The 57671-nt window shown below is 64.3% G+C and carries 50 protein-coding genes (1 of these 50 cut by a window edge); 24 read left to right on the plus strand and 26 right to left on the minus strand.

What is annotated here, in order from left to right:
• The first annotated feature begins 88 nt into the window (after positions 1–88).
• Both galE and LB552_RS06885 read left to right on the plus strand, forming a co-directional pair.
• Positions 89–1084, plus strand: a complete 996-nt coding sequence (galE, locus tag LB552_RS06880) for a UDP-glucose 4-epimerase GalE (RefSeq protein ID WP_095766183.1) — start codon at positions 89–91, stop codon at positions 1082–1084.
• 103 nt (positions 1085–1187) lie between these two features.
• Positions 1188–2438: a D-amino acid dehydrogenase gene (locus tag LB552_RS06885; RefSeq protein WP_224603113.1), complete on the plus strand. Its 1251-nt coding sequence runs from the start codon at positions 1188–1190 to the stop codon at positions 2436–2438.
• Between the two features lie 70 nt (positions 2439–2508).
• Here LB552_RS06885 and LB552_RS06890 read toward each other — a convergent pair whose 3' ends face one another.
• From LB552_RS06890 to LB552_RS06925, 8 genes are all read right to left on the minus strand, one after another.
• On the minus strand, positions 2509–3015 hold the full coding sequence (locus LB552_RS06890) for a hypothetical protein (RefSeq protein ID WP_224603114.1): 507 nt from the start codon (positions 3013–3015) through the stop codon (positions 2509–2511).
• A 181-nt stretch (positions 3016–3196) separates the two neighbouring features.
• Positions 3197–4549 (minus strand): FGGY-family carbohydrate kinase, encoded by a 1353-nt coding sequence (locus tag LB552_RS06895; protein ID WP_224603116.1) that lies wholly within the window; start codon positions 4547–4549, stop codon positions 3197–3199.
• Positions 4546–4860, minus strand: coding sequence for an L-rhamnose mutarotase (gene rhaM / locus LB552_RS06900; RefSeq protein ID WP_224603118.1), 315 nt, complete (start codon positions 4858–4860; stop codon positions 4546–4548). The genes LB552_RS06895 and rhaM overlap by 4 nt, the downstream gene beginning before the upstream one ends.
• On the minus strand, positions 4860–5861 hold the full coding sequence (locus LB552_RS06905; protein WP_224603127.1) for an ABC transporter permease: 1002 nt from the start codon (positions 5859–5861) through the stop codon (positions 4860–4862). The genes rhaM and LB552_RS06905 overlap by 1 nt, the downstream gene beginning before the upstream one ends.
• Entirely contained in the window at positions 5858–6835 is a 978-nt protein-coding gene (locus tag LB552_RS06910; RefSeq protein ID WP_095765870.1) for an ABC transporter permease, read from the minus strand. The genes LB552_RS06905 and LB552_RS06910 overlap by 4 nt, the downstream gene beginning before the upstream one ends.
• Positions 6832–8373 carry a sugar ABC transporter ATP-binding protein gene (locus LB552_RS06915; protein ID WP_224603129.1) on the minus strand — a complete coding sequence of 514 codons (1542 nt, stop codon included), beginning with the start codon at positions 8371–8373 and terminating at the stop codon, positions 6832–6834. Before LB552_RS06915 ends, LB552_RS06910 begins: the two co-directional genes overlap by 4 nt.
• A gap of 185 nt (positions 8374–8558) precedes the next feature.
• Positions 8559–9554: a rhamnose ABC transporter substrate-binding protein gene (rhaS, locus tag LB552_RS06920; RefSeq protein ID WP_224603130.1), complete on the minus strand. Its 996-nt coding sequence runs from the start codon at positions 9552–9554 to the stop codon at positions 8559–8561.
• Between the two features lie 54 nt (positions 9555–9608).
• Positions 9609–10418 carry a DeoR/GlpR family DNA-binding transcription regulator gene (locus tag LB552_RS06925; protein ID WP_140844017.1) on the minus strand — a complete coding sequence of 270 codons (810 nt, stop codon included), beginning with the start codon at positions 10416–10418 and terminating at the stop codon, positions 9609–9611.
• Positions 10419–10606: 188 nt separating this feature from the next.
• On the opposite strand from LB552_RS06925, the gene LB552_RS06930 reads away from it, so the two are divergent.
• The 3 genes from LB552_RS06930 to ggt all read left to right on the plus strand — a co-directional run bounded on the left by LB552_RS06930 (position 10607) and on the right by ggt (position 16074).
• Complete coding sequence (locus tag LB552_RS06930; protein ID WP_224603132.1) at positions 10607–12709, plus strand: bifunctional rhamnulose-1-phosphate aldolase/short-chain dehydrogenase; 2103 nt, start codon at positions 10607–10609, stop codon at positions 12707–12709.
• A 95-nt stretch (positions 12710–12804) separates the two neighbouring features.
• Positions 12805–14097, plus strand: a complete 1293-nt coding sequence (gene rhaI / locus LB552_RS06935; RefSeq protein ID WP_224603134.1) for an L-rhamnose catabolism isomerase — start codon at positions 12805–12807, stop codon at positions 14095–14097.
• A gap of 240 nt (positions 14098–14337) precedes the next feature.
• A complete protein-coding gene (gene ggt, locus LB552_RS06940; RefSeq protein WP_224603135.1) occupies positions 14338–16074 on the plus strand; it encodes a gamma-glutamyltransferase in 1737 nt (578 codons plus the stop codon).
• Positions 16075–16078: 4 nt separating this feature from the next.
• On the opposite strand, the gene LB552_RS06945 is transcribed toward ggt, so the two are convergent.
• From LB552_RS06945 to LB552_RS06955, 3 genes are all read right to left on the minus strand, one after another.
• The gene (locus LB552_RS06945; RefSeq protein WP_224512899.1) at positions 16079–16426 is read right to left on the minus strand and encodes a hypothetical protein; all 348 of its coding nucleotides are present in this window, start codon (positions 16424–16426) and stop codon (positions 16079–16081) included.
• A 213-nt stretch (positions 16427–16639) separates the two neighbouring features.
• Positions 16640–17995 carry a sigma-54-dependent transcriptional regulator gene (locus LB552_RS06950; RefSeq protein ID WP_224603137.1) on the minus strand — a complete coding sequence of 452 codons (1356 nt, stop codon included), beginning with the start codon at positions 17993–17995 and terminating at the stop codon, positions 16640–16642.
• Positions 17992–19857 carry a sensor histidine kinase gene (locus LB552_RS06955; RefSeq protein ID WP_224603146.1) on the minus strand — a complete coding sequence of 622 codons (1866 nt, stop codon included), beginning with the start codon at positions 19855–19857 and terminating at the stop codon, positions 17992–17994. Before LB552_RS06955 ends, LB552_RS06950 begins: the two co-directional genes overlap by 4 nt.
• A 237-nt stretch (positions 19858–20094) precedes the next feature.
• On the opposite strand from LB552_RS06955, the gene LB552_RS06960 reads away from it, so the two are divergent.
• Both LB552_RS06960 and LB552_RS06965 read left to right on the plus strand, forming a co-directional pair.
• Entirely contained in the window at positions 20095–21429 is a 1335-nt protein-coding gene (locus LB552_RS06960; RefSeq protein ID WP_224603148.1) for a dicarboxylate/amino acid:cation symporter, read from the plus strand.
• A gap of 132 nt (positions 21430–21561) precedes the next feature.
• On the plus strand, positions 21562–22143 hold the full coding sequence (locus tag LB552_RS06965) for a histidine phosphatase family protein (RefSeq protein ID WP_224603150.1): 582 nt from the start codon (positions 21562–21564) through the stop codon (positions 22141–22143).
• Positions 22144–22405: 262 nt separating this feature from the next.
• Here the strand turns inward: LB552_RS06965 and LB552_RS06970 are convergent, their stop codons facing one another.
• The 3 genes from LB552_RS06970 to LB552_RS06980 form a co-directional block, all read right to left on the minus strand.
• Positions 22406–23149 (minus strand): pseudouridine synthase, encoded by a 744-nt coding sequence (locus tag LB552_RS06970; protein ID WP_224603152.1) that lies wholly within the window; start codon positions 23147–23149, stop codon positions 22406–22408.
• A 97-nt stretch (positions 23150–23246) separates the two neighbouring features.
• Positions 23247–23729: a hypothetical protein gene (locus LB552_RS06975; protein ID WP_224603162.1), complete on the minus strand. Its 483-nt coding sequence runs from the start codon at positions 23727–23729 to the stop codon at positions 23247–23249.
• A 152-nt stretch (positions 23730–23881) separates the two neighbouring features.
• Positions 23882–25585, minus strand: coding sequence for a BTAD domain-containing putative transcriptional regulator (locus tag LB552_RS06980; protein WP_224603163.1), 1704 nt, complete (start codon positions 25583–25585; stop codon positions 23882–23884).
• A gap of 133 nt (positions 25586–25718) precedes the next feature.
• On the opposite strand from LB552_RS06980, the gene LB552_RS06985 reads away from it, so the two are divergent.
• Both LB552_RS06985 and LB552_RS06990 read left to right on the plus strand, forming a co-directional pair.
• Entirely contained in the window at positions 25719–26384 is a 666-nt protein-coding gene (locus LB552_RS06985; RefSeq protein ID WP_224603164.1) for a peroxiredoxin, read from the plus strand.
• A 141-nt stretch (positions 26385–26525) separates the two neighbouring features.
• A complete protein-coding gene (locus LB552_RS06990; RefSeq protein ID WP_224603166.1) occupies positions 26526–27668 on the plus strand; it encodes an NAD(P)/FAD-dependent oxidoreductase in 1143 nt (380 codons plus the stop codon).
• 86 nt (positions 27669–27754) lie between these two features.
• Here the strand turns inward: LB552_RS06990 and LB552_RS06995 are convergent, their stop codons facing one another.
• Positions 27755–28195 (minus strand): hypothetical protein, encoded by a 441-nt coding sequence (locus LB552_RS06995; protein ID WP_224603168.1) that lies wholly within the window; start codon positions 28193–28195, stop codon positions 27755–27757.
• Positions 28196–28548: 353 nt separating this feature from the next.
• Between LB552_RS06995 and LB552_RS07000 the strand changes: the two genes are divergently transcribed.
• A complete protein-coding gene (locus tag LB552_RS07000; RefSeq protein ID WP_224603170.1) occupies positions 28549–29568 on the plus strand; it encodes an NAD-dependent epimerase in 1020 nt (339 codons plus the stop codon).
• Between the two features lie 127 nt (positions 29569–29695).
• Here the strand turns inward: LB552_RS07000 and LB552_RS07005 are convergent, their stop codons facing one another.
• Complete coding sequence (locus tag LB552_RS07005; protein ID WP_224603172.1) at positions 29696–31006, minus strand: MFS transporter; 1311 nt, start codon at positions 31004–31006, stop codon at positions 29696–29698.
• 242 nt (positions 31007–31248) lie between these two features.
• Here LB552_RS07005 and cyoA point away from each other — a divergent pair, with 242 nt between their 5' ends.
• From cyoA to LB552_RS07040, 7 genes are read left to right on the plus strand one after another with little or no spacing between them, the layout of a single operon-like run.
• Complete coding sequence (gene cyoA / locus LB552_RS07010; RefSeq protein ID WP_224603174.1) at positions 31249–32430, plus strand: ubiquinol oxidase subunit II; 1182 nt, start codon at positions 31249–31251, stop codon at positions 32428–32430.
• Positions 32431–32440: 10 nt separating this feature from the next.
• On the plus strand, positions 32441–34438 hold the full coding sequence (gene cyoB / locus LB552_RS07015) for a cytochrome o ubiquinol oxidase subunit I (RefSeq protein ID WP_224603176.1): 1998 nt from the start codon (positions 32441–32443) through the stop codon (positions 34436–34438).
• 9 nt (positions 34439–34447) lie between these two features.
• A complete protein-coding gene (gene cyoC, locus LB552_RS07020) occupies positions 34448–35074 on the plus strand; it encodes a cytochrome o ubiquinol oxidase subunit III (RefSeq protein ID WP_224523506.1) in 627 nt (208 codons plus the stop codon).
• Complete coding sequence (gene cyoD / locus LB552_RS07025) at positions 35071–35445, plus strand: cytochrome o ubiquinol oxidase subunit IV (protein ID WP_224603178.1); 375 nt, start codon at positions 35071–35073, stop codon at positions 35443–35445. Before cyoC ends, cyoD begins: the two co-directional genes overlap by 4 nt.
• Entirely contained in the window at positions 35442–36263 is an 822-nt protein-coding gene (locus tag LB552_RS07030) for an SURF1 family protein (protein WP_411965631.1), read from the plus strand. The genes cyoD and LB552_RS07030 overlap by 4 nt, the downstream gene beginning before the upstream one ends.
• Positions 36263–37609 carry an ATP-binding protein gene (locus LB552_RS07035; protein ID WP_224603180.1) on the plus strand — a complete coding sequence of 449 codons (1347 nt, stop codon included), beginning with the start codon at positions 36263–36265 and terminating at the stop codon, positions 37607–37609. Before LB552_RS07030 ends, LB552_RS07035 begins: the two co-directional genes overlap by 1 nt.
• The gene (locus LB552_RS07040) at positions 37599–38132 is read left to right on the plus strand and encodes a response regulator transcription factor (RefSeq protein WP_210239569.1); all 534 of its coding nucleotides are present in this window, start codon (positions 37599–37601) and stop codon (positions 38130–38132) included. Before LB552_RS07035 ends, LB552_RS07040 begins: the two co-directional genes overlap by 11 nt.
• A 15-nt stretch (positions 38133–38147) precedes the next feature.
• Here the strand turns inward: LB552_RS07040 and doeB are convergent, their stop codons facing one another.
• The 10 genes from doeB to LB552_RS07090 form a co-directional block, all read right to left on the minus strand.
• Complete coding sequence (doeB, locus tag LB552_RS07045) at positions 38148–39152, minus strand: N(2)-acetyl-L-2,4-diaminobutanoate deacetylase DoeB (protein WP_224603190.1); 1005 nt, start codon at positions 39150–39152, stop codon at positions 38148–38150.
• Between the two features lie 4 nt (positions 39153–39156).
• Positions 39157–40335 carry an ectoine hydrolase DoeA gene (gene doeA, locus LB552_RS07050; RefSeq protein WP_224603192.1) on the minus strand — a complete coding sequence of 393 codons (1179 nt, stop codon included), beginning with the start codon at positions 40333–40335 and terminating at the stop codon, positions 39157–39159.
• A 36-nt stretch (positions 40336–40371) separates the two neighbouring features.
• Positions 40372–41364 carry a cyclodeaminase gene (locus LB552_RS07055; protein WP_224603203.1) on the minus strand — a complete coding sequence of 331 codons (993 nt, stop codon included), beginning with the start codon at positions 41362–41364 and terminating at the stop codon, positions 40372–40374.
• Entirely contained in the window at positions 41361–42344 is a 984-nt protein-coding gene (gene eutB / locus LB552_RS07060; RefSeq protein ID WP_224603214.1) for a hydroxyectoine utilization dehydratase EutB, read from the minus strand. The genes LB552_RS07055 and eutB overlap by 4 nt, the downstream gene beginning before the upstream one ends.
• A 20-nt stretch (positions 42345–42364) precedes the next feature.
• Positions 42365–43141, minus strand: a complete 777-nt coding sequence (gene eutA / locus LB552_RS07065) for an ectoine utilization protein EutA (protein WP_224603407.1) — start codon at positions 43139–43141, stop codon at positions 42365–42367.
• Between the two features lie 5 nt (positions 43142–43146).
• Positions 43147–43806, minus strand: a complete 660-nt coding sequence (gene ehuD, locus LB552_RS07070; protein ID WP_224603219.1) for an ectoine/hydroxyectoine ABC transporter permease subunit EhuD — start codon at positions 43804–43806, stop codon at positions 43147–43149.
• Entirely contained in the window at positions 43806–44465 is a 660-nt protein-coding gene (ehuC, locus tag LB552_RS07075; RefSeq protein ID WP_224603221.1) for an ectoine/hydroxyectoine ABC transporter permease subunit EhuC, read from the minus strand. Before ehuC ends, ehuD begins: the two co-directional genes overlap by 1 nt.
• Positions 44466–44675: 210 nt before the next feature.
• Positions 44676–45527 (minus strand): ectoine/hydroxyectoine ABC transporter substrate-binding protein EhuB, encoded by an 852-nt coding sequence (gene ehuB, locus LB552_RS07080; protein WP_095765844.1) that lies wholly within the window; start codon positions 45525–45527, stop codon positions 44676–44678.
• A 92-nt stretch (positions 45528–45619) separates the two neighbouring features.
• Positions 45620–46405 carry an ectoine/hydroxyectoine ABC transporter ATP-binding protein EhuA gene (ehuA, locus tag LB552_RS07085; RefSeq protein ID WP_263481480.1) on the minus strand — a complete coding sequence of 262 codons (786 nt, stop codon included), beginning with the start codon at positions 46403–46405 and terminating at the stop codon, positions 45620–45622.
• A gap of 133 nt (positions 46406–46538) precedes the next feature.
• Complete coding sequence (locus LB552_RS07090) at positions 46539–47924, minus strand: PLP-dependent aminotransferase family protein (protein WP_224603222.1); 1386 nt, start codon at positions 47922–47924, stop codon at positions 46539–46541.
• An 82-nt stretch (positions 47925–48006) separates the two neighbouring features.
• On the opposite strand from LB552_RS07090, the gene LB552_RS07095 reads away from it, so the two are divergent.
• The 7 genes from LB552_RS07095 to LB552_RS07125 form a co-directional block, all read left to right on the plus strand.
• Complete coding sequence (locus tag LB552_RS07095; RefSeq protein WP_140844068.1) at positions 48007–48492, plus strand: Lrp/AsnC family transcriptional regulator; 486 nt, start codon at positions 48007–48009, stop codon at positions 48490–48492.
• 415 nt (positions 48493–48907) lie between these two features.
• Positions 48908–50401, plus strand: coding sequence for an NAD-dependent succinate-semialdehyde dehydrogenase (locus LB552_RS07100; RefSeq protein WP_224603224.1), 1494 nt, complete (start codon positions 48908–48910; stop codon positions 50399–50401).
• A gap of 34 nt (positions 50402–50435) precedes the next feature.
• Positions 50436–51815 (plus strand): aspartate aminotransferase family protein, encoded by a 1380-nt coding sequence (locus LB552_RS07105; RefSeq protein WP_224603226.1) that lies wholly within the window; start codon positions 50436–50438, stop codon positions 51813–51815.
• A 22-nt stretch (positions 51816–51837) separates the two neighbouring features.
• A complete protein-coding gene (locus tag LB552_RS07110) occupies positions 51838–52938 on the plus strand; it encodes an alcohol dehydrogenase family protein (protein ID WP_224603228.1) in 1101 nt (366 codons plus the stop codon).
• Positions 52939–53305: 367 nt separating this feature from the next.
• Complete coding sequence (locus tag LB552_RS07115; RefSeq protein ID WP_224603229.1) at positions 53306–55855, plus strand: caspase family protein; 2550 nt, start codon at positions 53306–53308, stop codon at positions 55853–55855.
• Between the two features lie 423 nt (positions 55856–56278).
• Positions 56279–57370 carry an OmpA family protein gene (locus LB552_RS07120; protein WP_224603231.1) on the plus strand — a complete coding sequence of 364 codons (1092 nt, stop codon included), beginning with the start codon at positions 56279–56281 and terminating at the stop codon, positions 57368–57370.
• A gap of 61 nt (positions 57371–57431) precedes the next feature.
• Positions 57432–57671: the beginning of a caspase domain-containing protein gene (locus LB552_RS07125; protein WP_224603233.1), read on the plus strand. 945 nt of this gene lie beyond the right edge of the window; 240 of the gene's 1185 nt are visible here — the first part of the coding sequence; it begins with the start codon at positions 57432–57434; the stop codon falls past the right edge of the window.

Consider the following 57671-nt stretch of genomic DNA (forward strand, 5'->3'; position numbering starts at 1 on the left):
ATAGGGAGGCTAGTGGGCTTGCGGCGGGTTTTCCAGCGCGGTGGCTGTTGAGACAGTTTCCGACAAATCTTGATCAGCGAGGTAGATGATGACGGTTTTGGTGACAGGCGGTGCCGGTTATATCGGCAGCCACATGGTCTGGGAACTGCTGGACGCCGGCGAGAGCGTCGTTGTGCTCGACCGGCTTTCCACCGGTTTCGAATGGGCGGTCGCCCCGGAAGCAAGGCTCACCGTCGGCGATGTCGCCGATCGTGATCTGGTCGGCCGGATCATCCGCGACAACAAGGTCGACGCCATCATCCACTTCGCCGGCTCGATCGTGGTGCCGGAATCGGTCGCCGACCCGCTTGGCTATTACGAAAACAACACCTGCAAGACCCGCACGCTGATCGAAACGGCGGTGCGCGAGGGCGTGCCGCATTTCATCTTCTCCTCCACCGCCGCCGTCTATGGCGGCGCCGGGCTGGAACCGGTGCGCGAGGATGCTCGCCTTGCGCCGGAATCGCCTTACGGCCTTTCCAAGCTGATGAGCGAATGGATGCTGCGAGATGCAGCGTTGGCGCACGACATCCGCTATACGGCGCTACGCTATTTCAATGTCGCCGGCGCCGATCCGAAGGGCCGGACCGGACAATCGACGCCCGGTGCCACGCATCTGATCAAGGTCGCCTGCGAGACCGCGCTCGGCAAGCGGCCCTTCATGCAGGTCTTCGGCACCGATTATGCGACGCCGGACGGCACCTGCATGCGCGACTACATCCATGTCAGCGATCTCGCCGCCGCGCACCGGCTGGCGCTGCAGCGGCTGCGCGATGGCGGCGGGAGTCTCGTCGCCAATTGCGGCTACAGCCACGGCTATTCGGTGCTGGAGGTGATCGACAGCGTGCGCCGCGCCTTCGGCCATGACTTCGACGTGCGCATGGGGGACCGCCGGCCGGGCGACGCCGCAGCCGTGGTCGCCAATTCCGAGCTTGCCCGCAAGGAATTCGGCTGGACGCCGCAGCGCGACGATCTCGACCTGATCGTCAACGACGCGCTGGCCTGGGAACGGATCCTGACGACCAAGAACTCCGTTCGAAACTGATCTGTTGGGCCAAGGGCTCGTCCGGCGCGTTTGGACGCGGTATTGAGCCTCATGCAGCGGCGGCGCGCGGGCCCGCCGCTGCGATGATGCTTGAGGGAACGGCATGAAGGTCTTGGTTCTCGGCGCCGGCGTGGTTGGCACGGCGGCCGCCTATTATCTGGCAAGGGACGGTCACGAGGTGACGGTGATCGAGCGCCATGAAGCGGCGGCGCGGGGCACCAGCCAGTCCAATGCCGGCCTGGTGTCGCCGGGCGACGCCACCGCCTGGGCTTCGCCCGCGGCGCTGAAGACCTTCCTGCGCGCGCTCTGGAACCATGACCTCGGCATCAAGGTCAGGCTGCGCCTCGATCCCTATTTCTATGCCTGGAGCCTGCGCTTCCTGCGCGAATGCACGGTGACCCGGCTGCGCGCCAACACCAACGTCAAGTTGAGGCTCGCGCTCCATTCTCGCGAGTGCATCAATCAACTGTCGGAGGAAACCGGCATCCATTACGACGAGCGCAAGAAGGGCATTCTCTACTTCTTTCGCTCGCAAAAGAGCCTGGACACCGGCACCGACAATTACCGCTATCTGGGCGAGCACGGCCTGCCGATCGAGATCGTCGGCCGCGAGCGTCTGGTCGAGCTGGAGCCTGGTCTTGCCGGCGTGAAGGAAAAGATCGCCGGCGGCATCTATTCGCCGATCGACCAGACCGGGGATTCCAAGCAGTTCACCGACCGGCTCGCCGCTTATGCAGCCGAGAGGCTCGGCGTGAAATTCCTGTTCGGCACGACGGTCGAGGGCCTCGACATCGAGGGAGATCGGGTGCGCGCGGTGATGACCTCGGCAGGACCGGTCACCGGCGATGCCGTCGTCATCTCCATGGGGCCGGAAAGCGGCCTGCTCGGCCGCCGCTATGGTATCGACCTGCCGGTCTATCCGGTGAAGGGTTACACCGCGACCATCCCGCTCGAGGACGAGAGCAAGGGGCCGACCATGGGCGGCGCCGACGAGGACCGGCTGATCGGCTATTCCAGGCTCGGCAATCGCCTTCGCATGTCCTCGACGGCCGAATTCACCGGCTTCGACCGTAGCTTCAAGCCGGGCGATTTCCGGACCATCCTGGAAACCGGCAAGGATCTTTTTCCCGGCGCCTTCGACGAGAAGAAGGCCGTGCTCTGGGCCGGCCTGCGGCCGATGATGCCGAATTCGGTGCCGGTCATCGGCCGGGCGAAATACCGCAATCTCTATCTCGATACCGGCCACGGCCATGTCGGCTGGACCATGGCCTGCGGCTCCGGGCAGTTCCTGTCGGATGTCGTCGCCGGCAGAAGGCCGCAGATCGATCCGCAGGGGTTACTCTATAGGATCTAGCAACCGCACACGATGAGTTATAAGCCGTCGCGGTGATGAAGCAGCCACCGCGACGGGCCCTCTTGCAGGCCTATCGCTGCAAGGAGTGCCGAAGGCGCACGAATGGCGCGGGGTCGATCAGATCGTTCTTGTTGAGCTCGCGGCCGGCACAGCAGCAGCAATAGCAATAGCACATGCTGGCGCCGAGTGGCCCGACCTTGAGGGAATATCGCTTGTCCTTGGGGATATACATCCAGTCTCCGGCGTTGAGTTCAATGCCGTCATAGTAGACCGAGCCGGACATGATGAAGCGGACACCGTCATTGTCGTGCGAGTGCTCGCCAACTTCCGCATTCGGCGCTGTGGCTGTGATGAAGAATTGGCCCCCGTCAAGATAGAAGGGCAATTGCCATTTCGTGAAGCCGCTCGGAAGCTGCTCGCGCGGGACGCCGAGAAGATTGCATAATGCCACGGCTTCCTTGTCTCTGGAGGTGAGGATTCGCGAGTCCATCTTGTGTCCGACTTTCGCCAGGGCCTCTTGGATACGCTTCTTGCCGTCGACGAAATCGATATGCGTAGGCTTGAATGTGGTGTTCATCTTTGCCTCCATAGAGATTGAATAAAAATATAGCCGCCAAATTGAACTTGAGCGGTGCAATGAATGCTTGCAATACATGCATCAATACATGATAAGATTATGTGATCGGCTTCACGCTCGTAGTCGAGGCGCCTTCAAGCGCTCGTCGTGTCGATGACTTGTGGTAGGCAGGAATCTGAATCTAAAGAGAGGCCCGCCAAGCACGTGCGTACACGCTCCACGTCATATCGGCCGGCGGCATGGTTCGCTTGCCTTTACCTAGGGTCGTGCCGTGCCCGGACGCCAGCAGCGCGGCCCCGATGCTGGTCCCAGTAGAGGTTTCCGGCGCGAAGACCGGTCTCTCGGACGCTGCCGCCAGCATGCGGATGAAAAGGGGGTTCTGCGCGAAAGGTCCCTCGACGGTCGTCGGTCCGTCGCCGCCGATCAGTTCCAGGCAGGTCGCGGTCGTCAGCGCCAGATAGAACGAGATGGCGGCGAAGCGCTGGCCGGCGCTCAAGTCCTCGGCATTGACCCACTGTGCGCCGCGATGCGGAAACGGTCCCGAACCCCGCTGAGTGGCAGGCAGGAGCAGCACCTGCCGCGCCAGAACGGCGGCAACATCGTCTTCGCTCCATTCCGGTGGCTGTCCCTTGGTCAGAAGCGAGAACTCGCGCCCACCCATGAAGCGCGCCGAAGGCACCGGATCGCCGAGCGCGTTGACATTGACCAGCGTGTCGCGCGCCGGATCGAGCTCGACCCTCCTGCCGCCCACCGCCATCGACACCACCCATGTGCCGGTCGAAACAACGGAGAAGGGCGGTGCCTCGGACAAAAGGTGCGGCAGCAGCGAGGCGTTGGAATCGTGCAGCCCGCAAAACACGGGCGTCTGCGGATCGAGGCCGGTCCGCCGCGCCAGCTCCGGCAGGATCGGGCCAAGCCGATCCTTTGCCGGTCGCACCGGCGCCATCAGCCGGCGCCAGCCCATCCTGTCGACCAGCGACGAGTAATCGGACGTCCAGGGATTCCAGAGATCGGTGTGACAGCCGAGCGAGCTCACCTCATTGGCGGCGACGCCGGTCAGCCGCAGCGCCCAATATTGCGGATACATCAGCATCGCGGCGGCCTTGGTGAATTCCGCCGGGAACCGCTTCTGCTGCCAGAAGAACTGTGCGCCGAGATTGAGGCCGATCGGCAGCCGCGGCGTGCCTGTTTCGCCGAAAGGCGGGCGCACGGCGTCATAGTCGGCCGCAAGCTGACCGGGACCATCGAATTCGTAATCGAGCACAGGCAGCACCAGTTCGCCTGAGCGGTCGACCAGCGCGCCGGTCGCGCCATGCGTGGTGATCGAGATCGCATCGATCCGCCGTTCGCGGTTGAGATCGGCGAGGCTGTTCAGGATGAACGTCCACAGCGCCTCGACATCGTGATGCGGATAGGGCGCCTGCCGCACCGGCGCGTTGGCGAAGCGGCGCAGCCCAATCTCGCTCAGTGTCGCGAGATCGACCAGCGCCATCTTGGCGTTGGTCTTGCCGATATCAATGACGGCGACGATCATGCCATATGGAACACGGTTTCCAGCGGCGCCGCCACCGGATCGTTGTCGGGTTTGGTCTCCATGACGTCGGCCATGTGCGCCCACCAGCGCTGCATCACCGGGTGCTTCGGAAGATCGGCCATGCCGTGGTCGTCGCGGCGCCACAGCACGCCGAACAGGATGTTGGTCTCCTCGTCGAGATGGATCGAATAGTCGGAGACGCCGGCCTCGCTCAGCAGCGCGACCAGCTCGGGCCAGATCTCGTCATGCCGGCGCTTGTACGCGGCCTTCATGCCGGGATTGAGCTTCATCTTGAAGGCGTACTTCTCCATCAGGCGAAGCGCCCCTCGCGCAGCCGCCGCCAGACGATCGGCAGCGCAATGACGATGATCAGCAGCAGGCCGATGAAGATCGACATGACAATGCCGGGCACGTTGAGCAGTCCGAGGCCGAACGTCACCAGCCCCATGATGAAGGCGGCAAGCACGACGCCCAGGATGCTGCCGGCGCCGCCGAGGATCGAGACGCCGCCGAGCACCACCATGGTGATCGCCTCAAGCTCATAGCCCTGCGCGATCGACGGCCGCGTCGAGCCAAGCCGCGAGGTGATCAGCACCGAGGCGATGCCCGACATCAGCCCGGTCAGGCAAAACAGGATGAATTTGATGCGGTCGACGCGCACGCCGGAAAACTGGCAGGCGACGGGGTTGTTGCCGATGGCGAAGATGCGGCGGCCGAAGCTCGTGCGGTGCAGCACGAACCAGTAGATGAGCGCCGCGACGAGGAACAGCGCCAGCTCGAACGAGAAGACCCACCAGAAATAGCCCTGGCCGAAGAAAGCAAAGCCTTCCGGATAGCCCTTGTAGGCCTGGTCGCCGAGGATGATGAAGGCAATGCCGCGGAACAGGCTCATCGTGCCGATGGTGACGACGATGGAAGGCAGGCCGAGCCGGGTGACAAGCAGCCCGTTGCAGGCGCCGCAGCCGAGTCCCACGACGACGCCGATTGCCACCAGCACCGGTGTTCCCGCGCCGGCCTGCACCGCCATGCCCATCATCGTCGAGGCTAAGGCCACGATCGCTGCGACCGACAGGTCGATCTCGCCGGAGATGATCAGCAGCGCCATGGCTAAAGCGATCAGACCCTTTTCGGTGAAGTTGAAGGTCAGGTCCGACAGCGACCACGGATCGAGGAAGTAGGGCGAAGCAAAACTGTTCACCGCGAAGATCAAGACCGCGATGACGACGAGCAGCGCCTCCCAGGAGAAGATCGCCGACGACAGCGGCTTGTCGAGCCGGTCGGGGATATGGCGCGGGGCAGGGGTGTCGGTCATGCCGCTTCCGCCTTTCTCAGGATGATGCGGCCCTGCCGGCGCTCGCCGCGCGCGTTGAGCACCACGGCCAGGATGATGGCGCTTCCCGAAATCGCCATCTGCCAGAAAGGCGAGATGTTGATGACCGGCAGCGCGTTGGAGATGATGCCAAGGAACAGCGCACCCAGCACCGCGCCGCCGACCGAGCCGATGCCGCCGGCGATCGAGATGCCGCCGATCACGCAGGCGGCGATGATGTTGAGCTCATAGCCGTTGGCGACCTCGACTGAGGCGATGACGTAGCGCGAGATCCACAGATAGCCGGCGAGCCCGCCGATCATGCCGGAAATGCAGAACACGATGAATTTGGTGCGGCCGACATCGATGCCGGCATAGACCGAGGCGGTCGGGTTGACGCCGATGGCGTGAATCGAGCGGCCGATCTGCGTGCGCGTCATCACCAGAAAGAACAGCGCGATCACGATGATCGCGATCCAGGACAGCACCGGCAGGCCGAGGAAGGCGGCGCGCTGGAAATTGATGAAGTCCGAGCTCATCTGGTCGGCATTGACCCAGGCGCCGCCCGAGACGACGAAGGTGGCGCCTCGATAGATCGTCAGCGTGCCCAGCGTCACCACGATCGACGGGATGTTCAGCCGCCACACCAGGAAGCCGTTGATCGCGCCAAGCGCCAGTCCGATGGCAAGTGCGATCACGATCAGCACCGGGATCGGGATCGCCGGATGCGCGGCGTTGAGCATCGCCACCACCATGCCGGTGAAGCAGAGGTTGGACGCCATCGACAGGTCGATCGAGCGCGTCAGGATCACCACCATCTGACCCAGAGCCAGGATCATCAGGATCGAGGTGTCGTTGAAGACCTGACGCAGATTGGCGGGGACGGCGAAGCCGGGGAAGCGCGTCGAGATCAGGCCGATCAGCACGACGATGCCGGCAAGCAGCCAGATCTCGCGGTATTTGAGGAAGCTCTTCATGCCGCGATCCCCGCCGCCGTTCGAACCAGCGTCTCGGCGTCCAGCCCTTTGTTGTCATAGGTGGCCGCGATACGGCCCTCGCGCATGACCACGACGCGGTCGGACATGCCGAGGATTTCGGGCAGTTCCGACGAGACCATGATCACCGACAGGCCTTGCGCGACCAATTCGGCCATGAAGCCGTGCACCGCGGCCTTGGAACCGATATCGATGCCCTTGGTCGGCTCGTCGAGAATGATCACCTTGGGCGCTGTGGCCAGCCATTTGGCGATAACGACTTTCTGCTGGTTGCCGCCGGAAAGCGTGCCGACATCCTGGCTGAGCGATGAGGCGCGCAGATCAAGCCGCTCGGTGTAGGAGCGGGCGAGCGAAAATTCTTCCGCGAGCCTCAGCACGCCGGATTTCGAGGTGCGCCTCAGCGACGGCAGCGACACGTTCTGGAAGATGGGCAGGCCGATCACCACGCCCTGCTTGCCGCGCTCTTCCGGCACGTAGACAATGCCGGCCTCGATCGAATCCGCCGCCGACTTCGATGCGATCGTCTTGCCGTCGAGTGAGATGGTGCCCCGGCTGGTGCGCGTGATGCCGGCGATCGCCTGCATGACCTCGCTGCGCCCGGCGCCGACCAGTCCGTAGAAGCCGAGGATCTCGCCCTTGCGCAATTCGAAGCCGATGTCGTCGAACTCTGTCGGGTGCGACAGGCCGGAGACGGAGAGCACCGGCGCGCCGATCGTCGGCTCGCGCTGCGGGAAGATGTGGTCAACGTTGCGGCCGACCATCATGCGCACAATCTCGTTCTGGCCGGTGTCCTTGAGCAGGCCCTCGCCGACCATCTCACCGTCGCGGAAGACGGTGTAGCGGTCGGCGATGCGGTAGATCTCGTCGAACTTGTGGCTGATGAAGAGCACCGCCTTGCCTTCGCTCTTCAGGAATTCGATCAGCAGGAAAAGCTCCTCGATCTCCTTCATCGAAAGTGCCGCTGTAGGCTCGTCCATGATGACGATGCGCGCGTCGATCGACATGGCGCGTGCCACCGCCACCAGATGCTTATTGGCGATGCCGAGGTCCTTCAGCCGCGCGTCAGCGTCGATATGGCCGGCGCGCATCGTCTCCAGCACCTCGCGGGCGTTCTTGCGCATGGTGCGCCAATCGATGGTGCCGAAGCGGGTGCGCGGCGCATGGCCGAGAAAAATGTTTTCGGCGACCGAAAGATCATCGAACAGCACTGTCTCCTGGTGGATGGCGGTGATGCCGTGGCCGAAGGCGGCATGCGCGCTGGGCAGCGTCGTGGTCAGGCCGTCGATGCCGATCTCGCCTGAATCGGGCTGGTAGATGCCGGTCATGATCTTGACCAGCGTCGACTTGCCGGCGCCGTTCTCGCCGATCAGCGCCGTCACCTGTCCGGGATAGAGCGACAGGCTGACATTGTGCAGCGCGCGCACGCCCGGGAAACTTTTCGAGATGCCTGAGAGCGTTAGGCGAGGAGCGGAGGCGGGGAGCCGCTCCTTTACCGTGCCGTCATGGGCCGTCGTGTCCATAGTCGTATCAAGCCCGGTCAATCTATTGCGTGTAGACTTCCCCTCACCCGACCTCCGCTTCGCTCGGTCGACCTCTCCCCGAGGGGAGAGGAGATTTCCGAGCTTGGCTCCAGGCTCTTCTCCCCACCGGGGAGAAGGTGGCCGCGAAGCGGCCGGATGAGGGGGGCAGCGCCATCAGTTCGAGATCAATAGATCTTGGAGAACTTCTCGATGTTGCTCTTGTCGAACTGGAAGGGCGGAGCCATGGCGGCCGAGTTGGTGTCGTCGAGCGTCACCTTGCCGACGCGGCCGATCGACAGCGTGGCGCCGGGCTTGGCTTCTTCCTTCTTCACCGCCAGGTCATGGGCGAGGTAGATCGCCGAATAGCCGAGGTCGATCGGGTTCCAGAGAGCGACAGCCTGCGAAGCGCCGTTATCGATGAACTTCTTGAACTCCGATGGCAGCGCGAGGCCGGTGACGTTGACCTTGCCGATCAGGTTCTCGTCGGTGACGACCTGCGCGGCGGCGACGACGCCCACCGTGGTCGGCGCGATGATCGCCTTGAGGTTCGGGTAGGACTTCAACAGGCCCTTGGCTTCATCCGTGCTCTTGGCCGAGTCGTCATCGCCATAGACAGTGGCGACCAGCTTGATCTTCGGGAACTTCTCCGGCAGCACCTTCTTGGCCGCTTCGATCCAGGCGTTCTGGTTGGTCGCGGTCGAGGAGGCCGACAGGATGGCGACATCGCCGCCTTCCGGCAGATAATCGGCGGCGAGCTTGATGATGGTCTCGCCGATCAGATTGGTGTCGGACGGGTTGAGGTGGAGCTGGCGGCCTTCCTTGGCGACGCCCGAGTCCCACGAGATCACGGTGATGCCGCGCTCCATCGCCTTCTTCAGCACCGGCACCAGCGCGTCTGCATCATTGGCTGAAACGGCGATCGCATTGACCTTCTGCGCGATCAGCGAATTGATCACCTCGATCTGGGCTTCGGCGGTAGCCTTAGTCGGACCGGTATAGATGACATCGACATCGCCCAGTTCCTTGGCCGCTTCCTCGGCGCCCTTGTTGGCGGCGTCGAAGAAGCCGTTGCCGAGCGACTTCACCACCAGCGCGATCTTGACGTTCTCGGCATAGGCGGCATTCACGAACATGGTGGCGGAAAAGGCCGCCGTAACCAGCAGTTTCTTCAAAAAGCTCATCGAATATCCTCCCTTGAGCGTTGCATTCCATCGCCGCTGCGGGCGCGAGTTTCCTCAGGCCTGCAGTGAAGATTCCTCCTTGTCGCTTGACTGTCCGCGGGCGACGATCAGCGCCACGCCCGCCGTTTCCAGCATCTTGGCCTCGCGGTCCTCGATGCCGTCGTCGGTGATCACGGTTGCGATGCGCGACAGCCCGCACAGGATCAGGCTGGAGCGCATGCGGAATTTCGAGGAATCGACCAGCACTACCAGCTCGTCGGCCTGATCGATCAATTTCTGCTCCGCCTGGATCAAGAGCGGATCGCCTTCCATCAGCCCGAGCGGCCCCAAACCTTGCGCGCCCATGAACATGCGCCGCGCATAGAAGTTGCGCGTCACGTCATTGTCGAAAGGCGACAGGATGATGTTCTGCTCGCGATAGATCGTGCCGCCCGACAGCATCACCGTGTTCTTCGAGTGCTTGAGCAGATGCTCGGCGATCGGGAAGGAGTTGGTGAAGATCGGCATGCGGCGTCCGGTCAGGAAATGCACCATCTGGAAGGTGGTGGTGCCGCCATTGATGATGATCGGTTCGCCGTCCGCGCAAAGGTTCACGGCTTCGCGGGCGATCGCCCGCTTTTGCGCGGCGTTCAGCGTCTCGTTGACGGAAAAGGGGCGGCCGGCAAGGCCGATGAACTGCGGCGGCGAGATCGCCTCGGCGCCGCCGCGCACCCGGCGCAGGCGCTTTTGTACATGCAGCGCCGCGATGTCGCGCCGGATCGTCGCCTCGGAGGAGTCCGTCAGTTCGACCATCTCCTGCACCGTCACCACAGGCTTTTCCTGGACGGCGGACAGAATGATCCTGTGGCGCTCTTTCTCGTGCATGGTTCCTCCCTGCCCAAGCATCAGGCCTTAGAAAACGCGCAGTGTCAATCATTTCCGATCATATATTTTCATTGTGCAGTGCAATATGATCGATATTGATCGTTTGTGATTGACAAGCGCGGCGCTTGCGTAGACATTCCCGGACGAGAAATGAGGGGCGCGGCATCGCGCTCCAAGGGAGGATACCTATGCTCGACAAGCGCTCCGGCTCGCGCCTCGCCAATCTTTGGGACGATGCAAAGGCCGAAGGGATGAGCGGTCCTGAGCTCTTGGTCTATCGCTCGAACACGCTGGGATCCGACAAGCGCGTCACCAACTATGGCGGCGGCAACACCTCGTCCAAGGTCTGGCAGAAGGACCCGCTCACCGGTGAAGAGGTCGAGGTGCTGTGGGTCAAGGGCTCGGGCGGCGACAGCGCCTCGATCAAGCTTGACGGTTTCGCCACCCTCTACATGCAAAAACTGCGCGCGCTGAAAGGCCTTTATCGCGGCGTCGAGCACGAGGATGAGATGGTGAGCTATCTGCCCCACTGCACCTTCAACCTCAATCCGCGCGCGGCCTCGATCGACACGCCGCTGCATGCCTTCGTGCCTAAGGCTCACGTCGACCACATGCATCCCGACGCCATCATCGCGGTCGCCGCAGCCAAGGATTCCAAGGCGATCACCAAGGAGATCTTCGGCGACGCTATCGGCTGGCTGCCGTGGAAACGGCCGGGCTTCGAGCTCGGCCTGTGGCTGGAGAAATTCTGCCTCGAGAACCCTGATGCCAAGGGCGTCGTGCTGGAAAGCCATGGCCTGTTCACCTGGGGCGACACGCCCAAGGAGTGCTACGAGACGACGATCTCGGTGATCAACCAGGCGATCGACTGGTTCGAGCGCAAATCCGAGGGCAAGGCGATCTTCGGCGGCGAGGCGGTCCAGCCGCTCGACGCTTCCGCGCGCCGCGCCATCGCGGCCAAGCTGATGCCGCGGATCCGCGGCATCATCTCCGAAAAGAGCCATAAGCTCGGCCATTTCGATGACCAGCCCGCCGTGCTCGAATTCGTCAATTCGAAGGACTTGCGGCCGCTGGCGGCGCTCGGCACCTCATGCCCCGATCACTTCCTGCGCACCAAGATCCGGCCGCTGGTGATCGAGTTCGATCCCGCAAAGCCGGATGTCGATGCCGTCATCGCGCGCCTGGCCGACGATATCGCCGAATACCGCGTCGGCTATCAGGCCTACTATGACAGCTGCAAGCATCCGGACTCGCCCGCCATCCGGGATCCCAATGCCGTGGTCTATCTGATGCCGGGCGTCGGCATGTTCACCTTTGCCGGCGACAAGGCGACGGCGCGCATTTCCGGCGAGTTCTATGTCAACGCCATCAATGTCATGCGCGGCGCCTCGACCGTCTCGTCCTATGTCGGCCTGCCTGCCCAGGAAGCCTTCGACATCGAATACTGGCAGCTCGAGGAGGCCAAGCTCCAGCGACTGCCGAAACCGAAGGCGCTTGCCGGGCAGATCGCCTTGGTCACCGGCGGCGCCGGCGGCATCGGCCGCGCCACCGCCACCCGGCTGCTGCGCGAAGGCGCCTGCGTAATGCTGGCCGACATCGACGAGGCCGCGTTGGCCAGCGCCAATGACGAACTTTCGAAAGCCTACGGCAAGGACTTCGTCCGTCCGGTGCGGATCGATGTGACGTCGGAAGATCAGGTCGCCTCGGGCTTTGCCGAAACGTCGGTCGAATTCGGCGGCATCGACATCCTTGTGTCCAACGCAGGTCTCGCCTCCTCGGCACCGATCGAAGAAACGACGCTGGCCTTGTGGAACAAGAACATGGACATCCTGTCCACCGGCTATTTCCTCGTTTCGCGCGAGGCCTTCCGCCTGTTCCGCGCCCAGAAGATCGGCGGCAATGTGGTTTTCGTCGCCTCCAAGAACGGGCTTGCCGCCTCGCCGAACGCGTCCGCCTATTGCACGGCCAAGGCTGCCGAGATCCATCTGGCCCGCTGCCTCGCGCTGGAAGGGGCGGAGGCGCAGATCAGGGTCAATGTCGTCAATCCGGACGCCGTGCTGCGCGGCTCAAAAATCTGGACCGGCGAGTGGAAGGAACAGCGTGCCGCCGCCTACAAGATGTCGACCGACGACCTCGAGGAGCATTACCGCTCGCGCTCGATGCTGAAGCGGTCGGTCTTCCCGGAGGACATCGCCGAAGCGATCTATTTCTTCGCCTCCGACATGTCGGCCAAATCGACCGGCAATATCGTCAACGTCGACGCCGGCAACGCGCAGAGCTTTACGCGTTAGGCACGCGCTTCCCTTCTCCCCGTTCTAGGGGGAGAAGGTGCCCGAAGGGCGGATGAGGGGCAGCGCCAGCCAAATGAGCACTGGGAGGAATTGCAGTGTCCGAATCGATCATCTCGACTGACGTCGTCGAAAAGAGCAACGCCACGCGCGAAGCCGACCTCGACCGCGACTACGCTTCCCTCGGCGAGCGCCTCGACCGGCGCGGTATCGCCATCGACGCCATCCGCGACAAGGTCGAGAAATTCGGCGTCGCGATCCCGTCCTGGGGCGTCGGCACCGGCGGCACGCGCTTTGCCCGCTTTCCCGGCGCCGGCGAGCCGCGCGATATCTTCGACAAGATCGAGGACTGCGCCGTCATCAGCCAGCTGACGCAGGCAACGCCCACCGTCTCGCTGCACATCCCGTGGGACAAAGCCGATCCGAACCGGTTGAAGCAGGCGGCGTCCCGCTTCGGCCTCGGCTTCGATGCCATGAATTCCAACACCTTCTCCGATGCCAAGGACCAGAAGCTCTCCTACAAGTTCGGCTCGCTGTCGCATGCCGATGCCGGCACGCGCCGCCAAGCGGTCGAGCACAATCTTGAATGCATCGAGATCGGCAAGACGCTTGGCTCCAAGGCGCTGACGGTGTGGATCGGCGACGGCTCCAACTTCCCCGGCCAAGTCAATTTCGCAAAGGCTTTCGAGCGCTATCTCGACGCCATGCGCGAGATCTATGCCGGTCTGCCGGATGACTGGCGGCTGTTCACCGAGCACAAAATGTATGAGCCGGCCTTCTATTCGACGGTCGTGCAGGACTGGGGCACCAACTACATCATCGCCAAGGAGCTCGGCGACAAGGCCTTCTGCCTGGTCGATCTCGGCCACCATGCGCCCAACGTCAACATCGAGATGATCGTGTCGCGGCTGATCCAGTTCAAAAAGCTCGGCGGCTTCCACTTCAATGATTCCAAATATGGCGACGACGATCTCGACGCCGGCTCGATCGATCCCTACCGGCTGTTCCTCGTCTTCAACGAGCTGGTCGATGCGGAACTCACCGGTGCCAAGGACTTCAATCCCGCGCATATGCTCGACCAGAGCCACAACGTCACCGACCCGATCGAGAGCCTGATGCTGTCGGCGGTCGAGGTGCAGCGCGCCTATGCGCAGGCGCTGCTGGTCGACCGCAAGGCGCTGGAAGGTTTTCAGGATGCCAATGATGCTTTGATGGCGACGCAGACGCTCAAAGTCGCCTATCGCACAGATGTCGAGCCGATCCTCGCCATGGCGCGGCTGAAGAAGGGCGGCGCCATCGATCCCGTGGCCGCCTATCGCGACGCCGGCTATCGGGCAAAGGTCGCTGCGGAGCGGCCGGCTATTGCGGGTGGCGGCGGCGGGATTGTCTGACAGGCAGCGCCACTCCCCCTCATCCGGCCGCTTCGGGGCCACCTTCTCTCCGAGGGAAGAAGAGATCAGCGCCGCCGCACGCTCCTCTCCCCTTGGGGAGAGGTCGGATTGCCCGAATTGCCCTTGCAATTCGACTTGGCAATCCGGGTGAGGGGCCACTCGCGCTGCTTCAATTGTTATTGGACTAATTCGCTGTGGCGGTCTTTCCTAGGGGTCCCCCAAGCCCCGGAGAGCACCGCCATGCCCTTGACCCGCCGGACGCTGATCGCCGTCAGCCTTTCGCTCACCTTTGCCTTCACGCCGACCACCGTCTTCGCCGCTTCGCCAACTCCCGCCAAAGGCGAGCACGGCATGGTGGTGACTGCCCAGCATCTTGCAACCGAAGTCGGTGTCGACGTGCTGAAGAAGGGCGGCAACGCGGTCGATGCCGCGGTTGCCGTCGGTTATGCGCTCGCCGTGGTCTATCCCAATGCCGGCAATATCGGCGGCGGCGGTTTCATGACCGTGCGCATGAAGGACGGCCGCACGACCTTTCTCGATTTCCGCGAGCGCGCGCCGCTCGCGGCGACCAAAACCATGTATCTCGACAAGGACGGCAAGCCGATCAAAGGCGCCAGCCTCGACGGCTATCTCGCGGTCGGGGTGCCCGGCTCGGTCGCCGGCTTCGAGATGGCGCGCGAGAAATACGGCACGCTGCCGCGACAGGAATTGATGGCGCCGGCGATTGCATACGCCAAGGACGGCTTCGTGCTCAACCAGGGCGACGCGGCTTCGTTCGCCGGCGGCGCCGACCGGCTGGCGAAGGACCCGGCTGCCGCCGCCATCTTCCTCAAAAAGGACGGCAAGCCTTACGGTGTCGGCGAGAAGCTCGTTCAGCCGGACCTTGCCGCCTCCCTTTCGGCGATCTCGGAAAAAGGCCCGGACGCCTTCTACAAAGGCGCCATCGCCGATGAAATCGTCGAGGCGAGCGGCGCGAAAGGCGGCATCCTCGCCAAGCCCGATTTCGAGCAATATGCCGTGCGTGAGCTGAAGCCGGTGACCTGTTCCTATCGCGGCTACGAGATCATCTCCTCGCCGCCGCCGAGCTCGGGCGGCGTCATCATCTGCGAGATTCTCAACGTGCTGGAGGGCTACCCGCTCTCTTATCTCGGCGCCGGCTCGGCCGAGACGGTTCACGTCATGGTGGAAGCCATGCGCCACGCCTATGTCGACCGCAACTCGGCGCTCGGCGACCCTGATTTCATCGACAATCCGGTCTCGAAGCTGGTCGACAAGGCCTATGCGAAAGACATCCGCGACAAGATCGACCCGTTCCGCGCCGGCGTCTCGAAGGAGCTGATGCCGAAGGGCTTCGGCGAGTCGAAGGAAACCACGCATTACTCGATCATCGACAAGGACGGCAACGCGGTGGCCGTCACCTACACGCTGAACGGCTCCTTCGGCGCCGGCGTCGTCGCCGACGGCACCGGCATCCTGCTCAACAACGAGATGGACGATTTCACCCAGAAGCCGGGCGTGCCGAACCTCTACGGCCTGGTGCAGGGCGAAGCGAACGCCATTCAGCCGAAGAAGACGCCCTTATCCTCCATGAGCCCGACGATCGTCACGAAGGACGGCAAGCCGTTCATGGTCATCGGCAGCCCGGGCGGCTCGCGCATCATCACCATCACGCTGGAGGCGATCATCAACGTCATCGACCACGGCATGGACATCCAGCAGGCGATCGACGCTCCGCGTATCCACCATCAATGGCTGCCGGACACGGTCTATGTCGAGCCATTCGGGCTGTCGCCGGACACAGAGAAGCTGCTTGTCGGCATGGGCTACCACCTCGATCTCAGCGACCAAACCTGGGGGCAGGCGGCTGGCATCCTGGTCGGTGGCAAGAGCCTGGCACAGATCGAGAAAGGCGGCGGCGCGCGCTACAACGGCGCCATCGACAGCCGCGCTGCCGCCGGTGAGGCGCTGGGATATTAATTGATCAGATGACCAGCGTGATGGTCGAAGCGATCAGCATCACGGCGGCGATGGCGACGAACAGCGCATAGATGCGCGGCCGGTCGAGTAGCAGCGCATTGCCGGAAATCCAGGCCGCCGTGGCGCCGCCGAGCGCGAAGAGGAAGCCGTTGCGATGGCCGAAGGACATGGAGGCAGCCATCAGGCCGCCGATGATCAGCGCGCCGAAGACGATGATGACGGCGACCGCGTATTTCTCGAAATCATTGCCGCCACCCATCGCCGGCCCCATCGCATTGAGATTGGGCAGGTCGTCAGGGTCGAAGGGACTGGTCGAGCCATATTCGTCTTGACCGAGGGATTCGCGCATCATTTGTTCTCCGCTGGGCGGCAACAAACCATCAACGCCTGCCGAGCGCAACCCGGCAAAACCGCCACGCCGATGCATTCGCTGCCCGGCTGATGCCGACGTGCCACGGTTTCCCGGTCGGTTTCAACGGCACAGCGGCGTTGCGGTTCCCACAGCATGATGCCGAAAGATGCGAAGGGGTTTTCCGACGATATCAGCTCCATCTCTGGCCCTGATCTACTTGGAAAAATCACTGCGCACGATGCCGTGCCGCTGCAGCTTGTCGTAGAAGGTCTTGCGCGGGATGCCGAGCGCCTCGATGGTGCGCCGGACGTCGCCGTCATTGCGGCCAAGTGTCTCGCGTATGATCTCGGCCTCGTAGCGATCAAGCCGTTCCGGCAAGGACACGGAGGTGTCGCGTTCCGTTGCCGCCGGAGAAGGCGATCCGGCAACGTCCTCGAGCCCGAGCACGAAACGTTCGGCGAAATGAGCGAGCTCGCGCACATTGCCCGGCCAGTCATGGTCGCTGAGATGGCGCCGGACCGAGGCGGAGATTGCCGGCACGGCGCGCCTGAAGCGGGCCGCCGCCCGCTCGGCGAAGTATCCGAACAACAACGGCACGTCGTCCCTTCGCTCGCGCAGCGGCGGGATCGACAGCGTGACCACATTGAGCCGGTAATAGAGATCCTCGCGGAAAGCGCCGCGCTGGCTGGCATCGCCGAGATCGACCTTGGCTGCCGCGACCACCCTCAGGTCGACCGGCCGCACCTCATTGGTACCGAGCGGCGTCACCTCGCGCATTTCCAAGACGCGCAGCATCTGCACCTGTGTCGAGGCCGGCATGCTTTCGATCTCGTCGAGAAACAGCGTGCCGCCGCTTGAATGCTCGATGCGGCCGACGCGCTTCTTCTGCGCACCGGTGAAGGCGCCGGCCTCATGGCCGAACAATTCGCTCTCGATCACCGTCTCCGGTAGCGTGCCGCAGTTGAGCGCGACGAAATTTCCCTTGGCGCGGCGGCTCCAGCGATGCAGCAGGCTCGCCACCACTTCCTTGCCGGAGCCGGTCTCGCCGGTCACCAGAACATCGACATCGGTGTCGGCGATCTGCCGCAGCGTCCGGCGCAGCCGCTCCATGGCTGGCGTCTGGCCGATCAGCGGCAATCCCTCCTGCGCCTGCTCGGCCGCCTCGCGCAGGGCGCGGTTCTCCATCACCAGCCGGCGTTTTTCCGCCGCGCGCGCAACGCTCTGCGCCAGCCGGTCGGCGGCAAAAGGCTTGGTGATGAAGTCGTAGGCGCCGTCCTTGATCGCCTTGACGGCCATGGCGATGTCGCCGTGACCGGTGACCAGGATGACAGGGATATCGGGGTCGAGCCGCAGCACGCGGTCGAAAAGCTGCAGCCCGTCGATCTCCGGCATGCGGATATCCGACACCACCACGCCGGCGAAATTCCTGTCGAGCGCTGCCAGCGCTTTCTTCGCCACCGAGTAGGCCGACACCGCAAAGCCGGCAAGCTCCAGCGTCTGTCTTGTCGCCTTGAGCAGATCGCTGTCGTCGTCGATCAGGATCACCGGTGCTGGGTCGTGCCTAGTCATGCCGCGCCGGCTTTCGACAAATGGATGGTGAAGCGTGTGCCTTGGCCGCTGCTCGAAACCTCGATGCGTCCGCCATAGTCGGCGACGATGTCCTTGGAGATAACGAGGCCGAGCCCGAGGCCCCTTTCCTTCGAGGTGTTGAAGGGCGTGAACAGGGATTTCAGGATCGCGGGCGGGATGCCCGGCCCGTTGTCGGACACGACCAGCGCCACGTCTTCGGCGGTTTCGGTGGCGGAGACTTCGACCCGCGCGCCATCACGGCCATCGAGCGCCTCCAGCGCGTTCTGGAACAGGTTGATCAGCACCTGCTCCAGCCGCAACCGGTTGCCCATCACCTTCAGCGCCGGCGGCGGCAGCGTGATCGCCAGCGCGTCCAGCCGGCCGGCGAAGCGGCTCCTGAGCAGCACCACGGCGCCTTCGATCACGCTGCGCAGCTCAACCGGTTCGGCGGCGGTGCGGCCCTTGCGGGCAAAGGCTTTCAGCTCTTCTGTGATCGAGCCGATGCGCTCGGTCAGCGCGGCGATGGCGCCAAGGTTCTCTTCAGCCGAGGCGCTCTGCTTGCGCTCCAGGAAGACGCGCGCATTGTCGGCATAGGCGCGGATCGTCGCCACCGGCTGGTTGATTTCATGCGCGACGCCGGCAGCGACCTGGCCAAGCGTGGCAAGCCGGTTGGCCTGCACCAGCTCCTGCTGCATGACCTGCAGCTTGGCCTCGGTGCTGCGATGGTCGGTGATCTCCGCCTGCAGCCGGTCGCGCGCCAGGCTGAGGTCCTGCGTGCGCTCGACGACGCGGCGCTCGAGCTCGGCCCGCGCGGCCTGCTCGGCGGCGATCCGCATCTGCGCGGACTGCCTGCGCCACAACAGATAGGCGGCTAATGCGAGGAGCGGGACAAGAACGCCCAGTGTCAGCAGCCGCATCTCGCGCTGTGCCGCCGCGATCGGCGCTTCGGCCGGAACGAGATAGTCGAGCCGCCACGGCGTCGACGGCACCGCAGTCGACAGCCGCAGATACTCGGCGTCGCTGCCCCCGGGCGTGATGGCATGGACCAGGGCGATGTCGGAGCTGAGTGGTTGTGGTTTCGTGACCGGCAACGGCACCAGCGGCGCATCGCCGAATTGCTGGCTGGCGCGGATACCGGCGAGCATCGGCCGGCTGAGCGGCTCTGTCGTCAGGAAGCGCCAGGAGGGCACACTGGTGATCAGCACCACGCCATGCTCGTCGCTGACATAGGCCGGGCGGTTGGCCTCGTGCCAGTCGGCCTCGAGTTGGTCGAACTCCATCTTGACCACGACGACGCCGAGCGGCCCCGAAGCGCCGTCGACACGGCGCGAGATGTAGAGACCCGGACGCTTACTGACATTGCCGAGCGCGAAATATTCGGCCGTGCCGGTTTCCATTGCGCCCGAGAAATAGGCGCGAAAACCGTAGTCGTTGCCGACGAAGCTCACCGGCTCGCGCCAATTGCTGGAAGCGATCGCCAGGCCGTCCGTGCCGGTGACATAGAGCACCGAGGCCTTGGTGCCGGACACCAGCCCTTCGAGCTTGCGGTTGAGCATGTCGATCGCGGCAGGGCTGCGTTGCGTCAGCGCGTCATGCACCTGCTGGTCCTCCGACAGAAGCAGCGGCAACGCGCGCGGATTTTCCAATACAGCGCGCAACAGCGCGACCTTGAGGTTGGCGTCGGTGCGCCCTTGCGTGGCTAAAGCCCCGATCTCGGTCGAACGGCCGTAGAGGCCGGCGCCGTAAAGCGCCGCGAGCACGATCAGCAGCGCCACCGCCGTGAACAGCAGCCAGGCGCGACGCGCCCGTCCGGCAAGCAGTTCGGGCGTGGCAGCAAGAACAGCGGCAGGGCGTTGCAGCATGCCGCATCTGTGCATGATTTCGCACAAAGCGCAAATCGATCTATGCGGATAACCGCACTAGCCTTCTCCAAAGGCGCTGTCGCAGAATCGAAAAATCAAACAAAATCAACAAAGAGAGACACCCGGCACCATCTGGCACGCGCGTTGCAAATGCTTCCGCAGCAGCCGCGAGGCTGTGGAGGTCAACAGCCCCCTGGGAGGTCGAACGTTTCGATCGGGGGCCGAACGGAGGATATCATGCAGACAGCAATCGCTGCCGCCGAACCGCGCGGCAAGGTTCCCTTTTACCGGCATCTCTATGTCCAGGTTCTGGTGGCGATCGCCGCCGGCATCCTGCTAGGCCATTTCTATCCCGACCTGGGCGCCTCGCTGAAGCCGCTCGGCGACGCCTTCATCAAGCTGGTCAAGATGGTCATTGCACCGGTGATCTTTCTCACCGTGGCGACCGGCATCGCCGGCGTTTCCGACCTGCACAAGGTCGGCCGCGTCGCCGGCAAGGCGATGATCTATTTCCTCGTCTTCTCGACGCTGGCGCTCATCGTCGGCCTCGTCGTGTCCAACGTCATCCAGCCCGGCGCCGGCATGCACATCAACCCCGCGACCCTCGACCCATCGAAGGTGGCGACCTTCACCGAGAAGGCGCATGACACGACGATCGTCGGCTTCCTGATGAACATCATTCCGGACACCATCACCGGCGCCTTCGCCCAGGGCGACATCCTGCAGGTGCTGTTCTTCTCGGTGCTGTTCGGCATCGCGCTGGCGATGGTTGGCGAACGTGGCCGCCCGGTCGTCGATTTCCTGCAGGCGCTGACCGCGCCTGTCTTCCGCCTCGTCGCCATACTGATGAAGGCCGCCCCGATCGGCGCTTTCGGCGCCATGGCCTTCACCGTCGGCAAATACGGCATCGGCGCGATCGCCAACCTCGCCTTCCTGATTGGCACTTTCTATCTGACGTCGTTGCTCTTCGTGCTCGTCGTGCTCGGCGCTGTGGCATGGTATAACGGCTTCTCCATCCTGGCGCTGATCCGCTACATCAAGGAGGAATTGCTCCTGGTGCTCGGCACCTCGTCCTCCGAGGCGGCGCTGCCCGGCCTGATGGCCAAGATGGAGCGCGCCGGCTGCAACCGCTCGGTGGTCGGTCTTGTCATCCCGACAGGCTATTCCTTCAACCTTGACGGCACCAATATCTATATGACGCTTGCCGCGCTGTTCATCGCCCAGGCGACCGACACGCCACTCACCTTCGGCGACCAGATCCTGCTTTTGCTCGTCGCGATGCTGAGCTCGAAGGGCGCGGCCGGCATCACCGGCGCCGGCTTCATCACGCTGGCCGCCACGCTCTCGGTCGTGCCCTCGGTGCCGGTCGCCGGCATGGCGTTGATCCTCGGCGTCGACCGCTTCATGTCGGAATGCCGCGCGCTCACCAACTTCGTCGGCAACGCGGTCGCGACCATCGTTGTGGCCCGCTGGGAAGGCGAGCTCGACCAGAAGCAATTCGCCGCCGCCATGGCCGGTCAGTTGCCGGAAGAGGCTGACCTTGCGCTGTCGGGCGGCCTGCAACCCGCCTAGCCAACCAGCATCCTCCCGATGCCGAGCAGGCCGCGGCAAGCGCCGCGGCCTGTTCTTTTTGTCGGCTGCCGCATAGGGTGGCGCGGCGCGGCACTCCTGCCGGTGCATTCCCGTTTCATTCAGGGGCGGTCGATGAGCAGTGCGTTTCCCGAGATCTACGTCGTTCGCCATGGCGAGACGGAGTGGAGCGCCTCGGGCAGGCACACCGGCCGCACCGACATTCCCCTGACCGCCAAAGGCGAAGAGGCCGCGCGCGGCATCTCCGATCGGCTTGAGGGCCTGACGTTCCAGGCGGTCTGGTCAAGCCCCTCGCAGCGCGCTTTCGACACCTGCCGGCTCGCTGGCTTCGGCGAGCGCGCGGTCAAGAAATCCGACCTGCAGGAATGGGACTACGGCGCTTATGAAGGCGTGACGACCAAGGAGATCCTGTCCAAGCGACCCGGCTGGCAATTGTTTCGCGACGGCTGTCCGGGCGGCGAGACGGCGGCCGATGTCGGTGCCCGCGCGGACGCCATCATCGCCGGGCTGCGCGCGGTTGCCGGCAATGTGCTCATCTTCTCCAGCTCGCATTTCCTGCGTGTGTTCGCGGCGCGCTGGGTCGGCCTGCCGCCGGAAGGCGGCGAGCATTTTGTCCTGGACACCGCCAGCCTAAGCGTTCTCGGCTACGAGCACGATCTGACCGAGCCGGTCATCCGGCGGTGGAACCAGAAGTAGCCGCAGCTCGATAGCAGCTCAGGCGTCTCTGGAGATTAGGCGAAACCCTTCAGCCTCGTCATTCTAGGGCGGAGCAAGGAGCGAAGCGACGCGGCGCAGACCCTAGAATCCATTCCGTTACCAATGAGCGTTGCCGCGGTGCAGAGCGACCCTGTCCTGCACCGCCTTTACCCTTTGCGCCAGGTCACGGAATGGATCCTCGGGTCTGCGCGTCCGCTTCACTCCCGCTCCGCCCGTGGATGACGAAGCTGAGGCGTTTCGGCTAGACTCTGACCATCGCCAGCTCCTCGGCCGTCAGATGCCTCGCCTTGCCCTTGGCAAGCTCGCCGAGCTGAAGGCCGCCGATCGCCACTCGCACCAGCCTCAGCACCTCGATGTCGAAAGCGCCGAGCAGCCTGCGGATCTGCCGGTTGCGTCCTTCGTCGAGCACGATCTCCAGCCAGGCTGTCCGCCCGCCGCTGCGCAACAGCGCGATCGAGCTTGCGGTAAGCAACTCGCCGTCGACGACGGCGCCCTGACGAAAGCGCTCCAGCATTTCCTCGTCGGGCGCGGCCGCGATCTGCACGTGATAGGTCTTGTCGACGTGCGAGGCGGGGTCGAGCAGGCCGTTCGCCCAGCGCGTGTCGTTGCTCATCAAAAGCAGCCCTTCGCTCGCCTTGTCGAGCCGGCCGACCGGCGACACGAAGGGCAGGTCGAGCCCTTCCAGGCAGTCATAGACGGTGCCGCGGCCTTCGGGATCATCGCGGGTGGTGACCAGCCCGCGCGGCTTGTTGAGCATCAGATAGACCTTGCGCTCGGCAATGACGCGCCCGCCGTCGACGGTGATGCGGTCGCGGTCGGGATCGATGCGCAGCAAGGCATCGCGCACCGTCTTGCCGTTGACCTGCACGCGGCCCTCGACGACGAGACGCTCGGCCTGCGTGCGCGAGCAGAAGCCAAGCTTGGAGAGCGCTCGGGCGAGGTTGACTTTTGGGTTTGCGGATCGTCTGTCGGGTTGGCGTGCCACTATCTTTGTCTTCGAACATCTCAAAGCGCCGCAACCGATGCCACGCCTGGCGAGATGGGCGCAAGCGGCTCCTTCACCTACTTCGGGTCGTCCAACGTCACTCCTGCGGCGCGCTCAATCGCCGGTAGGAGACGCCGTCGAATGTTGCCGTCACGAAGTTGTTGACCGACATCTTGCGCTTGCGCCCGTCGCTGCAGGCATAGAGCGGCCAGCCGGCCTCGCTGCATTCGATGGCCATGCAGATGCGGGCCACGCAGTTGCCTGTGGTCAGCCGGAAACCGCCCTTGCCGGCAAAGCCCTGCAGCAGGCTGCCATCCGAGGAACGCCATGTCCGCTGCTGGAATTCGGGCCGCAGCAGCCGAGGCTCGAGCGGCGCGGCTAAACCGGCTTGGGCGGCGGAGGCCGAATATTGAAGCCGGTAACGCGCCATGCCGGTCGTGTATGCGGTGACAAGATCGGATTGGCCCGAATAGGCCGCCGCGAGGCCGGGTCGGTCGAAAAGATGGGACGCGCGCGGCTCCGCCCCTGACGGTCTCGTCAGGGCAGCGATGGCGACAAGGGCCAGGCAGACGCGCAACATCCCGATTTCCAGCAGCCAAACCCCATCCGGCGTGCCGGCTCGCCGGCTGCCGTTTCTACAATTCCGCCAAACAACGCTCTGTGCAAGTCGCCGTTGCCGGGAAGACGCCTTTCATGCGGAGGCCTGGGCTACGCGCGAGCCAATATCGGGCATCAGCCGGCGGGGCTCATGCGTGCGAGGCAGCGTGCCTGGTCGCGTGGCCGCCCGAGCTCCTCGTAGCGGCCTGCCGCCTCCTCGAAGGCGGCAAGCGCGCGCACTTCCTTGTTCTGCGCCCGCCGCTGCACGCCGCGTGCCTCCCAAAGCGCCGCGGCCCAAGGGCCACCCTGCCACATGCCGGCGATACGTTCGGCATCGTTCAGGCGGCGGTCCACTTGTTCCAGGTCGCCGGCTTCGGCAAGCGCTATTGCCGATGCGGTGCGCAACGCCATCGAGCAGGGTTGGCAAGCGCCTGGCGTCAACAGCCGGTCGCCGGCGAGGATTTCCTCGGCCACCATCTTGGGTGTTGACGCGGCGCGCACGGCCAGCGCCTGCATGCGCATGATCAGGTGCGGGGAAAGCCAGGATCGCTCCGCATCCGCCAGGCCGCGGCGGATGAGACGGCCGGCGCGCCACCTTTGGCCGCGCTCTAGCGCGATCTCGGCCAGTCGCTCGATTGCAAGCACGCGGCCCGCCACCGCATCTGCCTCCTGAAGCAATTTTTCCGCCGTCGTGAGGAAGCCTTCGGCGCTGTCGAGATCGCCCGAGAAAAGCGAGGCCTCCCCAAGCAGCAGGCAAGCGAGACCGCGGCCCGCACTCGATCCGGCCTCCTCGGCCACGCTGAGCAATTCCCGGGCAAGTCCCGCGACCTCGGCGTGGCCTTTCGCGCTGCACAGGCAGAATTCGGAAAGGCAGAGATGACCATCGAAGACATGCTGAACGAAGGCGGGTTTGGCGCGGACCCATTCGATGAATTCGGACCGGAACAATTGCGGCCACCGGGCTTGCATCATCGATGCGATGCCCAGCAGCGCGCTGGACTCGCCGACCTCGCGCGGCAGGTCGGCGCCGAGTGCAAGGTCGCGCGTGCGCCGGGCAATTTCGCTTGCCTTGTCGAATTCGCCGCTTTGCAGATGCACCAGCCCCCAGGCGAGCGATGTGCGTATCTGCTCCACCGGGCTGACGATCTCCGTGCCGGACAGAGCCAAGGCCTTCTCGTAGAGCGCGATGGTGGCGGCGGTCGGCCCGACGCCGAGCTCGGCATGCAGATTGTCGCGAAGCTGATTGAATTGGCGGATCGCTTCCACGCGGTTGCCGGCATCGAGTGCTGCCTGCATCAGCGCGCATTGCGCCTGCTCGTCGGCCGGGTCGAGCGCGATCAGTCGCTGCCAGAGATTGCCGGCGCGCAGGAGGTCGCTATAGCGCTGCTGCAGTTGCGCGCGCGGAGTGTCCAGCCATTCGACGAACAGATCGTCGGGCAGGAGCATGCCTCCGTAGAGGTCGGCGGCGTGTGCGAAGGCCCGGCTGTCGCCGCCTCGCAGGGCGGCCTTCGTGGCGGTCTCGAAGCTCTCGGTGTCGATCGCCAGTTCGACATCGGGGGCGAGCGCCACGATATCGTTGCTCACGTCGATCAGGTCGTGGCTGCCCAGCGCGCGGCGTGCGAAATGGACCGCCTTGCGCAGGCTGGCGCCGGCGGCGTCGGGGTCCGCGTCTGGCCAGAAGGTCTCCATGATCTGCTCGCGGTGGGCGCGATGTCCAGGCCGCAAGGCAAGCAGCTTGACCAAAGCCGCGGCGCGGTCGCGCCGCCACTCGGCCGCCGGGACCACCCGGTCATCGACGCTGACGGCGAACCGGCCGAGGAGGTGGATCGAAACGCGCATGCATGCACCGTCCGGAACAAGGGCCACCGCCGCCGAAGCCGTCACCAGGCGGCCGTCGTCGGGGAACGCTGGCGGAACATAGATTTCCTAATTTAGCGCCGCAATCGAATTCCAACCCGAAAGGAACACAACCATGTCACTCCGTATTGCAGACATCGCCCCCGACTTCATGGCCGACACCACCGAGGGTCCGATTTCCTTCCATGAATGGCTGGGCAAGGATTGGGGCATCCTGTTCTCGCATCCGAAGGACTACACGCCGGTCTGCACGATCGAGCTCGGCTATATGGCGCGTCTGAAGCCCGAATTCGACAAGCGCGGCGTCAAGGTCATCGGCCTGTCCGTCGACCCGGTCGAGAAGCATGCCGGCTGGGCGAAGGACATCGCCGAGACGCAAGGCATGGCGCCGAACTTCCCGATGATCGGCGATCCGACGCTGGCCGTCTCGCAGCTTTACGACATGCTGCCGGCGTCGGCCGGCAACAGCGCCGACGGCCGCACCGCAGCCGACAACCAGACGGTGCGCAACGTCTACGTCATCGGCCCCGACAAGAAGATCAAGCTGGTCATTTCCTACCCGATGACGACTGGCCGCAACTTCGACGAGGTGCTGCGCGTCGTCGACTCCCTGCAGCTGACGGCCAAGCATCGCCTGGCGACTCCGGTGAACTGGAAGCCCGGCGACGACGTCATCATCGCCGGTTCGGTGTCGAACGATGAAGCAAAGCAGCTCTATCCGCAGGGCTGGAAGGAACCGAAACCCTATATCCGCATCGTGCCGCAGCCTGTGCTGACCTGACAGGTCAGGCATCGAGGCCTGAGGCGACGGGCATCGGCGGCGAGGACGTGAGAGACACATCCCCGCCGCCACACAACCGAAAGACGGTGAGCAAATTCAAATCCGGCGCTTCTGCATGGCGCCAAGACGTGGGGAACCGAGATGAGCGCTGCAAACAAACCGCGCATCGTCGTCCTGGGAGCGGGCTTTGGCGGCCTGGAACTGACGACGCTGCTGTCCGAGGCAATGGGCGACGGCATCGATGTCACGCTCATCGACAAGAGCGACGCCTTCGTGTTCGGCTTTTCGAAACTCGACGTGATGTTCGGCCTGAAGGCGGCGGAGGCGGTCCGCTTGCCCTACAACCGTTACGCCAAGCCCGGCGTGAAATTGCTGAGGCGCACCATCACCGCGATCGATCCAGAAAGGCGCCGTGTCACCACCGACGACGGTGTCTACGATGCCGATTACCTGATTGTCGCGCTTGGCGCTGAATATGATTTCCACGCTACGCCTGGGCTGTCGGGCACCAACGAGTTCTATTCGGTTGCCGGCGCGGAGCGGCTGCGCGACGTGTTGCCGGGCTTCAAGAGAGGCAGGGCGATGGTCGGCGTCTGCGGCGCGCCCTACAAATGCCCGCCGGCCCCGAGCGAATGCGTGTTGATGCTGCATGAGTATCTGGTGCGGCAAGGCGTGCGCGAGGCCTGTGAGATATCGCTGGTGCTGCCGCTCGGCAGCCCGGTGCCGCCGTCGCCCGATACCTCGAAGGCGCTGCTTGCGGCTTTCGCCGAGCGCGGCATCAAGTTCATTCCCAGCCGTCGCGTCGCCTCGATCGACAATAGCCGAAACGTGGCGGTGCTCGACGACGGCACCGAAATGCCTTTCGACCTTTTCCTCGGCGTCCCCAAACATCGCGTGCCGCCGGTCGTGCTGGAAAGCGGCATGTCGGAGAACGGCTGGATCCCGGTCAACCCGCGTACGCTGGAAACGAAATACCGGAATGTCTACGCCGTCGGCGACGGCGCCAACACCGGGACGCCCAAGGCCGGCGTCTTCGCCGAAGGTGCCGCGCGCGCCGTTGCCTCAGCACTCGTCACCAAGCTGCGTGGCAGCGGAAACGGCACGCTCTATGACGGCTTCGGCACCTGCTACATCGAATTCGGTGGCGGCCGCATCGGCAAGGTCGAGGTCGATTTCTTTTCTGGCCCCGCGCCGACAGGCAACTACTACGAGCCTTCGGTGGCGTTGCGTGCCGACAAGGAAAAGTTCGGCTCGAGTCGACGGTCGCGCTGGTTCGGCTCGTGAGCCTGTGACAACCGCAGTGATGGGCGAGTGCGCCGCCGCCAGACGGCGGCGCACCGGCAAATCCGGAGGCGGTCTGTCAGCTGCCCTCAGCCGCTTGCGGCCGACGGCAGCTCGAACAAGGTGGCGCCGTTCTCGCGCCCTCGGTCGACATAACCGATCACGCGGAACCATTTCGCGACGTCGGGCCTGTGCAGCCAGCTGCGCGAGTGGACGGGAAGGTTGCCGGCCAGCGCCTGGACATGGCGGATGTGGCGCTTGCAGAAGCGGACCGTCGTGGCGTTGAAGAAATCCTCCCGCGCGGCAAAGAGCGTGTCGGCGGCGTCCGCGTGCTCATGCCAGGCGATGATCGCCACCGTCCTGTCGTCCTGCACGAGCGCATGGGCCCGGCCTTCCTTCAGGTTCATCATCAAATTGTCATAGGCGCTTTTGCTGTCCTTGCCGGCCGCTACATATTCGTCCGACATTCGCTTGGACAGACCGCGGAAAACATCTTCCAGGTCTCCGACCGTCGCCGCGCGTGCTCTCATTTCTCCTCCTGACAGCCCGCCAGCAGTTTGCCCCAAGCAACAGGGATCACCAAGAAAACTAAATTCCCGATCCGCGGTGTGCGCGCAATCATATTCCGCACGGAAGGGCCCGACCGCTGATCACGCTCGCATATCAGCGTTGGCTTGAGATCGCTTTTCCGCTGTCGGACCCCGCCGGCAGCTGCGTGCGCGTTCGCAATACGGACATCTGGCTGGCGGCCGATCTTGCCGCTGGCCTCACGCCGGCGACGACGGCGAGAGAAAGCGTATCGTTGAATTCATTGCAGCCCTGCCGTAAAAGGCGCAAGTTCTCGATGGCCTGCACGGTCTGGCTGCAGCGTTAGGGGTATGCATTGACGTCGAGCAGGCCGATCCTGATCACCGGCGCAGCCGGCTTCATAGGTTTTCACCTTTGCCAGAGGCTGCTTGCCGAAGACCGGCAGGTTGTCGGCCTCGATTCCATGAATGAGTATTACGACGTCACCTTGAAGCAGGCGCGGCTCGAGCGGCTGAAGGCGTTCCCAAACTTTCATTTCGAGCATGTCGATCTCGCCGACCGCGATGGCATCTCGGGGGTCTTTGCGTCGGTCGCGCCGCAGATCGTCGTCAACCTCGCCGCGCAGGCGGGCGTCCGCTATTCGCTGGTCAATCCGCATGTCTATGCGCAAAGCAATCTAAACGGCTTCCTCAACATCCTGGAAGGGTGTCGGCAGGCCTCGGTCGGCCATCTCGTCTATGCATCGTCAAGCTCGATCTATGGCGGCAGCACGCGCATGCCGTTCTCGGTGCATGATTCCGCCGATCATCCCCTCAGTCTCTATGCCGCCAGCAAGAAGGCAAACGAGCTGATGGCTCACACCTACAGCCATCTGTTCGGGCTGCCGACGACGGGCCTGCGCTTCTTCACCGTCTACGGTCCGTGGGGACGGCCCGACATGGCTTTGTTCATCTTCACCAAGGCCATCCTCGCCGGTCAGCCGATCGATGTCTTCAACCATGGCAACATGCAGCGGGATTTCACCTACATCGACGACATCGTCGAGGGGGTGGCCCGCGTCATGCAGCATCCCGCGACGCCCAATCCCGATTGGACAAGCGCTGCGCCGGACCCCGCGACGAGCACCGCGCCGTTCAGGATTCATAACATCGGCGACAGCTCTCCTGTCGAGCTCAGCCGGCTGATCGACGTTCTGGAAGACGCTCTCGGGCGCAAGGCAATCCGCAACCTGATGCCGCTGCAGCCGGGCGATGTGCCTGCGACTTATGCCGACGTCGCATCGCTCGAGGCGATGATCGGCTTCAAGCCCAGCATCCCGATCGAGATCGGCGTCCCGCGCTTCGTGCAATGGTATCGGGATTTCTATCAGGTCTGATTGCAGGTCAGAGCAATTCCAGGAAAAGTGTGAGCGGTTGAGTTCGGCGTCTTCGCCGTAACCTTCCGTCAGGAATTGCGTCAAAAACAAAGGGATAGAGCGGCGACTATCCGAGCTCGCCGCTCGTTCAGTCGGCCCGGCGTGCCTGCCTGTCGATCCAAAGCGCGATCAGCGTGCAGGCGGCGCCCGAAAGCAGATAGGCGCCGGCGGCGATGAGGCCGAAATTGCCGGCCAGGAGCAGCGCCGCGAGCGGCGCGAAGCCGGCGCCGAACATCCAGGCCAGGTCCGATGTCACCGCCGAGCCGGTATAGCGGTGCTGGCGCGAGAAGCTCGATGCGACGACGCCTGAGGATTGCCCGAAGCTCAAGCCCAGCAGGATGAAGCCGAGCACCATGAACACCGTCTCGCCGACGGTGCCGCCGTTGAGAAGTTGTGGGGCAAAGCCGCTGAAGGCTGCGATGGCGACGGCGCCGCCGCCGAGCAGGGCGCGGCGTCCGACACGGTCGGCCAGCGGACCCGATGCAACGATCGCCGCGATGCCGAACAGCGCGCTCACCACTTCGATGACCAGGAAACGTTCCGGACCCTCATTGGTGAACAGGAACACCCAGGACAGCGGGAACACCGTCACCATATGGAACAGGGCGAAGCTCGCCAGCGGCGCGAAGGCGCCGACAACGACGTTGCGTCCTTCCGTCCGAACCATCTCCCTGATGCGCGTCGGTTGCAGGTCGCCGCTCTCGTAGAGTTTCGAGAATTCGGGCGTGACCACGATGCGCAGCCTGGCAAACAGCGCCACGACGTTGATGGCGAAGGCGACGAAGAAGGGATAGCGCCAGCCCCAGGCGAAGAAGTCGTCGGCCGAGAGGTTGGCGACGAAGAAGGCGAATAGCGAGCTTGCCACGATGAGCCCGATCGGCGCGCCGAGCTGCGGGATCATCGCATAGATGCCGCGCCGGTTCTGCGGCGCATTCAGCGCCAGGAGGGAGGGCAATCCGTCCCATGTCCCGCCGAGCGCCAGGCCCTGTAGGAAGCGGGTGAGCGCCAGCAGCCAGGCGGCGACCGCGCCGACGTCCTGATAGGAGGGCAGGAACGCCATGGCGACCGTCGAGGTGCCGAGCAGGAACAGCGCGATCGTCAGCTTGGCGCCGCGGCCATAGGCGCGGTCGATCGCCATGAACAGCACGGTGCCGAACGGGCGCGCGATGAAGGCCAGCGCGAAGATGGCGAAGGAGTAGAGCGTTCCGACCAGCGGGTCGTGGGTTGGGAACACAAGCTTGGGGAACACGATCACGGAAGCGATCGCATAGACGAAGAAATCGAAGAATTCCGACGTCCTGCCGATGATCACGCCGACCGCGATATCGCCAGCGCTGACTTGGCCGTGATGCGAGCCGATCAGCCTGCTGTCCGTTTCGGAAGTCGAAGTTTCAGCCATCGTTTCCGTCGTCACCATACTCAACTTCGGAACGCGATTGTCGTCCCGACGCTATGTTGTCGTCATCCAGATGCGACGTTGTCGTCATCCAATTATGCGTGCACACTTTCGCGAAAGCCATACCGGCTGGGCATTGGACAAATTGTCCAATGTCGTCGCTGTGCCTGCGGCAGTAGCCGTTGGTCCATATCGCATCGCAACCTGCAGAGATCCTGCTGCAGGGCCATCGAGGGCAGCGTTTGATGAGACGATCCGGAGCCTTGCTTCTTTTTCCGCTCGCCGTGCTGCTGAGCGGCTGCGACCTGGTCGTGCTGGCGCCCGCGGGCGACGTGGCAGTGCAGCAGCGCGACCTGCTCGTCGTCTCGACCCTGCTGATGTTGCTCATTATCCTGCCGGTCATGGCGCTGACCGTGCTGTTCGCCTGGCGCTACCGGCAATCCAGCACCACGGCGATCTACACGCCGGACTGGGACCATTCGACCAAGCTGGAGCTGGTGATCTGGGCGGCACCCCTGCTCGTCATCATCTGCCTCGGCGCGCTCACCTGGCTCGGCTCCCATCTGCTCGATCCGTACCGGCGCATCGACCGGATCGAACCAGGACAGCCGGTCACCCAGAACCACAAGCCGCTCAGGGTCGACGTCGTCGCGCTGGATTGGAAATGGCTCTTCATCTATCCGGATTACGGCATTGCCTCCGTCAACGAGCTGGCGGCGCCGGTCAACCACCCGATCGACTTCCGCATCACCTCCTCGACGGTGATGAACTCCTTCTACATTCCGGCGCTTGCCGGGCAAATCTACGCCATGCCCGCCATGGGGACGAAGCTGCACGCGGTCATCAACCGTCCAGGCACCTATTCCGGCTTCTCGGCCAACTACAGCGGCGCCGGCTTCTCCGGCATGCGCTTTGCGTTCCACGGCCTCTCTGACAAGGCCTTCGGTGAGTGGGTGACGCAGACCAAAGGTGCGCAGGCTACGCTCAGCCGCGAGACGTATCTCGAGCTCGAGCGTCCGAGCGAGAACGAGCCGGTCCGCCACTATGCCTCCGTCGATCCCGACCTCTATGGCGCGATCCTCAATCTGTGCGTCGAGCGCGGCAAGATGTGCATGAACGAGATGATGTCGATCGACGCCAAGGGCGGCCTTGGGCTGGCCGGCGTGCGCAACACCTTGCCGCTGCAATACGATAAGCTTGCCCGGCGCGGCGCGGTGTTCGGCAACGATCCGTCCTATGTCGCCAGCATCTGCACGGCGGAGGAAGCGGCCGCCGCCTCGCGCGCGGCCCGCGATGCCGGCGCGAAATACTGGCCAATGCGCGATCTTTCCCCGCTGCGCGGGGCAGGGCTGCTCAGTCCAGGGGCAGGCAGCCGCCGCGCCGATGCCGGGACCCCGTCGCTCGGCCTGCTGCGCTTCGAATTGTGAGGGATGGCGGATGCCTGAGTCGCTGACCAAATTCATCTTCGGCCGCCTCACTCTGGAGTCGCTGCCGCTGCACGAGCCGATCGTCGTCGTCACCTTCATCGTCGTGGCGTTGGGCGGCCTCGCGGTGCTCGGCGCGGTCACCTATTTCAAGCTTTGGGGTTATCTCTGGCGCGAGTGGTTCACCAGCGTCGACCACAAGAAGATCGGCATCATGTACATGGCGCTCGGCCTCGTCATGCTGCTGCGCGGCTTCTCCGACGCCATCATGATGCGCCTGCAGCAGGCCATCGCCTTCAACGGTTCCGAGGGTTACCTCAACGCTCATCACTACGACCAGATCTTCACCGCCCATGGCGTGATCATGATCTTCTTCGTGGCGATGCCTTTCGTCACCGGGCTGATGAACTTCGTCGTGCCGCTGCAGATCGGCGCGCGCGACGTCTCGTTCCCTTTCCTCAACAATTTCAGCTTCTGGATGACGGTCGGCGGCGCGATCCTGGTCATGGCCTCGCTGTTCGTCGGCGAGTTCGCCCGCACCGGCTGGCTGGCCTATCCGCCGCTCTCCGGCATCAATTACAGTCCCGACGTCGGCGTCGATTACTACATCTGGGCGCTGCAAGTCGCCGGCGTCGGCACGACATTGTCCGGCATCAACCTGATCTGCACCATCATCAAGATGCGCGCCCCAGGCATGACCATGATGCGCATGCCCGTCTTCACCTGGACCTCGCTCTGCACCAACGTGCTGATCGTCGCGTCCTTCCCGGTGCTGACGGCGGTGCTGACGCTGCTTGCGCTCGACCGCTATGTCGGCACCAACTTCTTCACCAACGATTTCGGCGGCAATCCGATGATGTATGTGAACCTCATCTGGATATGGGGTCACCCGGAGGTCTACATCCTTATCCTGCCGCTGTTCGGCGTCTTCTCCGAGGTCACCTCGACCTTCTCCGGCAAGCGCCTGTTCGGCTACACCTCGATGGTCTACGCCACGATAGTCATCACCATCCTGTCCTATCTCGTCTGGCTGCACCACTTCTTCACCATGGGCTCCGGCGCCAGTGTCAATTCCTTCTTCGGCATCACCACGATGATCATCTCGATCCCGACCGGGGCGAAGATATTCAACTGGCTGTTCACCATGTATCGCGGTCGCATCCGCTTCGAATTGCCGATGATGTGGACGGTGGCCTTCATGCTCACCTTCGTCGTTGGCGGCATGACTGGCGTGCTGCTTGCCGTGCCGCCCGCCGACTTCGTGCTGCACAACAGCCTGTTCCTGATCGCGCATTTCCATAACGTCATCATCGGCGGCGTGCTCTTCGGCCTGTTCGCCGGCATCGCCTATTGGTGGCCCAAGGCCTTCGGCTTCAGGCTCGATCCGTTCTGGGGCAAGGTCTCGTTCTGGTGCTGGGTGCTCGGCTTCTGGCTCGCCTTCATGCCGCTCTATATCCTCGGCCTGATGGGCGTGACGCGCCGCATGCGCGTCTTCGACGATCCCTCGCTGCAGATATGGTTCGTGATAGCCGCTTTCGGCGCGGTGCTGATCGCCTGCGGCATCGCCGCCTTCCTGGTCCAGATCTTCGTCTCCATCCGCAAGCGCAAAGCGCTGGCCGATCACACCGGCGATCCCTGGGATGGCCGCACCCTCGAATGGTCGACCTCCTCGCCGCCGCCGGCCTACAATTTCGCCTTCACGCCAGTCATTCGCGACAACGACGCCTGGTTCGACATGAAGAAGGCCGGCTACCGGCGCCCGCTGTCCGGATTCAAACCAATCCACATGCCGAGCAACACCGGCACCGGCGTCGTCCTGGCGGTGTTCAGCGTCGCGCTCGGCTTCGGCCTGATCTGGTACATCTGGTGGCTGGCGGCGCTGAGCTTCGTCTGCCTCATCGCAACCGCGATCGGCCACACCTTCAACTACCACCGCGACTTCGACATCCCGGCTGCCGAGGTCACGCAAACCGAAGAGGCGAGGACGACGCTCCTCGCCGCCCAGGGCTAGGAATTGAGCATGGCATCGAGCGCGATCACGGCCGTCGCGGAACCGGTCTTCCACCTGGAAGAAGAGCACGCGCACGCCGAAGGCGGCAGCACCATGCTCGGCTTTTGGCTCTACCTGATGAGCGACTGCCTGATCTTCGCCATGCTGTTCGCGGCCTATGGCGTGCTCGGCGGCAATTATGCGGCGGGGCCGGCGCCGAAGGATCTGTTCGATCTCGGTCTGGTGGCGGTCAACACCACCATGCTGCTCTTGTCCTCGATCACTTATGGCTTTGCCATGCTGACCATGGACAAGGGCCGTGTCGGCGCGACGCAGGCCTGGCTCGTGGTGACCATGCTGTTCGGCCTGGCGTTCCTCTCCATCGAGCTATCCGAATTCGCGCACATGATCCATGAAGGCGCGACCCCGCAGCGCAGCGCCTTCCTGTCGTCCTTCTTCACCCTGGTCGGCACGCATGGCCTGCACGTGACCTTCGGCATCGTCTGGATGGTGACGCTGATGGTGCAGGTCGCGAGACACGGCCTCATCGAGGCCAACCGCCGCCGGCTGATGTGCCTCTCGATGTTCTGGCACTTCCTCGACGTCGTCTGGATCGGCGTCTTCACCTTTGTCTATCTGATGGGGATGCTCAGATGAGCGCTCATGATCATGCGGGTCACGACCGTACCCATGGCGGCGCCGCGCACGGGTCGCTGAGGGGCTACCTGATCGGTTTCGTCCTGTCGGTGATCCTCACCGCCATCCCGTTCTGGATGGTCATGACCGGCGCCATGGACAACAAACAGGCCGCGGCCGTCATCATCATGGCCTTCGCGGTGGTGCAGATCGTGGTGCACATGGTCTTCTTCCTGCATATGAACCCCGCCTCGGAAGGCGGATGGTCGATGCTGGCGCTCATCTTCACTGTGGTTCTCGTCGTCATCGTGCTGAGCGGCTCGCTCTGGGTGATGTACCACCTCAACGCCAACATGATGCCCGGGCTCCACGAGATGCGGGAGATGCCATGAGCCCCATTTCGGGCGTGGGCGTGTTGCGCGCGGGGAGGGCCAAAGCCGAGGCAAAGGACATGACCGGCCGGGCAGGTATCGGCTCTCATGCTGCCTCGAAGGGTTCCGCGTCGCGATTCTTGCTCGCGCTGCTTGGGCTTCTCGGCGTTCTGATGTTTCTCGGGCTCGGCGTCTGGCAGTTGGAAAGACGGGTCTGGAAGCTCGACCTGATCGCCCGCGTCGACCAGCGCATCCATGCTTCCGTCGTCGATGCGCCCGGTCCGCAAGACTGGAGCGGGTTCAGCGCGCCGGACTACGAATATCGCCATGTGCGCCTGGCCGGGCATTTCCTCGGGGGCACCAACACGCTGGTGCAGGCGGTGACCGAGCTTGGCGGCGGCTATTGGGTGCTGACGCCGATGCGCGACGACCGCGGGTTCACGGTCCTCGTCAACCGCGGCTTCATCCCGCAGGAACGCAAGGTGGAATTCGAGCGGGAGAATGCCGCGCTCGCCTCGCCGGCGACGGTTGACGGGCTGCTGCGCATCAGTGAGCCCGGCGGCGGTTTCCTGCGCAGAAACGATCCGGCTGCCGATCGCTGGTATTCGCGCGACGTCGCGGCAATCGCCAAGGCGCGCGGCCTGGCGGATGTTGCGCCCTATTTCATCGATGCCGAGGCATCCGGCGCTGCTGGCTGGCCGCGCGGCGGGCTCACCGTCGTCACCTTCCGCAACAGCCATCTCATCTATGCTTTGACCTGGTTTGCCCTTGCAGGGATGCTGGCGATGGCGCTTGCCAGACAGGTTTTCTCCGGCCGCCGGAACTGGGATGCAGCGTGATGAATATCGCGTGGCCCCATCGCGACAAGCCGTTCCTGACGCTTCTTCCAACGCGGCAGGGAGGCGCCCCGTCGGACGCCGACGTCACGAACAGGAAGAACCTGCTCCTGCTCATCCAGCTGCGCTGGCTGGCAGTGGCGGGGCAGGTGCTGACAATCCTGGTCACGCAATACTGGTTCGCCATCCCGCTGCCGCTCACCGAGATGGCGGGCGTGGTGCTTTTCCTGGTCGGCCTCAACATCTTCAGCCTGCTCGCCCTGCGCGGCAACCGCCGGATCTCCAACGCGCAGCTCTTCGTCGCGCTGATTTTCGACATGGCGGCGCTGACGACGCAGCTCTACCTGAGCGGCGGCGCCTCGAATCCGTTCGTGTCGCTTTACCTGCTGCAGATCACGCTCGGCGCTGCGCTCCTGGCGCCATGGTCGACCTGGCTCCTGGTGGTGGCGGCCTCGGCCTGCTTCGTCTTCCTCATCTTCGTCTTCCAGCCGATCGCACTCCCGCATCACGGCGGCAGCGATCTCCTGGCGCTGCATCTGCGCGGCATGTTCATCTGCTTCGTGCTCGCGGCCGGGCTGATCGTGATCTTCATGACGCGCATCAACCGCAACCTGCGCGAACGCGATGCCTATCTCGCCGACCTGCGCCAGCGTTCGGCCGAGGAAGATCACATCGTGCGCATGGGCCTGCTGGCCTCGGGTGCCGCCCATGAACTGGGCACACCGCTGTCGACAATATCGGTCATCCTGTCCGACTGGCGCCAGATGCGCGGCGTCAAGCGCAACCGCGAGCTTTCCGAGGACGTGGCCGAGATGCAGGCGCAGATCGAGCGCTGCAAAGGCATCGTCACGGGCATTCTCATGTCCTCCGGCCAGGCGCGGGGCGAGGGCACCATCCGCACTACGATCCGCCGGTTCCTCGACGATCTCGTCGAGGAATGGCGCGTCAGCCGCCAGCCTATCAAGCTGGACTACGGCAATGGTTTCGAGCCGGACGAGCCGATCGTGTCCGACACGGCGCTGAAACAAGTGATCTTCAATGTGCTCGACAATGCGCAGGAGGCATCGCACGATTGGGTCGGCATCACTGCCGAGCGGCAGGATGAGAAGCTGGTGCTCTCCGTCACGGATCGCGGACCCGGTTTCGACAAGGATATTCTGGCAACGCTCGGCCAGCCCTATATGTCGAGCAAGGGGCGACCAGGCGGCGGCCTGGGCCTCTTCCTGGTGTTCAACGTGGTGCGCAAGCTTGGCGGCGACGTTTCGGCGCACAACATGGCCGAGGGCGCCCGTGTTACCCTTTCGCTGCCGCTGGCGGCGCTGACCTATGGAGACGATCGTGAAATCTGATCGATCCTTGTTCGTCATCGAGGACGACGCGACCTTTGCGCGCACGCTCAAACGCTCGTTTGAAAAGCGCGACTACGACGTCGTGGTCTGCCACGACCGCGAGGCGCTGCTGGTCGCGCTGGAAACGGCCGTTCCGGCCTACGCCGTCGTCGATCTCAAGCTCGGATCGGGATCGGGTCTCGAATGCGTCAAGCTTCTCAGCGCCCGCAATCCTTCGATGCGCATCGTCGTGCTGACGGGATTTGCCAGCATCGCCACGGCCGTCGAGGCGATCAAGCTCGGCGCGGGCCACTATCTGGCCAAGCCCGCCAACACCGATGACATCGAAGCCGCCTTCGGCCGCGCCGAGGGTGACGTTTCGGTGCCGCTCACCAGCCGCCCCACCTCGATCAAGAACCTCGAATGGGAGCGCATCCACGAAACGCTGGTCGAGACCGGCTTCAACATCTCCGAAACCGCGCGCCGGCTCGGCCTGCACCGGCGCACGCTTGCCCGCAAGCTCGAGAAGCGCGTGGTGCAGTAGGGCGCCGCACCAAGATTATTCGCGAACGGCCACGGCCAGCACCGAGACGCAGTCGCCAGCCTTGACCAGGCCCGGGAAATGACGCGCGGCGAGCAGCCCCAACATCCTTGCCCTGATCTCCTGCGGCGCCTGCCCGGTGCGCCCGACCGGATGGATGCGCGCGACCACCTGGCCGTCCTTCACAGGCTCGCCGAGGTCGACCATCGTCTCGATCATGCCGTCATCCTCGGCGAAGGCGAAGCAATCGCCCGACGGCATGTCCAGCCACTGAGTTCTGCCCTTCTCGACCGCACCATCGACGATGCCGGCGTGGCGGAGCACGTTGAGGATGCCGCGCCGGGCGATCCGCACGGTCTCGGCGCGCGAGGTTCCGCCGCCGCCGAGCTCGGTAGTGACAAAGACCTTGCCCATCTCCTCTGCCGCCGTGTCATACATGCCGACCGCGTCGATCTCGGTCATGCGCATCGAGAACGGCGCCGAGAAAGCCTCGACGGCGGCGAAGGCCTTTTTCTCCTGCTCTTTGTCGGGCAGTGTATGCGCCGCGCAGAAGGGCACGAAGTCCAGCGTCTTGCCGCCGGAATGGAAGTCGAAGACGATGTCCGCGCGCGGCAGCAGCTCGCGCTGGAAATAGTCGGCGATCTTCTCCGTCACCGTGCCGTCCGGGCGCCCAGGGAAAGAGCGGTTCATGTTGCCCTTGTCGATCGGCGAGGTGCGCGTGCCGGCCCGGAAGGCCGGATAGTTCATCGCCGGCACGATGATGACCGTGCCGGAGACATTCTTCGGATCGAGCGTGCGGGCGAGTTCGTAGAGCGCCAGCGGACCCTCATATTCGTCGCCGTGATTGCCGCCGGTGAGCAGCGCCGTCGAGCCCTTGCCGTTGCGCACGACACAGACCGGGATCATCACAGAGCCCCACGCGGAATCGTCCCGGCTGTAGGGCAGGCGCAGGAAGCCGTGCTGGACGCCGTCGCGCTCGAAATCGACGGTCGGCGCAATCGGCGACGGACGCAAAGCGGACATCGGCTCAGTCCTTCACGAAGAGCTTGCGCGGCACATTGGCCAGGCACTCGACGCCGGTGTCGGTTATCAGGATCGACTCGGTGATCTCCAGCCCCATTGTCTCCAGCCACAGTCCAGTCATGAAATGGAAGGTCATGCCGGGCTTGAGCTCGGTGCGGTCGCCGGGGCGCAGGCTCATGGTGCGCTCACCCCAGTCCGGCGGATAGGAGATACCGATCGGGTAGCCGGTGCGGTTGTCCTTGACGATGCCGTATTTCTTCAACACGGCGAAGAAGGCGTTGGCGATATCTTCGCAGGTGTTGCCGGGCTTGGCGGCCGCGAGGCCGGCTTCCATGCCTTCCAGCGTCGCCTTCTCGGCGTCCAGGAAGGCCCGGGTCGGCTTGCCGAGGAACACGGTGCGCGACAGCGGACAATGGTAGCGATTGTAGCAGCCGGCGATCTCGAAGAACGTGCCTTCGTTCACCTTCATCGGCTTGTCGTCCCAGGTGAGATGCGGGGCCGAGGCGTCCGCCCCCGACGGCAAGAGCGGCACGATTGCCGGATAGTCGCCGCCGATGCCGGCGACGCCGCGCGTTCCGGCATCGTAGATCTCGGCGACCAGATCGCATTTGCGCATGCCGACCTCTATTTTGTCGACGATGCGCTGGTGCATCGCCTCGACGATGCGGGCGGCGTTGCGCATATACTCGATCTCGGTCGGGCTTTTCACGGCGCGCTGCCAGTTCACCAGCGCTGTGGCATCGGCAAAGCGGGCGTTGGGCAGGTGCTTCTGCAGCGCCGCGAAGGCGGCGGCCGAAAACCAGTAATTGTCCATCTCGACGCCGATGCTGAGCTTGTCCCAGCCGCGCTCCGCCAGCACGCTGGCGAGGTAATCCATCGGATGCCGCTCGGTCGACTGCACATAATGGTCGGCGTAGCCGATGATGTTGTCATGCGCGAGATAGGCGGTGCGCTTGGCGCCGTTGGCGTCCTGGCCGCGGCCGTACCAGACCGGCTCGCCGGAAGGCGGCACGATGACGGCCTGATGCACATAGAACGACCACCCGTCATAGCCCGTCAGCCAGGCCATGTTGGAAGGATCGCTGACGATCAGCAGATCGACGCCTTTAGCCTCCATGGCTTTTCGTGTCTTGGCGAGGCGCTCCGCATATTCGCCGCGCGAGAATTTCAAATTTGGCTGCATTTTGTTGTCCTCGTTTGTTGGGCCTGGCGGCCAGCATCAACTTTCGAAATTGAGCCCGGCATTGGCGGCGCGCGCACGGTCGCGGGCCAAAGTGGCGATCGCGGTGTCCTGCACCCCGGTGCCGGTGAGGTCAGCGATGGTGATGTCGCTGGCCGAGCGCCGTCCGGGCTTGCTGCCGGCGATGATCTGGCCGAGCTCCGTCACCTCGGCGTCGGCGGCGAAGACCGCCGCCTCGATGGCGTGGTGGAGCTCGCCTAGACGCCGTGTCTGCTTGGCGCTGTCGGCGACATAGAGATCGGCCATGCGCAGGATCGCCGGCGCGATCTCGTTCTTGTGCTCGGCGTCCGAGCCCATGGCGGTGATGTGCTGGCCCGCGGAGACGAAACCGGCCTTGATTAGCGGTTCAGTCGAAGGCGTGGTGGTGACGATGATGTCGGCGCCCGCTGCCGCGTTAGCCGCATCCGGCTCGGCGCGCACGAGGATACCGAGCTTCTCGCGCAAGCGCGCGGCGGTGGCTTCAGCCCTGGCGGCGTCGCGCGCCCAGATGCGCGCTTCCTGGATCGGTCTGACGAGACGCAGCGCTTCCAACTGCAGGCCGGCCTGCAGGCCGGCGCCGAAGATCGCGGCCACGTTGGAGTCTTGGCGCGACAGATGCTTTGCCGCAACCGCGCCGGCCGCAGCGGTTCGGATTTCGGTGAGATAGCCATTGTCGAGCAGCAGCGCCTCGACCACACCGGTCTTGGCCGAAAGCAGCACCATCATGCCGCCGCCGCTCGGCAGGCCGAGCGTCGGATTGTCGAAGAAGCCGGAGCTTATCTTGACGGCGAAACCATCAATGCCCGGCACATAGGCAGACTTCACGTCGACCTCGCCGCGATGCTCGGGAATGTCGAGCCGCAGGATCGGTGGCATCGCCACCGGCAGCGTGGCCAAGGCGCGAAAAGCGTTCTCGACGCAGGCAACGGCGTCCAGATCGAGCGTCACGATCTTGCGCAGATCACTCTCGGTGAGAATGGTTATGCGGCTCATGCTGCGCGCTCCGCGATTGTCTCGCCGCAGACGATGCGGCGGTGCAGGTCCATGTCGATGTTCTTGCCGGAGAGGATGAGAGCAGTGGGGCCGCTCACTTTGACCTTGCCGGCAAGCAGCGCGCCGATGCCGACGGCGCCGGCGCCTTCGACTATCTCGCGCTCCTCTTCATACGCATGGCGGATGCCGGCGGCGATCTCGTCCTCGGCAAGCAGGACGACGTCGTCGAGCAAGCCACGACACATGGCAAAAGTCAGCCGGTTGTCGAGCCCGATGCCGCCGCCGAGCGAATCCGCCAGCGTCGGCAGTTCCTCGACCTGCACCAGCCGGCCGGCGTCGAGGCTGGCCTTCATCGCAGCGCCGCGTGCCATCGAGATGCCGATGACTTTGGTGCGCGGGCTCACGCCTTTGACGGCCGCCGCCACACCGGCCGCCAGCCCGCCGCCGGAGAGCGGCACCAGCACGCTTGCCGCGTCCGGAACCTGCTCCATGATTTCCAGCCCGAGCGTGCCTTGTCCGGCGACGATATCGGGATGGTCGAAGGGCGGCAGCATGACCAGCCCTTCATCCGCCACCAGCCTGTCGACTTCCTGCTGGGCGTCGTCCTGGCTGTTGCCGACGATGCGGATATCCGCGCCGAGGCGACGGATGGCATCGAGCTTGTTTTCCGGCACCAGCCTCGACATGCAGATCACCGCGCGGATGCCTTCGAGCTTTGCCGCATGCGCCAGCGCGCGGCCGTGATTGCCGGTCGAGGCGGCGACGACGCCGCGCGATTTTTCTTCCGCGCTCAATGCTGCGATCGCATTGGAAGCGCCGCGCAGCTTGAACGCGCCGGTGGTCTGGTGATGCTCCAGCTTGAGATGAACAGGACGGCCCGTGCGCTCCGAGAGGCTTTGCGACAGCACCATGGGTGTCCGCTCGACCTTGCCGGCAATGCGTTCGCGCGCCGCGCGAATATGCTGAAGCTCAACAGTCATTTCGATCACGGGCATTTTGTTCACTGGGCCAGTGGTTTCGTCCACAGCCGGCCGAACTCGGGCCGGGGCGTCTCGTCGCCGCACAGCCGCAGGCAATTCCAGGCGCTGGCCTGGTTGCTGGTGACGACCGGACGTCCGATCGCCTCTTCCATGCCGGGAACCGCCAGTGCGGCGCGCAGCGCGGTGCATGAGACGAACAGCGCATCGGCCTGCGGATGCGTGACCTTGCGCGCCAGCTCGACCAGCGACGCCGGCGCGATGCGCGCCATCTCGCGGTCGTCCTCGAAACCGAGGCAGGTGAAGCTCTGGATGTCGAAGCCGTGCGCGGCGAAATAGGCGGCCATCGGCCGGCTGGTCTCGACGGTGTAAGGAGTCAAGATGCTGATGCGCTTCACCCCGAAAGCGCTCAGGCCGCGCACACCGGCCATCGGCGGGGTGACGACGGGCACGCCGGGCTTGGCCGCCTGGACCGCCTGCTCTATCTCGGCGTCGCCGATCACCACCGACGCAGAGGTACACGAGTAGCATACCGCATCGAGCGGCTCGTCCGGCAGGATCAGCGCTGCGCCCGCCGAAAGCGACGGCTGCATCTTGCGCAGATTTTCCGGCGTCGTCGGATTGGCGTAGGGGATGCGCGCAACATAGACGCCGATCCGCTCGCTCGCCACCATGCGCCGGAAATCCACTTCGCTGGTGTGATCCGTAGCTAAAGCAATCAGGCCGACGCGCTTTTCCAGCGGACGCGAGTCCAGAGTGGGACGCGCTGTTTCGAGGCGGATCTCGGGCAATGCGTTCATGACTTTCATCTTTCGATCCTGCCGTAGCGATGCTCCAGCCAGCGCAACAGCACGACGGAGCAGAGGCTGATGACGAGAAAGAAGGCGCCGACCAGCGTCATCGGCTCGATGTAGCGGTAATAGGTGTTGGCGACGCTCTTGGCCTGGTTCATCAGTTCCAGCACGGTGATCGCCGACAGCAGCGGCGTCTCCTTGAACATGGCGATGAAATAATTGGCCAGGGCCGGGATCATCGGCGGGATCGCCTGCGGCAGGATGATATGCGTCCAGGTGTGGCGGCCGCCCAGATTGCAGGCCTTGGCAGCTTCCCACTGGCCGCGCGGCACATTGTCGATGCCGGCGCGGTAGACCTCGGCCGTGTAGGTGCCGTAATGCAGGCCGAGCCCGATGACGCCCGCCACCAGCGGCGGCAGCAGGATGCCGATATCGGGCAGCACGTAGAAGATGAAATAGAGCTGCACTAGGAGCGGCGTGCCGCGGATGAACTCGGCGAACCAGCCGACGCTGCGCGCAACGATCCGGTTCTCCGAGCGGCGCGCCAGCGCGATCGCCAGACCGACGATCCCGGCCAGCACCGAGCCGAGCACCGTCGCCAGGATGGTGATCTTCACCCCCTGGATCAGGGTCGGCATGATTTCCCAGACGAAATTCCAATCCCAATCCATCAGACGCGCACTCCGTCGAGGCCGCGCGCCATGCGGCGCTCCAGCGTGCGAATGCCCCAGGAGATAATCAGCGCCAGCGCGAAATAGATGACGAGAACGGAGAGGAAGGGCATCAGCGTGCTGCCGGTCTGCGAGCGCACCACCTGCGCCTGGAAGGTCAGGTCGGCGAGCGAGATAAGCGACACGACCGAGGTTGCCTTGAGCAGCTCGATCGCGTTGTTGCCGAAGGTAGGCAGCATGACCAGCAGCGCCTGCGGCAGGATCACATGGCGCATGCCTTGCCAGCGGCCGAGATTGAGCGCCGTGCAGGCCTCGTATTGCTCGCGGCCGACCGACAGTATGGCACCGCGCACGACTTCCGCCGCATAGGCACCGACATTCAGGCCCAGCGCCAGCACGCCTGCCTGCAGCGGCGTCAGCGACAGGCCGGCGAAAGGCAGCACGAAATAGGCCCAGAACAGTTGCACGAAGATCGAGGTGCCGCGGAAGAATTCGATGTAGGTCGTCGCCAACGCGCGGATGATGAAGAAGCGCGACACACGCCCCATGCCGGCCAGGAAGGCCATGATCAGCGCAAGCACCGACCCCATCAGCGTCAGCTCGATGGTGACAAGCGCTCCCTGCAATATCAGGCCGAGATAGCCGGACCACTGGATCATAAAACTAGAAGTTTCCCAACATTTGATGTGCTTGGCTCCTCCCATCGACAGGGAGATGCCGGTTTACCCTCCGTAGCTGCAGCGCAGCTGCTGCGTAGGACGGGCAGGCAGATGAGGGGCAGCGCCAACCTTGAAATGCTGGCGCCGCCCCTCATCCGGCTGTTCGAGCCAACTTCTCCCCGCAGGCGGGGAGAAGGCAGAGGCCGCGTCCTACTTCGCCGCGCAGAGCTTCTCGCGCGTCGTCGACATCGCCGCCTTGGCGGAGAAGCCGTAGGGCTCGATGATCTTGGCGAACTCGCCGGACTTCTTCATCTTGGCGAGCTCGACGTCATAGGCGTCGCGCAGTGCCTCGTCGCCTTTCTTGAAGGCCGCGCCATCGCAATAGACCGGCGCGCCCTGCACCGGCGCGATCACTTCGAGGTTCGGGTCGTTGGCCTTCTTCATCAGGTCGTTGATCGAGAGCACAGGCAACGAATAGGCGTCGATACGGCCGTCCTGCACCATCTTCAGGCCGCTCTGGCCGTCCGGCACGACGATGACGCGATCGCGCGGCACGCCGGCAGTGAGCGCCAGCTTCTCCTCGGTGCCGCCGCCCGGCGCGCCGACCGTGGCGGAGCTGTCCTTGGCGATGTCCTCGTAGCTCTTGAAGCCCTTCGGGTTGCCCTTCTTCACCAGCATCGCTTCGGCATCGCAAAGCACCGGCTCGGAATAGGCGACCGCCGCGCAACGCTCCGGCTTCATGAACAGGCCGGCGGTGACGACGTCGAAGCGGCCGGCCTGCAGGCCGGGGATCATGGCGCCGTATTCGGAGATGGAAGCGACGATGTCGTTGACGCCGAGACGCTTGAAGATCTCGCGCGCCACGTCGGGTGCCGCGCCCGATACCTTGCCGTCGGCGGCGACCGCCGTATAGGGCGGCTCGTTGGCGATGGCGACGCGGGCGAAGCCTTGCTGCTTGAGCTGCTCCAGCTTGGCGTCATCCGCCGACCGCGCGCCGGGGGCGAGCAGCATCGCGGTGATCGCGAGGCCGGCGACGCCAGCCAGAATGCCAAGTTTCTTCATTGTTCCCAACTCCTTGTTGTCTTCTTGGTTTGCCTGGTTCGGGCGGCCTTTGACCACCCGTGGACGGCTTGCGCCGCCCGCTCGCATTGCGGTCAGACGCGATGTCCGGCCGCGATGATCTTCTTCAGGAAGCTCTGCGTTCTTTCCTGTTTGGGATGGCGGAAAATCTCATCGGGTTTGCCTTCCTCGACGATCCTGCCGCGGTCGAAGAACAGCACGCGGTCGGCGAAGTCGTGGGCGAAGCCCATCTCGTGGGTGACCAGAAGCATCGTCATGTCGGTCTCGGCGGCGAGCTTGCGCATGACGTTGAGCACTTCCTCGACGAGCTCGGGGTCGAGCGCCGAGGTGACCTCGTCGAACAGCATGATCTTGGGCGACAGCGCCAGCGCCCGGGCGATCGCCACGCGCTGCTTCTGGCCGCCGGAGAGCTGCGCCGGCATCGCCTTCGCCTTGTCCGCAAGCCCGACCATGTCGAGCAGTTCCATCGCCCGCTTCTCGGCGGCGGCGCGCGCGACGCCCTTGGTCAGCATCGGCGCCAAGGTCACATTGTCCATGACGCATTTGTGCGGGAAGAGATTGAACAGCTGGAAGACCATGCCGATCTTCTGGCGCATCCTGGCCAGATGCCGCTCGTCGGCCGGCAGCAACTGGCCGTTGCGCTCCATGTGGTAGAGCTGCTCGCCGTCGACCTGGATATGGCCGCCGTCGATCTTCTCCAGCGTCATCAGGATGCGCAGGATCGTCGTCTTGCCTGAGCCGGACGGGCCGATCAGCGCCAGCTTCTCGCCAGGCATGACCTCCATCGACAGGCCGTCCAGCACCTTGAAGGCGCCGAAGCTCTTCGAAATCGCATCAACCTTGATGATGGGCGCGGGCAATCCATTCCCCCGTTCTGGAGCCTATGCCCTTAACGATGCGAAACGCGCCAAATCATGTCAATTGGGAAAATAATATCATGACAATATTTCCGACGCGGCACAATTTCAGGGCAATCTGAGCTTCCTTTGTGCATCAGATGGCGAGCAGGAGATGCTCCGGATCGCCGAGCAGCAGTTTGGCGACAACGCTCAGGCCCGCCCGCAGTTCCCCCTCGGTGGTCGATCCGAGCGAGATGCGCACGGCCGGATGCCAGGGCGTGTCGGCGATGCGGAACGAGGCGCCTGGCGCGATCGCCACTCCGCGCAGGCGCGCCTGCGCGACAAAGCTCTCCTCGGCCCGGTCGCCCGGCAGCTTGAGCCACAGATGCAGCCCGTCGCGATGACAGCGATAGTCGACACCCGTGAGCACTTCCGCGGCGATCTCCTGGCGGCGCCTCAGCGCGCCACGCTGCCAGTTGACCAGTTCCATCGCGGTGCCGTCGGTCACCCAGCGCGTGGCGATCTCCGCCACCATCGGCGTCGCCATCCAGTTCGAGACGAGGTGGCGGTTGGCGACAGCCGCGACATAGCGGTCCGGTACCGCGAGATAGCCGATGCGCAGGCCTGGCACGACGATTTTGGTGAAGGAGGTGACGTAGAGCGTCCGTTCCGGCGCGAAGGCGGCAACCGCGGGCGGCCTGCCTTCAACCAGCGGCCCGAGCACGTCGTTCTCGATGATGGCGATGTCATGCTTGCGTGCGACCGCCGCGATCTGCTCGCGCCTTGTGGCGTCCATCAGCGTCGCCGTCGGGTTGATCACCGACGGCTGCACGAACACAGCGCGAATGTCCGAGAGGCGGCAGGCCTCGTCGAGCGCTTCGGGGATCAGCCCGTTGCCGTCGATCGGCAGGCCCTCGAGATTGAAGCCGAGATAGCGGGCAAGCGGGATCAGCGTGTGGTGGCCGATCGCCTCGGTAGCGACCGTCGAGCCGGGCGGCGCAACGCTCATCAGCGCCACCGTCATGCCGGCAGTGGCGCCGTTGGTCAGGCTGATGTTCTGCGGCGAGGCTTCAAGGCCGCAAAGTTTCAGCCATTCGACCGCGACCGCGCGGTGGCGCGGGAAAACCATGTTCGGCCGGAACGATAGCGCCGAGCTCGACGGCAGGTTCTCGGCCAGCCAGCCCAGCGCCTGCTTTAGTTTCTCCAAATGCATCGGCTCGCAGACCGGCTTCAGGATCGAGAGGTCGATGACCTCGCCCAGCCGTTCCGGGATGTAGGGCGGCTCGGGCTCGCGGCGCTGCGTCTGCACGAAACTGCCGCGGCCGACCTCGCCGGAAATCAGTCCCCGGCGGATCAACTCCTCATAGGCGCGGCTGACGGTCTGCACCGAAAGCTTCAGATCGTCTGCCAGCCGGCGGTGCGTCGGCAGCCGCGTGCCGTTGGCCAGACGCCCGTCATGGATGGCGCGCGCGAACTGGTCGGCCAGCGAGAGATAGGCCGGCCGGCGGATGAGAGCAGGATCTGGCTGCCAAAATGTCATGACTTATTAGAGATCGAAATCAGTGCAATTGACAATCGAAATAATGCATCGTCATGGTGTCCGCAACGAAAGGCGGACCCGCATGGCGGCAGCGAAACTCGACCCGATCGACCTCAGGATTCTCGATGCCATCCAGCGCGACGGGCGCATCACCAAGCTCGCGCTGGCCGAGAAGGTCGGCCTGTCGCCAACGCCGTGCTGGATGCGGCTGCGCAAGCTTGAGAAGGCCGGCATCGTCTCCGGCTATCACGCCGCGATCGCCATGCGTGTCATCGCGCCGGTGGCGACGGTGCTGATGGAGGTGACCCTGGCCAATCATCGCCAGGCTGACTTCGACCGCTTCGAGCGGGTGGTGCGCGATATCCCGGAGATCGTTGCCTGCTGGTCGGTGGGCGGCGGCGTCGACTACGTGCTGAAAGTGATGGCGCGCGACATCGACGCCTATCAGCGGCTGGTCGACGGCCTGCTTGAGCGCGAGATCGGCATCGACCGCTACTTCACCTACATCGTCACCAAGACGGTCAAGGACGAGACCGTGCTGCCGGTGGCCGATCTGCTGCCGGAATAAGGGCGAGTCGGTCTCACGATCAGCGTGGAGATTAGCCGAAACGTCCGCTACTTCGTTATCCACGGGCGGAGCAAGGAGCGAAGCGACGCGGCGCAGACCCGAGGATCCATTCCGTAAGGCCAAGGCGTTGCAACGGTGCAGAATTCTGCTCCGCTGCGCCCTTCGATCAAGGTCACGGAATGGATCCTCGGGTCTACGCGTCCGCTTCGCTTCCGCTCCGCCCGTGGATGACGAAGTTGTGGAGGCGGCCAATTTCACCGGTTGGTGGCATCCGGCGGCTGGTAAGCTAGAGAGATTGACCTGCTCTCCCGGACAAATAGAGACAATCTCTCTCTATCAGCCTGTCGAAACAGCCTCTTTGTCCCGATTGCACGACTAGTCTCTCCACATCGCCTCGGCACCGGAGACCCGACTGATGTCCGCGCATTTTGCCCGTACCAACCACCATGACGCGCTCGACCGCCTCGCCGATCGCCGGCTGCTGCGCGCGCTCGCCTATGTCGACGGCCACTGGACGGCGAGCGAAGCGGCGGCAAGTTTTGAGGTTATCGATCCGGCGACCGGCGCTACCATCGCTTTTGTCGCCGCGCTCGATGCCGGGCAGACGACAAAGGCGATCAACGCTGCATCCCGTGCGTTTCCCGCTTGGCGCTCGGCGCTGCCGCAGGAACGCTCGAAAATCCTGCGAAAATGGTTCGATCTGATCATCGCCGCCAAGGAGGATCTGGCGCTGCTGATGACGCTGGAACAAGGCAAGCCGTTGAAAGAATCGCTTGGCGAGATCGACTACGCCGCGTCCTTTGTCGAGTGGTATTCCGAGGAAGCGAAACGCCTCAACGCCGAAAGCGTCACCAGCCATCTGCCGAATGCCGAGATGTCGGTGCGCCGCGAGCCGCTCGGCGTGATCGGTGTCGTCACGCCCTGGAATTTTCCGTCGGCCATGCTCACCCGCAAGGCGGCGGCAGCTTTGGCTGCGGGCTGCACAGTGGTGGCGCATCCGTCCTCGGAGACGCCGCTGTCGGCCTTGGCCCTGGCCGAGCTCGGCGAGCGTGCCGGACTGCCGGCAGGCGTCTTCAACGTCGTCACCGGCGATGCGCGCACGATTGTCGGCGCGATGTGCGCCGATGCGCGGGTCCGCGCGATGAGCTTCACCGGCTCGACCGAGGTCGGCCGGCTGATCGCCGCGCAGAGCGCTGCGACGATGAAACGACTGGTGATGGAGCTCGGCGGCCACGCGCCGCTGATCGTCTTCGACGACGCCGACATCGACAAGGCGGTGACGATCGCGCTCGATGCCAAATTCGCCACCTCCGGCCAGGATTGCCTCGCCGCCAACCGCATCTATGTGCAGCGGCCGATCTATGATCGCTTCTGCGCCGCTTTCGCCCGCCGCATCGAGCAGCTCCGCACCGGCAATGGCTTATCGGCAGACGCCGATATCGGACCGCTGATGCATGAGCGCGCGGTCAAGAAGGTCGAGGAGCAAGTCGCCGATGCGCTCACCCACGGCGCGCGCTGCCTGGCCGGCGGTAAGCGTCACGCGGCCGGGCCGCTGTTCTACCAGCCGACGCTGCTCGCCGATGTGCCGGACGAAGCGCTGATCATGCGCGAAGAAACCTTCGGCCCTGTCGCGGCTGTGACGCCGTTCGACGACGAGGCGGAAGTCGTCGCCCGCGCCAATGCCACGGAATATGGCCTGGTCGCCTATGTCGTCACCGAAAACGGCGCGCGGCAGGCGCGCATGGGCCGCGCCTTGGAGTATGGCATGGTCGCCATAAACCGCGTCAAGATCACCGGCGCGCCGATCCCGTTCGGCGGCGTCAAGCAATCCGGCATCGGCCGCGAAGGCTCTCGCCACGGCCTCGAAGCTTTTATAGACCTCAAATACCTTTGCCTCGACGTAGCCTAAGCTACGCAGGCCTCATTCTCGTCAGGAGTCAAAAATGCTCGAACAGTCCGACGAACTCTCCGCTTGGGATCGCGACCACTTCTTCCATCCCTCGACGCATATGGGCACGCATGCCCGCGGTGAATCGCCGGCCCGCATCATGGCTGGCGGCGAAGGCGTCACCGTCTGGGACAACACCGGCAAGAAGAGCATCGATGCCTTCGCCGGCCTCTATTGCGTCAATGTCGGTTACGGCCGCCAGAAGATCGCCGATGCCATCGCCGAGCAGGCGAAGAACCTCGCCTACTACCACGCCTATGTCGGGCATGGCACCGAGGCCTCGATCCGGCTCTCCAAGATGATCATCGACCGCGCGCCGAAGGGCATGAGCCGAGTCTATTTCGGTCTCTCCGGCTCGGATGCCAACGAGACCAACATCAAGCTGATCTGGTATTACAACAACGTTCTCGGCCGGCCGGAGAAGAAGAAGATCATCTCGCGCTGGCGCGGCTATCACGGCTCGGGCATCATGACTGGGTCGCTGACCGGTCTCGAATTGTTCCACAATGCCTTCGACCTGCCGCGGGCGCCGATCCTGCACACAGAAGCGCCGTATTATTTCCGCCGCGCCGACCGCTCGATGAGCGAGGAGCAGTTCTCGCAATATTGCGCCGACAAGCTGGAAGAGATGATCCTGGCCGAAGGCCCCGACACGGTCGCCGCCTTCATCGGCGAGCCGATCCTCGGCACCGGCGGGATCGTTCCGCCGCCGGCCGGATATTGGGCAAAGATCCAGGCCGTGCTCAACAAATACGACGTGCTGCTCGTCGCCGACGAGGTGGTGACCGGCTTTGGTCGTCTCGGCACCATGTTCGGCTCCGACCATTACGGCATCAAGCCGGACCTGATCACCATCGCCAAGGGCCTGACCTCGGCCTATGCGCCGCTTTCCGGCGTCATCGTCGCCGGCAAGGTCTGGCAGGTGCTGGTCAATGGCTCCGACAAGCTGGGCTCGCTTGGCCATGGCTGGACCTATTCGGCGCACCCGATCTGCGTTGCCGCCGGTGTCGCCAATCTCGAGCTGATCGACGAGATGGACCTGGTGCGGAACGCCGGCGAGACCGGTGCTTACTTCCGCGCCGAGTTGGCCAAAGCCGTCGGCGGCCACCGGAATGTCGGCGAGGTGCGTGGCGATGGCATGCTGGCCGCAATCGAGTTCGTCAAGGACCGCGACGACCGCGTCTTCTTCGATCCGGCGCTGAAGGTCGGGCCGCAGATCGCCACCGCGCTCGCCGCCAGCGGCGTCATTGGCCGCGCCATGCCGCAGGGCGATATCCTCGGTTTCGCGCCGCCGCTCTGCCTGACGCGCGAGGAAGCCGACATCGTCGTCGCAAAGACCGCCGACGCGGTGAACAGCGTATTGGCCAGCATCTGAGAAGTGATATCCGAGAAGCGACATGAATGCCATGACCAGAACTCTTCCCGCCACCATGGCCGCCGTGCAGCTTACGGGCCATGGCGGCCTTGAGAAGCTCGTCTACCGCACGGATGTGAAGGTGCCGGCACCTGCCGCCGGCGAGGTGCTGGTCAAGGTCAGCGCCTGCGGCATGAACAACACCGATGTGTGGGTGCGCCAGGGCGCCTATGGCACGGAGGAAGATGCCGGGGCGGTGTCGACGTGGCGCCGGCAGGGCAACACGCTCACCTTCCCGCGCATCCAGGGCACCGACACGGTTGGCACGATCGTCGCCGTCGGCGACGGCGTGTCCGCGGAGCGCATCGGCGAGCGCGTCATGGTCGATTTCTCGATCTATAATCGCGACGACGATTCGCTGGCCGACATCGACTATATGGGCCACGGCCGTGACGGCGGTTATGCCGAATACCAGGCGCTGCCGGCCGAGAATGCGCATGTCGTCGACACCGATCTGAGCGATGTCGAGCTAGCCACCTTCTGCTGCGCCTATCTCACCGGCGAGCAGATGCTGGAGCGGGCGGCGCTGAAGGCCGGCGAGCGTGTGCTGGTCACCGGCGCCTCCGGCGGTGTCGGCTCCGGCATCGTGCAACTGGCGAGGGCGCGGGGCGCCATCCCCTATGCCGTCGTCGGCAAGGGCAAGGAACAGGCCGTGCTCGACATCGGCGCCGAGAAGGTGATCACGCGCGGCGTGGCCGACCTGCTCACCGCCGTCAACGAAGCGACGAATGGCCAGCCCATCGATGTGGTCGCCGACCTCGTCGGTGGCGCCATCTTCAACGACCTCTTACGCATCCTGCGGCCCGAAGGCCGCTACACCACAGCCGGCGCCATTGCGGGGCCGGTGGTGCAGCTGGACCTCCGCACCATGTATCTGAAACAGCTCCAACTCCACGGCTCGAGCCAAGGCACGCGCGCGGACTTCCGCCGCATCGTGCGCTACATCGAGGAAAAGAAGATCAAGCCGCTGGTTGGCGGCGTCTACAAACTGTCGGACTTCCACCGCGCCCAGACCGACTTCATGGCCAAGGACTTCGTCGGCAAGCTGGTGGTGGTGCCGGACGCGATGTGGAGCGGCGCCTGACCCAGGAAAGAGGCCGGCTTGGGCTCGGCGGGTCGCCGTAGCCTTCCGTCCGGAATTGCGTAAAAGCAAAGAGACCAGGAGTTTTCGCCGCTTCCATGAAACGCTGTGGCGTCACGGACACGCAGCGCTGCGCGGAGGCGTGGCTCGCCGATGGCGATCCTGCATCGACAGACGCCGATGCGCTTACCCAGGTCATTGCGGCGCCGAGGTCTCTGGGTTATTTTAGCAGCTGGTTGAATGCGCGATCTGCCTTGCCATCGCAGGCGCGTTCCTTGCCGTCTTGGCAGATTGTGAAGTCTTTAACAGACCGCGATGCCGCAAGCTGCGTTCTTGTGGCCGACGGGTGATAGCAGTTAGGGATTTTACCATGCTGCGATGCTGCGCGCTGATAGCAGCCTTGATCCTCGTGGGCCTCGCGACGGTGCAGGCGCACGCCGATCGAAGGGTTGCGCTTGTCATCGGCAATTCCGAATATCGCGAAATCCCTGCGCTGAAAAATCCGGACAAGGATGCCGACGACGTGTCGAGCACGTTCCGGCTGGCCGGCTTCGATGTGTTCGTCGCCAAGGATCTCACCAAGCTCCAGTTCGAGAAGGAATTTCGCAATTATCTCGCGGCGGCGGACGGCGCCGATCTGGCGGTCGTCTACTATTCGGGTCACGGCTTTCAGATCGGCGGCGAGAATTTCCTGATTCCGGTCGATGCGTCGCTCAAGGATGCGGCCGACATCGAGGTCCAGGCGGTCAAGCTCGACGACGTCCTGCAACAGTTGCGCGCCAAATCGAAGATCCAGGTGATCATCCTCGATGCCTGCCGCAACAACCCGTTCCCGCGCAAGGATTACTGGCTGCGCGACCAGTTGATCGCGGCCGGCGGCACCGGCCTCGCGCAGGTGAAAAGCTCGCTGAACACGCTGATCGCCTTCGCCACGGAACCCGGCGCCGTCGCCTATGACGGGTCCGGCGATCTCAGCCCGTTTTCATCCGCCTTCTCGCGCCGTGCGCTGGCGCCGAACCAGGAGATACGCTCGGTCATGGCGGCCGTCCGCCGCGATGTGGTCGAAGCCACCAAGGGCGCGCAGGTTCCCTGGGAAAATTCCTCGCTGATCGACGAGGTGGTGCTGATGCGCCGCGCCAGCCGGCCGGCTTTGCCGCCGGTGCTGGAAAAGACCGTACCGTCGGGCGTCGGTCCGGTCGCGCTCGACCTGCCGGTGCCAGTCGATGTCGATGGCGGCGCGGTCACCATCAGCATCGAAAGGCCGCCGGCGCTGGGGCGTCTGATCCTGGACGGCAAGCCGGTCGCGACGGGCGAGCCGATAGAGGGCAAGGATCTGCCGCGGCTCGCGATGGATGTGCCGAAGGGCGCCGACGCCGAGGACCAGGTCGATATGCTGGCCTATGCCGCGCATGACGAATGGGGCGGCGGATCGCAGGGCATACTGGTGTTCCGGGTCAAGAATGGCGAGGGTGCCGCGGGCAAGCAGCTTGTCGCCTCGCTCGAGTCGAAACAGAAGCAGCAGGTGGTGGAGCGCGGCATCCACATCGCCGGCGCCGCCGAGGCGATCGAGAACCGCGACGTCAAGATTCCGGTCGGTGTCGGCCCGGTGCCGCTGAAGCTGGATTTCCCGACCAACGATCCGGCCGTAAGCGTGAAGCTTGCGAGCTATCCGGCAACCGGGACGCTGTCCCTGCCGGACCGGACCTTGTCGCCGCAATCGAGCCTGATGGCCGACGAGGTCGATAAACTGCGCTACGAACCGCAGATAGGCGCGGTCAAGCCATTGATAGTCGGCGTCGAAATCAGAGCTGACAACACATTGTCGAAGCCGGCGACGATGAAGCTGTCGCCGAGTGTCGACCCGTGCGACACGCAGGCAGGCGAACCCTTGGACCTGCAGGGCGTCGTTCCCGGCCTGTTGCCGAACGAGATCGGCGCCGGGGCTGTGGAGGCCTGCCGGGCGGCGGTGAAGGCGTATCCCGATGTCGCGCGGTTCCACTACGAACTCGGGCGCGCGCTGCTCGCCGCCGGTAAAGTTGACGAGGCGAAGAAGGCGATTGAGGAAGCCGCCGACAAGGGACATGTCCGCGCCGTGTTCGAGCTCGGCTACCTCAACGCGACCGGCACGGGTATGCCCGCGAACCGCAAGCAGGCCAACACTTTGTACGCGGCGGCGTCCAATAAGGGCGACCCCTATGGAATGACTTCATGGGGCCGCGCCTTGTTCAACGGCTACGGTGTCGATCGCGACACCGGCAAGGGGCTGGACCTGCTGCTCAAGGCGGCGGCGATGGGTCATACCTATGCGATGAACGACCTTGCGGCGATCTTCACCGAAGGCCGCAACGGCGTGCCGGCCGATCCGGCTCGCGCCGTGGCCTTCCTCAAGGCCGGCGTCGAGCGGCAGGACATGTATTCGATGAACCTGCTTGGCCGCAATTATCTCTCCGGCACGGGGGTCGAGAAGGATCCCAAAACCGCGCTCACGCTGTTCCAGAAGTCGATGGATCTCGGCCAGCCCTATGCCCCCGGCAGCCTTGCACGCATGTACAGGGACGGTGTCGGCGTGCAGCAGGATCTGGCAGAGGCGCAAAGGCTGTTCGAGCTGGCGACCGATCGCGGCGATCAGTCGGCCGCATATGATCGCGCGGCGCTGGAGATGCAAAGAGGCGACAAGGCCGACCAGGCGGTGGCCGCGCGCTATCTTGCTTTCGCGGCCGCGCTCGATCTTCGCAACGAGATTCCGGACGCAAAGGCGACGCTCGCGAAATTTGGAGCCAAGGCGAAGACAGCGGCTCTGAAACAGATGCGTGGGGAACTCAAATCCAAGATTTCGGCGGACGGCTCGTTGGACGATCAGCTGGTCAAGACGGCCAGGGCGGTCTGGGAACAAGCCAATCCGCGACGGGACCTGTTCTGATCAGCAAGGAGGCAATGTTGTGGGCTGGGCATCGAAACACGCAATCGTCGCAACAATCCTATCCGGTGCTCTCGCGGTCGCAGGCTGCACGACCGTGACGCCCAGGGTCGAGCCGGCCCCGACGGAGAAGCACAGGACGAAGGCTGTTCGCACGACGACCGCGCCAAAAGTCGTCGAGCGCAAGAAGGTTACCGCCAAGAAACTGATCAAGCCCGTTCAGACCGAAACCGCGCCTGTCATTGCACCGATAGGCGGGGGAGGGGGCAGTGGCGGAGGCGGCGGAGGCGGTTGGGGATGAGGACTCGGTAGCTGCGGCCGAGTCGTTTATCAAGTCCGCGTAACCGCTCGCCAAGCCCGGCCAAGTGCTCTATGCTCCGGTCACATGCCGGTATCGAGATCGGGTTGTCCTGGCGGGGGCGTTCCATGTTCGAAGTCGTCGCATTCTGGCGAAAAATGCGAGTCAGGGCCGCGGCATTTGGCTTGGTCGTTGCCGGGCTGCTGGTCTTCGGATCGCAGGCTGCGAGCGCCGCGCCGAACTGGACGCTCGATCCGTCCGCTTCGGTGCTCACCTACCAATCGGTCAAGAAGAACACGATCGTCGAGACCAACAAGATCAGGAACATCACCGGCACGCTGAGTTCCGCCGGCGACGCCAGGATCAGCTTCGACCTCAATTCCGTCGATACGGGCGTCGACCTGCGCAACGTTCGCATGCGCTTCCTGTTTTTCGAGACATTTACCTATCCGACGGCCGAGGTGACGGCGAAGGTGGACCCAGCGGCATTCGCCGATCTGCCGGCCAAGCGCCGGGTGAAGACGACATTGCCGTTTCGCCTCAGCCTGCATGGCGTCGACAAGGATCTCGAGGCAAGCGTCGTCGTCACCATGATCAGCGACACCCAGGTTTCCGTCGCTTCGGAAGCGCCCGTCGCGGTCCATGTCGAGGATTTCGGGCTCTTGCCCAACATCGACAAATTGCAGCAGGCGGCCAACGTGACCAACATCGTGCCCACGGCGTCGGTATCCTTCGATTTCGTCTTCACCGCCGACGGCGCCAAGCCGGCCGCCGTGCAGACCGTTGCGGCCTCGACCGCCGAGGTCGGCCCTGTCGCCACCGATGCCGCGAAAGCCAATTTCAGCGACGAGGAGTGCCTCAACCGCTTTGCCGTGCTCTCGCGCACCGGCGCCATCTATTTCCGCCAGGCGAGCGCGAGGCTCGACGCCAAGAGCCGCCCGCTGCTGGCGGAGGTCGAGGGCGTCGTCGGCAAATGCCCGGCCCTCAAGGTCGAAGTGTCCGGCCACACCGATTCCGACGGATCGGCCGAGGCGAACAAGGCGCTCTCCGAGCGGCGCGCACAGGCCGTCGCCGATGCGCTTATCGCCGACGGCGTGCCGCGCAACCAGATAAGCTCGGCCGGCTATGGCGAGGACAAGCCGGTCGCCGCCAACGACACGCCCAAGAACAAGGCGCTCAACCGGCGGATCGAATTCTCCGCCAGCAAGCTCGCCAACTGAGGTGGCGGTGGGTCCTGGTCCGATCGCCTTTTGCGGTGGCCTGCTTCGCGCTCTGGGAGTTGTGGCGCTTGCCCTGATTCTGACGATGGCCGCCGCCAATGCCGAGCGGCGCGTCGCGCTGGTGCTCGGCAACTCGCAATATCAGCACGCGGCGCCGCTCGCCAATCCGGCGCGGGATGCGCAGGCCATGGCCGATCGGCTCAAGGACCTCGACTTCGAGGTGGTCTCCGGCTTCGACCTCACCAAGCAGCAGACACAGACTACGGTCGCGCAGTTTGCCAAGCAGGTGCGGGGCGCCGAC

Origin of the sequence: Mesorhizobium sp. CA7 (assembly GCF_020165015.1) — a bacterium.
Taxonomy (GTDB): domain Bacteria; phylum Pseudomonadota; class Alphaproteobacteria; order Rhizobiales; family Rhizobiaceae; genus Mesorhizobium.

Excerpts from the sequence above, each read along its gene's own strand:
- LB552_RS06885 (WP_224603113.1), top strand. The coding sequence starts at position 1,188 with ATGAAGGTCTTGGTTCTCGGCGCCGGCGTGGTTGGCACGGCGGCCGCC.
- LB552_RS06895 (WP_224603116.1), bottom strand. The coding sequence starts at position 4,549 with ATGATCGTCGCCGTCATTGATATCGGCAAGACCAACGCCAAGATGGCG.
- LB552_RS07090 (WP_224603222.1), bottom strand. The coding sequence starts at position 47,924 with ATGACATTTTGGCAGCCAGATCCTGCTCTCATCCGCCGGCCGGCCTAT.
- rhaM (WP_224603118.1), bottom strand. The coding sequence starts at position 4,860 with ATGGAGAAGTACGCCTTCAAGATGAAGCTCAATCCCGGCATGAAGGCC.
- LB552_RS06890 (WP_224603114.1), bottom strand. The coding sequence starts at position 3,015 with ATGAACACCACATTCAAGCCTACGCATATCGATTTCGTCGACGGCAAG.
- LB552_RS07030 (WP_411965631.1), top strand. The coding sequence starts at position 35,442 with ATGAGCCCCATTTCGGGCGTGGGCGTGTTGCGCGCGGGGAGGGCCAAA.
- LB552_RS07100 (WP_224603224.1), top strand. The coding sequence starts at position 48,908 with ATGTCCGCGCATTTTGCCCGTACCAACCACCATGACGCGCTCGACCGC.
- LB552_RS06995 (WP_224603168.1), bottom strand. The coding sequence starts at position 28,195 with ATGAGAGCACGCGCGGCGACGGTCGGAGACCTGGAAGATGTTTTCCGC.
- LB552_RS06990 (WP_224603166.1), top strand. The coding sequence starts at position 26,526 with ATGAGCGCTGCAAACAAACCGCGCATCGTCGTCCTGGGAGCGGGCTTT.
- eutB (WP_224603214.1), bottom strand. The coding sequence starts at position 42,344 with ATGACTGTTGAGCTTCAGCATATTCGCGCGGCGCGCGAACGCATTGCC.
- LB552_RS06945 (WP_224512899.1), bottom strand. The coding sequence starts at position 16,426 with ATGATGCGCGAATCCCTCGGTCAAGACGAATATGGCTCGACCAGTCCC.
- LB552_RS06910 (WP_095765870.1), bottom strand. The coding sequence starts at position 6,835 with ATGAAGAGCTTCCTCAAATACCGCGAGATCTGGCTGCTTGCCGGCATC.
- ggt (WP_224603135.1), top strand. The coding sequence starts at position 14,338 with ATGCCCTTGACCCGCCGGACGCTGATCGCCGTCAGCCTTTCGCTCACC.
- LB552_RS06960 (WP_224603148.1), top strand. The coding sequence starts at position 20,095 with ATGCAGACAGCAATCGCTGCCGCCGAACCGCGCGGCAAGGTTCCCTTT.
- cyoB (WP_224603176.1), top strand. The coding sequence starts at position 32,441 with ATGCCTGAGTCGCTGACCAAATTCATCTTCGGCCGCCTCACTCTGGAG.
- cyoC (WP_224523506.1), top strand. The coding sequence starts at position 34,448 with ATGGCATCGAGCGCGATCACGGCCGTCGCGGAACCGGTCTTCCACCTG.
- cyoD (WP_224603178.1), top strand. The coding sequence starts at position 35,071 with ATGAGCGCTCATGATCATGCGGGTCACGACCGTACCCATGGCGGCGCC.
- LB552_RS07035 (WP_224603180.1), top strand. The coding sequence starts at position 36,263 with ATGAATATCGCGTGGCCCCATCGCGACAAGCCGTTCCTGACGCTTCTT.
- LB552_RS07055 (WP_224603203.1), bottom strand. The coding sequence starts at position 41,364 with ATGAGCCGCATAACCATTCTCACCGAGAGTGATCTGCGCAAGATCGTG.
- LB552_RS06930 (WP_224603132.1), top strand. The coding sequence starts at position 10,607 with ATGCTCGACAAGCGCTCCGGCTCGCGCCTCGCCAATCTTTGGGACGAT.
- LB552_RS07115 (WP_224603229.1), top strand. The coding sequence starts at position 53,306 with ATGCTGCGATGCTGCGCGCTGATAGCAGCCTTGATCCTCGTGGGCCTC.
- LB552_RS06955 (WP_224603146.1), bottom strand. The coding sequence starts at position 19,857 with ATGCTGCAACGCCCTGCCGCTGTTCTTGCTGCCACGCCCGAACTGCTT.
- LB552_RS06980 (WP_224603163.1), bottom strand. The coding sequence starts at position 25,585 with ATGCGCGTTTCGATCCACCTCCTCGGCCGGTTCGCCGTCAGCGTCGAT.
- LB552_RS06965 (WP_224603150.1), top strand. The coding sequence starts at position 21,562 with ATGAGCAGTGCGTTTCCCGAGATCTACGTCGTTCGCCATGGCGAGACG.
- ehuC (WP_224603221.1), bottom strand. The coding sequence starts at position 44,465 with ATGATCCAGTGGTCCGGCTATCTCGGCCTGATATTGCAGGGAGCGCTT.
- ehuD (WP_224603219.1), bottom strand. The coding sequence starts at position 43,806 with ATGGATTGGGATTGGAATTTCGTCTGGGAAATCATGCCGACCCTGATC.
- LB552_RS06975 (WP_224603162.1), bottom strand. The coding sequence starts at position 23,729 with ATGTTGCGCGTCTGCCTGGCCCTTGTCGCCATCGCTGCCCTGACGAGA.
- LB552_RS06905 (WP_224603127.1), bottom strand. The coding sequence starts at position 5,861 with ATGACCGACACCCCTGCCCCGCGCCATATCCCCGACCGGCTCGACAAG.
- LB552_RS06950 (WP_224603137.1), bottom strand. The coding sequence starts at position 17,995 with ATGACTAGGCACGACCCAGCACCGGTGATCCTGATCGACGACGACAGC.
- cyoA (WP_224603174.1), top strand. The coding sequence starts at position 31,249 with ATGAGACGATCCGGAGCCTTGCTTCTTTTTCCGCTCGCCGTGCTGCTG.
- rhaS (WP_224603130.1), bottom strand. The coding sequence starts at position 9,554 with ATGAGCTTTTTGAAGAAACTGCTGGTTACGGCGGCCTTTTCCGCCACC.
- LB552_RS07110 (WP_224603228.1), top strand. The coding sequence starts at position 51,838 with ATGAATGCCATGACCAGAACTCTTCCCGCCACCATGGCCGCCGTGCAG.
- galE (WP_095766183.1), top strand. The coding sequence starts at position 89 with ATGACGGTTTTGGTGACAGGCGGTGCCGGTTATATCGGCAGCCACATG.
- LB552_RS07105 (WP_224603226.1), top strand. The coding sequence starts at position 50,436 with ATGCTCGAACAGTCCGACGAACTCTCCGCTTGGGATCGCGACCACTTC.
- LB552_RS06915 (WP_224603129.1), bottom strand. The coding sequence starts at position 8,373 with ATGGACACGACGGCCCATGACGGCACGGTAAAGGAGCGGCTCCCCGCC.
- eutA (WP_224603407.1), bottom strand. The coding sequence starts at position 43,141 with ATGAACGCATTGCCCGAGATCCGCCTCGAAACAGCGCGTCCCACTCTG.
- ehuB (WP_095765844.1), bottom strand. The coding sequence starts at position 45,527 with ATGAAGAAACTTGGCATTCTGGCTGGCGTCGCCGGCCTCGCGATCACC.
- LB552_RS07120 (WP_224603231.1), top strand. The coding sequence starts at position 56,279 with ATGTTCGAAGTCGTCGCATTCTGGCGAAAAATGCGAGTCAGGGCCGCG.
- LB552_RS07005 (WP_224603172.1), bottom strand. The coding sequence starts at position 31,006 with ATGGCTGAAACTTCGACTTCCGAAACGGACAGCAGGCTGATCGGCTCG.
- LB552_RS06925 (WP_140844017.1), bottom strand. The coding sequence starts at position 10,418 with ATGCACGAGAAAGAGCGCCACAGGATCATTCTGTCCGCCGTCCAGGAA.
- doeB (WP_224603190.1), bottom strand. The coding sequence starts at position 39,152 with ATGTCCGCTTTGCGTCCGTCGCCGATTGCGCCGACCGTCGATTTCGAG.
- LB552_RS06985 (WP_224603164.1), top strand. The coding sequence starts at position 25,719 with ATGTCACTCCGTATTGCAGACATCGCCCCCGACTTCATGGCCGACACC.
- doeA (WP_224603192.1), bottom strand. The coding sequence starts at position 40,335 with ATGCAGCCAAATTTGAAATTCTCGCGCGGCGAATATGCGGAGCGCCTC.
- LB552_RS07095 (WP_140844068.1), top strand. The coding sequence starts at position 48,007 with ATGGCGGCAGCGAAACTCGACCCGATCGACCTCAGGATTCTCGATGCC.